The organism is Paraburkholderia sp. A1RI-2L (genome assembly GCF_048957375.1).
Taxonomy (GTDB): domain Bacteria; phylum Pseudomonadota; class Gammaproteobacteria; order Burkholderiales; family Burkholderiaceae; genus Paraburkholderia.
This window is the reverse complement of record NZ_JARBTA010000004.1, coordinates 172,210-229,292: the sequence shown is the minus strand read 5'-3', so window position 1 is coordinate 229,292 and position 57,083 is coordinate 172,210. Positions and strand designations below refer to the sequence as shown.

Annotated in this window: 50 protein-coding genes and 1 pseudogene (2 of these 51 only partly in view); 16 read left to right on the top strand and 35 right to left on the bottom strand. The window is 63.5% G+C overall.

Translation table 11 applies throughout. From position 1 onward, the window contains the following. Positions 1–889: the 5' portion of a methyltransferase gene (locus PWP93_RS29510; RefSeq protein ID WP_421047185.1), read on the bottom strand. 173 nt of this gene lie to the left of the window's left edge; the window shows 889 of its 1,062 coding nt (coding positions 1–889); it begins with the start codon at positions 887–889; the stop codon falls past the left edge of the window. Positions 890–1,095: 206 nt separating this feature from the next. Between PWP93_RS29510 and PWP93_RS29505 the strand changes: the two genes are divergently transcribed. Together PWP93_RS29505 and PWP93_RS29500 are read left to right on the top strand one after the other, a co-directional pair. Further along, positions 1,096–2,043, top strand: a complete 948-nt coding sequence (locus PWP93_RS29505) for a pseudouridine-5'-phosphate glycosidase (RefSeq protein ID WP_421047184.1) — start codon at positions 1,096–1,098, stop codon at positions 2,041–2,043. Positions 2,044–2,233: 190 nt separating this feature from the next. Continuing rightward, positions 2,234–2,962 carry an MBL fold metallo-hydrolase gene (locus tag PWP93_RS29500; RefSeq protein WP_421047703.1) on the top strand — a complete coding sequence of 243 codons (729 nt, stop codon included), beginning with the start codon at positions 2,234–2,236 and terminating at the stop codon, positions 2,960–2,962. A 40-nt stretch (positions 2,963–3,002) separates the two neighbouring features. Here the strand turns inward: PWP93_RS29500 and PWP93_RS29495 are convergent, their stop codons facing one another. The 9 genes from PWP93_RS29495 to PWP93_RS29455 all read right to left on the bottom strand — a co-directional run bounded on the left by PWP93_RS29495 (position 3,003) and on the right by PWP93_RS29455 (position 13,159). Then, positions 3,003–3,425, bottom strand: coding sequence for a hypothetical protein (locus PWP93_RS29495; protein WP_421047183.1), 423 nt, complete (start codon positions 3,423–3,425; stop codon positions 3,003–3,005). A gap of 221 nt (positions 3,426–3,646) precedes the next feature. Continuing rightward, a complete protein-coding gene (gene argG / locus PWP93_RS29490; protein WP_421028438.1) occupies positions 3,647–4,981 on the bottom strand; it encodes an argininosuccinate synthase in 1,335 nt (444 codons plus the stop codon). A gap of 326 nt (positions 4,982–5,307) precedes the next feature. Then, the gene (locus PWP93_RS29485) at positions 5,308–6,666 is read right to left on the bottom strand and encodes an MFS transporter (protein ID WP_421047182.1); all 1,359 of its coding nucleotides are present in this window, start codon (positions 6,664–6,666) and stop codon (positions 5,308–5,310) included. 101 nt (positions 6,667–6,767) lie between these two features. Then, the gene (locus PWP93_RS29480) at positions 6,768–7,748 is read right to left on the bottom strand and encodes a hydroxymethylglutaryl-CoA lyase (protein WP_421047181.1); all 981 of its coding nucleotides are present in this window, start codon (positions 7,746–7,748) and stop codon (positions 6,768–6,770) included. Continuing rightward, a complete protein-coding gene (locus tag PWP93_RS29475) occupies positions 7,745–8,962 on the bottom strand; it encodes a CaiB/BaiF CoA transferase family protein (RefSeq protein ID WP_421047180.1) in 1,218 nt (405 codons plus the stop codon). The genes PWP93_RS29480 and PWP93_RS29475 overlap by 4 nt, the downstream gene beginning before the upstream one ends. A 39-nt stretch (positions 8,963–9,001) precedes the next feature. Beyond that, entirely contained in the window at positions 9,002–9,640 is a 639-nt protein-coding gene (gene leuD / locus PWP93_RS29470; RefSeq protein WP_421047179.1) for a 3-isopropylmalate dehydratase small subunit, read from the bottom strand. Beyond that, positions 9,640–11,073: a 3-isopropylmalate dehydratase large subunit gene (leuC, locus tag PWP93_RS29465; protein WP_421047178.1), complete on the bottom strand. Its 1,434-nt coding sequence runs from the start codon at positions 11,071–11,073 to the stop codon at positions 9,640–9,642. The genes leuD and leuC overlap by 1 nt, the downstream gene beginning before the upstream one ends. A gap of 175 nt (positions 11,074–11,248) precedes the next feature. Beyond that, positions 11,249–12,169 (bottom strand): LysR substrate-binding domain-containing protein, encoded by a 921-nt coding sequence (locus PWP93_RS29460; RefSeq protein ID WP_421047177.1) that lies wholly within the window; start codon positions 12,167–12,169, stop codon positions 11,249–11,251. 225 nt (positions 12,170–12,394) lie between these two features. Continuing rightward, complete coding sequence (locus PWP93_RS29455; RefSeq protein WP_421047176.1) at positions 12,395–13,159, bottom strand: SDR family NAD(P)-dependent oxidoreductase; 765 nt, start codon at positions 13,157–13,159, stop codon at positions 12,395–12,397. A 141-nt stretch (positions 13,160–13,300) separates the two neighbouring features. Here PWP93_RS29455 and PWP93_RS29450 point away from each other — a divergent pair, with 141 nt between their 5' ends. Together PWP93_RS29450 and PWP93_RS29445 are read left to right on the top strand one after the other, a co-directional pair. Beyond that, the gene (locus PWP93_RS29450; protein WP_421047175.1) at positions 13,301–14,218 is read left to right on the top strand and encodes a LysR family transcriptional regulator; all 918 of its coding nucleotides are present in this window, start codon (positions 13,301–13,303) and stop codon (positions 14,216–14,218) included. Between the two features lie 166 nt (positions 14,219–14,384). Next, positions 14,385–15,356, top strand: a complete 972-nt coding sequence (locus PWP93_RS29445; protein WP_421047174.1) for an alpha/beta hydrolase — start codon at positions 14,385–14,387, stop codon at positions 15,354–15,356. 175 nt (positions 15,357–15,531) lie between these two features. Here PWP93_RS29445 and PWP93_RS29440 read toward each other — a convergent pair whose 3' ends face one another. Next, positions 15,532–16,926: an MFS transporter gene (locus PWP93_RS29440; protein ID WP_421028428.1), complete on the bottom strand. Its 1,395-nt coding sequence runs from the start codon at positions 16,924–16,926 to the stop codon at positions 15,532–15,534. A 490-nt stretch (positions 16,927–17,416) separates the two neighbouring features. On the opposite strand from PWP93_RS29440, the gene PWP93_RS29435 reads away from it, so the two are divergent. Next, complete coding sequence (locus tag PWP93_RS29435) at positions 17,417–17,848, top strand: hypothetical protein (protein ID WP_421047173.1); 432 nt, start codon at positions 17,417–17,419, stop codon at positions 17,846–17,848. Between the two features lie 95 nt (positions 17,849–17,943). Here the strand turns inward: PWP93_RS29435 and PWP93_RS29430 are convergent. Next, positions 17,944–18,129 (bottom strand): annotated as a pseudogene (locus tag PWP93_RS29430) (acyl-CoA dehydrogenase family protein); the annotation flags it as partial. A gap of 200 nt (positions 18,130–18,329) precedes the next feature. Between PWP93_RS29430 and PWP93_RS29425 the strand changes: the two are divergent. Together PWP93_RS29425 and PWP93_RS29420 are read left to right on the top strand one after the other, a co-directional pair. Beyond that, positions 18,330–18,845: a glycoside hydrolase family 108 protein gene (locus tag PWP93_RS29425; protein ID WP_421047172.1), complete on the top strand. Its 516-nt coding sequence runs from the start codon at positions 18,330–18,332 to the stop codon at positions 18,843–18,845. 8 nt (positions 18,846–18,853) lie between these two features. Beyond that, entirely contained in the window at positions 18,854–19,519 is a 666-nt protein-coding gene (locus PWP93_RS29420; protein WP_421047171.1) for a hypothetical protein, read from the top strand. On the opposite strand, the gene PWP93_RS29415 is transcribed toward PWP93_RS29420, so the two are convergent. From PWP93_RS29415 to PWP93_RS29395, 5 genes are all read right to left on the bottom strand, one after another. Then, positions 19,516–20,856, bottom strand: a complete 1,341-nt coding sequence (locus PWP93_RS29415) for an alkaline phosphatase family protein (protein WP_421047170.1) — start codon at positions 20,854–20,856, stop codon at positions 19,516–19,518. The genes PWP93_RS29420 and PWP93_RS29415 overlap by 4 nt on opposite strands. Positions 20,857–21,157: 301 nt before the next feature. Further along, the gene (locus PWP93_RS29410) at positions 21,158–21,634 is read right to left on the bottom strand and encodes a hypothetical protein (protein ID WP_421047169.1); all 477 of its coding nucleotides are present in this window, start codon (positions 21,632–21,634) and stop codon (positions 21,158–21,160) included. 173 nt (positions 21,635–21,807) lie between these two features. Beyond that, positions 21,808–22,974: an efflux RND transporter periplasmic adaptor subunit gene (locus tag PWP93_RS29405; protein ID WP_421047168.1), complete on the bottom strand. Its 1,167-nt coding sequence runs from the start codon at positions 22,972–22,974 to the stop codon at positions 21,808–21,810. Then, positions 22,971–25,340, bottom strand: a complete 2,370-nt coding sequence (locus PWP93_RS29400; protein WP_421047167.1) for an ABC transporter permease — start codon at positions 25,338–25,340, stop codon at positions 22,971–22,973. Before PWP93_RS29400 ends, PWP93_RS29405 begins: the two co-directional genes overlap by 4 nt. Next, on the bottom strand, positions 25,334–26,038 hold the full coding sequence (locus PWP93_RS29395; RefSeq protein ID WP_421047166.1) for an ABC transporter ATP-binding protein: 705 nt from the start codon (positions 26,036–26,038) through the stop codon (positions 25,334–25,336). The genes PWP93_RS29400 and PWP93_RS29395 overlap by 7 nt, the downstream gene beginning before the upstream one ends. 431 nt (positions 26,039–26,469) lie before the next feature. On the opposite strand from PWP93_RS29395, the gene PWP93_RS29390 reads away from it, so the two are divergent. Together PWP93_RS29390 and ald are read left to right on the top strand one after the other, a co-directional pair. Next, entirely contained in the window at positions 26,470–26,949 is a 480-nt protein-coding gene (locus PWP93_RS29390) for a CreA family protein (RefSeq protein ID WP_421047165.1), read from the top strand. A gap of 92 nt (positions 26,950–27,041) precedes the next feature. Continuing rightward, complete coding sequence (ald, locus tag PWP93_RS29385; RefSeq protein ID WP_421047164.1) at positions 27,042–28,157, top strand: alanine dehydrogenase; 1,116 nt, start codon at positions 27,042–27,044, stop codon at positions 28,155–28,157. 75 nt (positions 28,158–28,232) lie between these two features. Here the strand turns inward: ald and PWP93_RS29380 are convergent, their stop codons facing one another. Beyond that, complete coding sequence (locus PWP93_RS29380) at positions 28,233–29,345, bottom strand: Glu/Leu/Phe/Val family dehydrogenase (RefSeq protein WP_421047163.1); 1,113 nt, start codon at positions 29,343–29,345, stop codon at positions 28,233–28,235. 912 nt (positions 29,346–30,257) lie between these two features. On the opposite strand from PWP93_RS29380, the gene PWP93_RS29375 reads away from it, so the two are divergent. Continuing rightward, positions 30,258–30,635, top strand: coding sequence for a helix-turn-helix domain-containing protein (locus PWP93_RS29375; RefSeq protein WP_421028414.1), 378 nt, complete (start codon positions 30,258–30,260; stop codon positions 30,633–30,635). A 125-nt stretch (positions 30,636–30,760) separates the two neighbouring features. Here PWP93_RS29375 and PWP93_RS29370 read toward each other — a convergent pair whose 3' ends face one another. Further along, positions 30,761–31,477 (bottom strand): SDR family NAD(P)-dependent oxidoreductase, encoded by a 717-nt coding sequence (locus PWP93_RS29370; RefSeq protein WP_421047162.1) that lies wholly within the window; start codon positions 31,475–31,477, stop codon positions 30,761–30,763. Between the two features lie 134 nt (positions 31,478–31,611). Between PWP93_RS29370 and PWP93_RS29365 the strand changes: the two genes are divergently transcribed. Further along, positions 31,612–32,559: a LysR family transcriptional regulator gene (locus PWP93_RS29365; protein ID WP_421047702.1), complete on the top strand. Its 948-nt coding sequence runs from the start codon at positions 31,612–31,614 to the stop codon at positions 32,557–32,559. A gap of 73 nt (positions 32,560–32,632) precedes the next feature. Further along, positions 32,633–32,830: a CsbD family protein gene (locus PWP93_RS29360; RefSeq protein WP_421028412.1), complete on the top strand. Its 198-nt coding sequence runs from the start codon at positions 32,633–32,635 to the stop codon at positions 32,828–32,830. A gap of 273 nt (positions 32,831–33,103) precedes the next feature. Here the strand turns inward: PWP93_RS29360 and PWP93_RS29355 are convergent, their stop codons facing one another. The 5 genes from PWP93_RS29355 to PWP93_RS29335 all read right to left on the bottom strand — a co-directional run bounded on the left by PWP93_RS29355 (position 33,104) and on the right by PWP93_RS29335 (position 40,116). Next, positions 33,104–33,421: a chaperone modulator CbpM gene (locus tag PWP93_RS29355; RefSeq protein ID WP_421047161.1), complete on the bottom strand. Its 318-nt coding sequence runs from the start codon at positions 33,419–33,421 to the stop codon at positions 33,104–33,106. 6 nt (positions 33,422–33,427) lie between these two features. Next, the gene (locus PWP93_RS29350; protein ID WP_421047701.1) at positions 33,428–34,363 is read right to left on the bottom strand and encodes a DnaJ C-terminal domain-containing protein; all 936 of its coding nucleotides are present in this window, start codon (positions 34,361–34,363) and stop codon (positions 33,428–33,430) included. Positions 34,364–34,619: 256 nt separating this feature from the next. Beyond that, positions 34,620–37,280: a formate dehydrogenase subunit alpha gene (gene fdhF / locus PWP93_RS29345; RefSeq protein ID WP_421047160.1), complete on the bottom strand. Its 2,661-nt coding sequence runs from the start codon at positions 37,278–37,280 to the stop codon at positions 34,620–34,622. Further along, on the bottom strand, positions 37,268–38,707 hold the full coding sequence (locus PWP93_RS29340) for an NADH-ubiquinone oxidoreductase-F iron-sulfur binding region domain-containing protein (protein WP_421047159.1): 1,440 nt from the start codon (positions 38,705–38,707) through the stop codon (positions 37,268–37,270). Before PWP93_RS29340 ends, fdhF begins: the two co-directional genes overlap by 13 nt. Before the next feature lie 224 nt (positions 38,708–38,931). After that, positions 38,932–40,116: a thiolase family protein gene (locus PWP93_RS29335; RefSeq protein ID WP_421028408.1), complete on the bottom strand. Its 1,185-nt coding sequence runs from the start codon at positions 40,114–40,116 to the stop codon at positions 38,932–38,934. A 276-nt stretch (positions 40,117–40,392) separates the two neighbouring features. Between PWP93_RS29335 and PWP93_RS29330 the strand changes: the two genes are divergently transcribed. Beyond that, positions 40,393–41,475, top strand: coding sequence for an ArsO family NAD(P)H-dependent flavin-containing monooxygenase (locus PWP93_RS29330; protein ID WP_421047158.1), 1,083 nt, complete (start codon positions 40,393–40,395; stop codon positions 41,473–41,475). Positions 41,476–41,934: 459 nt separating this feature from the next. Here PWP93_RS29330 and PWP93_RS29325 read toward each other — a convergent pair whose 3' ends face one another. From PWP93_RS29325 to PWP93_RS29310, 4 genes are all read right to left on the bottom strand, one after another. After that, positions 41,935–42,543, bottom strand: a complete 609-nt coding sequence (locus tag PWP93_RS29325) for a hypothetical protein (RefSeq protein ID WP_421047157.1) — start codon at positions 42,541–42,543, stop codon at positions 41,935–41,937. A gap of 457 nt (positions 42,544–43,000) precedes the next feature. Next, entirely contained in the window at positions 43,001–43,627 is a 627-nt protein-coding gene (locus tag PWP93_RS29320) for a histidine phosphatase family protein (RefSeq protein ID WP_421047156.1), read from the bottom strand. A gap of 165 nt (positions 43,628–43,792) precedes the next feature. Next, the gene (locus PWP93_RS29315; RefSeq protein WP_421028401.1) at positions 43,793–44,209 is read right to left on the bottom strand and encodes a VOC family protein; all 417 of its coding nucleotides are present in this window, start codon (positions 44,207–44,209) and stop codon (positions 43,793–43,795) included. Next, entirely contained in the window at positions 44,206–44,748 is a 543-nt protein-coding gene (locus tag PWP93_RS29310) for a helix-turn-helix domain-containing protein (RefSeq protein ID WP_421047155.1), read from the bottom strand. The genes PWP93_RS29315 and PWP93_RS29310 overlap by 4 nt, the downstream gene beginning before the upstream one ends. A 161-nt stretch (positions 44,749–44,909) precedes the next feature. Between PWP93_RS29310 and chrA the strand changes: the two genes are divergently transcribed. Continuing rightward, positions 44,910–46,139 carry a chromate efflux transporter gene (gene chrA, locus PWP93_RS29305; protein ID WP_421047154.1) on the top strand — a complete coding sequence of 410 codons (1,230 nt, stop codon included), beginning with the start codon at positions 44,910–44,912 and terminating at the stop codon, positions 46,137–46,139. 145 nt (positions 46,140–46,284) lie between these two features. Here chrA and PWP93_RS29300 read toward each other — a convergent pair whose 3' ends face one another. From PWP93_RS29300 to PWP93_RS29270, 7 genes are all read right to left on the bottom strand, one after another. Further along, entirely contained in the window at positions 46,285–47,259 is a 975-nt protein-coding gene (locus tag PWP93_RS29300; protein WP_421047700.1) for a hypothetical protein, read from the bottom strand. 65 nt (positions 47,260–47,324) lie between these two features. Then, positions 47,325–48,566, bottom strand: a complete 1,242-nt coding sequence (locus PWP93_RS29295; protein WP_421047153.1) for an MFS transporter — start codon at positions 48,564–48,566, stop codon at positions 47,325–47,327. 27 nt (positions 48,567–48,593) lie between these two features. Next, positions 48,594–48,785 (bottom strand): hypothetical protein, encoded by a 192-nt coding sequence (locus tag PWP93_RS29290; protein WP_421047152.1) that lies wholly within the window; start codon positions 48,783–48,785, stop codon positions 48,594–48,596. A 34-nt stretch (positions 48,786–48,819) separates the two neighbouring features. Beyond that, the gene (locus PWP93_RS29285; protein WP_421047151.1) at positions 48,820–50,001 is read right to left on the bottom strand and encodes a chromate transporter; all 1,182 of its coding nucleotides are present in this window, start codon (positions 49,999–50,001) and stop codon (positions 48,820–48,822) included. After that, the gene (locus PWP93_RS29280) at positions 49,998–50,978 is read right to left on the bottom strand and encodes a chromate resistance protein ChrB domain-containing protein (RefSeq protein WP_421047699.1); all 981 of its coding nucleotides are present in this window, start codon (positions 50,976–50,978) and stop codon (positions 49,998–50,000) included. Before PWP93_RS29280 ends, PWP93_RS29285 begins: the two co-directional genes overlap by 4 nt. 173 nt (positions 50,979–51,151) lie before the next feature. Next, positions 51,152–53,737 (bottom strand): bifunctional aconitate hydratase 2/2-methylisocitrate dehydratase, encoded by a 2,586-nt coding sequence (gene acnB, locus PWP93_RS29275; RefSeq protein WP_421047150.1) that lies wholly within the window; start codon positions 53,735–53,737, stop codon positions 51,152–51,154. 240 nt (positions 53,738–53,977) lie between these two features. Then, positions 53,978–54,889 carry a LysR substrate-binding domain-containing protein gene (locus tag PWP93_RS29270; protein WP_421047149.1) on the bottom strand — a complete coding sequence of 304 codons (912 nt, stop codon included), beginning with the start codon at positions 54,887–54,889 and terminating at the stop codon, positions 53,978–53,980. Positions 54,890–54,989: 100 nt separating this feature from the next. On the opposite strand from PWP93_RS29270, the gene psrA reads away from it, so the two are divergent. Both psrA and PWP93_RS29260 read left to right on the top strand, forming a co-directional pair. After that, entirely contained in the window at positions 54,990–56,081 is a 1,092-nt protein-coding gene (psrA, locus tag PWP93_RS29265) for an iron-containing alcohol dehydrogenase PsrA (RefSeq protein ID WP_421047148.1), read from the top strand. A gap of 176 nt (positions 56,082–56,257) precedes the next feature. Beyond that, positions 56,258–57,083, top strand: partial view of an MFS transporter gene (locus tag PWP93_RS29260; RefSeq protein WP_421047147.1) — the 5' portion only. Its footprint extends 479 nt past the window's final position; the window shows 826 of its 1,305 coding nt (coding positions 1–826); it begins with the start codon at positions 56,258–56,260; the stop codon falls past the right edge of the window.

Below are 57,083 nucleotides of genomic sequence, written 5' to 3'. Positions count from 1 at the left end.
GCTCATCGTCGATCAACGCGTCGTAGACGATCAGGCAACCTCCGGGAGGCAGCGCCGCACGGCACTTCGCGAGGAGCGCCATCTTCTGCTCGAGGTCCCAGTCGTGAAGGATGTGCCCCATCACCAGCACATCTGCCGAGGGGCACGGATCTTTGAAGAAGTCGCCCGAATGAAAGTGCAGCCGCTCCTGCAGGCCGTGCGAGGCCACGTAGTCCTCAAACACCGGGCCCACCACCGGCAGGTCGAAACCGCCGCCGTGCAAGTGCGGATGCGCAAGTGCGATCTCCACGGGCAAGGCGCCTTGCGCCGCGCCAATGTCGATGAATGTGCCGTAGTTTTGCCACGGGAATTTCTGCGCCATCGCCCTGGCTGCACCCAGACTGATCCCTGTCATCGCCTGAAGGAAGCCTCGTAGCGACGACTCGTCTCGATAGATCGCATCGAAAGGGTTGCCGCCGCGTTTGGCCTCGTTCTGCGGCTTTCCGGTGCGAAGCGCTTCCGTCAGCAGGCCCCAGAACGGATACAGCCGGGCGTTGGCCATTTCCAGCAATCCGCCCACGTAGCTGGGCTTCGCCTTGTCCAGAAACAACGCGGTGTCTGGTGTATTGCGATATTTCCCGTCCTCGCGCTCCAGAAAATTCAACGCGACCAGCGCATCGAAAAAATCGAGGGCCGAGCGCGGATGCAGTCCGACTACGTCACGAAGTTCCGCAGCGTCGCGAGGAGCGAGCGCAAGGTGCGTGAACACACCCAGTTCGACCGCTGACAGCAGCGTCTTGGCCGCCCAGAATCCCATGCCCACCTGGAGCAGCCGTTCAGGCGAGGGCTCGCGCTGATTCGCGGCGTCAGCCCCGGACGCCTGTGGAACCTGGTGTGGTGTGTTGGCCATGGTTGCTCCCGGCGCCGATGTGCGGGGTGAAGTGCCTGCCGCCATCGTAGGCTGACCAAATTTGCTCGATGTGCGCTACCGTACAAAGCGAAGCCAAAGACCTGGCATGTCGGCCACGATGAAACTGTCCTTGTGCGGGTTCAACGGACTTATGAAGCGGTCCTATACTGCATACTCAAGTTCAAACTCCTCGAAGACCCAATGACATGACCGCAGACCGCGCACACGCCTGGTTGACGTTCAACCCCACCGTAGCCGCTGCAAAGGCCGCCGGCCGCCCGCTGGTCGCGCTGGAGTCGACCATCATCGCGCACGGCATGCCCTATCCGGAGAACGTGCGCACCGCGCGCGAAGTCGAAGCGTTGGTCCGTGATCTGGGCGCCGAGCCCGCGACGATCGCGCTGATCGGCGGACGAATCCGCATCGGTCTTTGCGAAGACGAACTGGAACTGCTCGGCAGCTCGGATCAGGTGCATAAGGTCAGCCGCCGCGACCTGCCGGCCGTGCTGGCCAGCGGCGGTCTCGGCGCCACGACGGTGGCGGGCACGATGATATGCGCCGCCCTGGCCGGCATCGAGGTTTTCGTCACCGGAGGCATAGGAGGCGTGCATCGCGGTGCGCAGGAAACCTTTGACATCTCCGCGGATCTTCAGGAGTTGGCAAAGACCTCGGTGGCGGTGGTGTGTGCCGGTGCGAAGTCCATCCTCGATATCGGGCTCACACTGGAATATCTGGAAACGCACGGCGTACCCGTGCTCAGTTGCGAGCAGGACAATTTCGCAGCGTTTTATACGCGGGACAGCGGCTATCGCGCGGATTTCAGGCTGGACGACGCCGCGGACCAGGCGCGCTTCATCCGCACCAAGTGGGACCTGGGCCTTGTGGGCGGCGTGGTGTTGAGCACACCGGTCCCGGAAGCAGCGGCGATGCCGTCCGAAGAAGTCGATGCCCTGACCCGGCAGGCGCTTGCTGAGGCTGCGGCGCAAGGCATCACCGGCAAGGCCGTCACCCCTTTCGTACTGGCCCGCATCAAGGCGCTGACGGGCGGGCGCAGTCTGGCGACAAACATCGCACTCGTCAAACACAACGCAGAGGTCGGCACACGGCTCGCGCTCGCGTTGGCAAACTCGCGGCGTGGAGCCGGTGAGGCGTAGCAAGGCGAGAGGCCCATACGCATGCTTGCCCAAACCCCAGCAGGCAACCGGCGGCCGCCACGGTGGCAGATGGCCGTGATGCGCGCGGTTGTGGCACGGCCGGGCGGCTCGCAATGAAAACCTGTCTGGCGACGAATCAACGCCGGCAGATTCCTCAGTAGTCCGCGCACATCGATTGAAGGAGCGCACCATGGCGACCCTATCCCTTTTTAGCGGTACGACCATCGATGAGATTGCGAATCGCATCTATCGCATCTCCACGCCGGCCGAGATCCCCGGCGGCGGATTCTCCTTCAACCAGTACCTGATCGACGACGACGAGCCGCTGCTATTTCATACTGGTCTGCGCAAACTGTTTCCGGCCGTGAGAGAAGCGGTCGAGCGGATCATGCCAATAGACCGTTTGCGCCATATCGGCTTCTCGCATTTCGAATCCGACGAATGCGGCGCACTCAATGAATTTCTCGCCGTCGCGCCGCGTGCGGAGCCTCTATGCGGTCAAATCGCGGCCATGGTCTCGGTTGGCGATTTTGCCGACCGGCCGCCACGCGCACTCGATGATGACGAGACGATCTCGCTGGGGCAGCACAGCGTGCGCTGGCTTTACACGCCGCATCTACCTCACTCGTGGGAATGCGGGTTTCTCATGGAAACCACATCGTCAACGCTGCTCTGCGGCGACTTGTTTACTCAAGGCGGCTCGCATCCCCCGCCGCTTGTCGAGAGTGACATCTTCGAGCCGAGCGAGGCCTTCCGTCATCAGATGGATTACTTCTCGCACACCACCAACGCCCGCTCAATGCTGGAACGCCTCGCGGCATTGCAGCCGACCACGCTCGCCTGCATGCACGGCAGCGCCTGGCGCGGCGATGGCGCAGCCTTGCTGCGCGCGCTCGCCGATAGCGTGGAGCGCGGCTAGCCTCGATGTGAAAGGATTGCTTCGGTGCGACGGGCCTGCCTCACTTTCGCGCGGGCGGCTGCGGGTTATTTGCCGGATTCGTATCAAACCGGCTAACTGCTTCGATGCCTACCTTGCCAGCGAGAGCAGATAGCCGTTCGTATAGCCAGGCGGCTGTTTCCCTGTCGTAGACCTCGTCGCCTCGGACGTACACCGTGAACGACCTCAGATACTTCGCCTTTTTCTCGGGGTTATCGATCGTATCCTTCGTCCACTGGTACAGAGGGTAACGGTCCCGCCCCGCCTTCTCCGCTTCCTCGACATACTCGGCGAATGCATCGTACTGGCACTTCAACGAGGCGTTGCGCTCATGCAAGACCGCTTCAAGCAAATCGCGCTCTTGATGCTGGGTGCGCGTGCGCAACGCCTCGGCCAGTTCGGGCGCGACGGTAATGCGGATCTGGAACTGCCATGTTTCAGTCATGCAAGCCTCCTGCCGTACCTCGGCGACGCAAGAAAAACCATGCCGTAGTTAAAGGAAAACCGCTGTTGCGGGATCATCCTCCAAAAATCTGGTGCATCAAGTGCCTGGCTGCGAAGCGCCAAAAAAAACCCCGCGTCCCAAGCCGTCCATATCGACCGACCGGTAACGCGGGGATTCACAGCATAGGGACGCAGCGGCCTGAAACCACCCGGCCGCCCCCCTTACTTCTTCTCGTCCTTGATCTGCGGCAGCGCCGAAGCCTCGCCCGGCGTCAGCAGGCCGACTTGCGCATAAACACGCAGCTTGTCGCGCGTATCGGTAATGTCGAGATTACGCATCGTCAGCTGACCGATACGATCGCGCGGCGAGAACGTCGAAGCCACCTTCTCCATCGACAGACGTTCGGGCTGATACGTGAGATTCGGCGACTTCGTGCTCAGGATCGAGTAGTCGTTGCCACGGCGCAGCTCGAGCGTCACTTCACCCGTGATCGCGCGCGCGACCCAGCGCTGTGCCGTCTCGCGCAGCATGATCGCCTGCGGATCGAACCAGCGGCCCTGGTACAGCAGGCGGCCCAGACGGCGGCCATTCTCGCGATACTGCTCGATGGTGTCTTCGTTATGAATGCCGGTGACGAGGCGCTCATAAGCGATATACAGCAGCGCCATACCCGGGGCTTCGTAGATGCCGCGGCTCTTCGCCTCGATGATGCGGTTCTCGATCTGGTCGCTCATGCCCAGACCATGACGGCCGCCGATGCGGTTCGCTTCGAGCAGCAGCTCGACCGCATTCGGGAAGGTCTTGCCGTTCAGCGCAACCGGCTGGCCTTCCTCGAAGCGGATCGTGACTTCCTCGCGGTCGACCTTGACGTCGTCGCGCCAGAACGCCACGCCCATGATCGGGTTCACGATCTTGATGCCCGACTCGAGGCTCTCCAGATCCTTGGCTTCGTGCGTCGCGCCGAGCAGGTTCGAGTCCGTCGAGTAAGCCTTCTCCGCCGACATCTTGTACGCGAAGCCCGACTGCTGCATGAATTCCGACATTTCCGCGCGGCCGCCGAGCTCGTCGATGAACAGCTGGTCGAGCCACGGCTTGTAGATCTTCAGATCCGGGTTGACGAGCAGGCCGTAGCGGTAGAAACGCTCGATGTCGTTGCCCTTGTAGGTCGAGCCGTCGCCCCAGATGTTGACGCCGTCTTCCTTCATCGCGGCGACGAGCATCGTGCCCGTCACGGCGCGCCCGAGCGGCGTGGTGTTGAAGTAGGTGACGCCGCCCGTCGAGACGTGGAACGCGCTGCTTTGCAGCGCCGCGATGCCTTCGGCCACGAGCTGCGCGCGGCAGTCGATCAGGCGGGCGCCCTCGGCGCCGTACTCCGTTGCGCGGCGCGGGATCGAATCGTAGTCGTCCTCGTCGGGCTGGCCAAGGTTGGCGGTATAGGCGTACGGCACGGCGCCCTTCTTGCGCATCCAGTGCAGCGCGGCGCTCGTGTCGAGGCCGCCCGAGAACGCAATACCTACTTTTTGACCAACCGGAACACTTTCAAGAATCGTACTCATCGACAAAACCCGTTAATGGAGGACATTGACCAGGCGCATAGTTTACCCGATGCGCGAGGGCTGAACCCCTGCTCCGGTAGAAATCGTGCCCGGCAGCGGCTTTTGAAGCGCATTTTTAGGGCCAACTTTGGCGGGTTTGGCGAGAGGTGGTGAGGAGTGGCCGTTCTTGCAGGGTCGCTCCCCACAAACGCACCCGCTACTGATCGCGTCTTGCAAGCCTGTCGCGCAATACGACAGGCATATAGCCTTGAAAACCTTCGCCGGCTCGGCAACAGCCGAGCCGGCGTCCGTGTGAATGGCCGTGCGCATACCGCAGCCTCACCGGTTCACTCCGGCATGCCTTTGCCGCGTGTTTCCGGCAGGAACCAGGGAATGACAATGCCCAGCAGGTAGCACGAACTCATAATGAGCGCGGCCTGCGAGACGCCGCCGAATGCCTTGATCATCGAGCCCGAGAGGATCGGGAAGACCCACGCGATCAACCGCGCGGCGTTGAACACGAAGCTGATCGCCGTCGAGCGCACGGTCGAGGTGAACAGTTCGCAGGGGTAAATCGCCATCCATGCATACGCACAGCCGAGCGTGAAGAAGCCGTTGATCGGCGCGATGATCAGCATGCCACCGAGCGTCGCCGTGAAGTGGTACGTGATGATCGTGGTGATCAGCGAGCCCACGAAGGTCATGCTCAGGAACGCGCGCCGGCCCATCGCATCGACCATGAAGCCCGACGCGAGATACGCAACGATAGCGCCTGCCGTGTAGATGATCGAGATGCGCGAGCCCCAGGCGAGCGCATCGGCGGCGCCCGTCGCCTTGGCGAGGCCGACGGTGAAGGTCGGCAGCCAGCTCGAGATGGCCCACCAGCCCGTGGTCGCGACGATCGAGAGCACCATGGTCAGCAGCGTGCGGCGCAGCGCTTCGCGCTCCGTGAACAGTTGCTTGAGCGTGAACGGACGCTTGTCCGCTTTGCCGGCGCGCGCCGCCGAGCTCGCGCTCGCGTCCGAGGTGGCGTTCCAGCGCTTTTCCTTGACGGCCTGCTGCCACTTCTCCGATTCGTTCATGCCGCGGCGCAGATAGAGCACGAAGAACGCGGGCAGCGCACCGACGATGAACATCAGGCGCCAGGTTTCAGCCCCCAGCGGATGAGTCGAAGACAGCGCATACCAGATCACGGCGGCGAGCAGCGTGCCCCAGCCAAAACCGGATTGCAGGAAGCCGGCGCCCTTCGCACGCGCATGCTCGGGCCAGGTTTCGGAGACCAGCGCCACGCCGGTGCTCCATTCACTGCCCATCGCGAGCCCGGTGAGAAAGCGCAAGGCGCACAGCACGACGAAGGTATTCGAAAACGCGGTGAGGCCGGAGAACAGCGCATAGAGAAACACCGACCACAGCATCATGCGCTTGCGCCCGACGTAATCGGCGAGAATGCCGCCGACGAGGCCCCCCACGCCCCAGCCGAGCAAGGTGATGCCGATCACGGTGCCCGCGAAGACCGGCAGCGAATGCGCCTGCTGCGCCGTCAGGACCGACTTGAGCATGGGCGCGAGCACGACCACGAGTGCGAGCGCTTCGAAGCCGTCGAAGATCCAGCCGAGGAAGCCGCCTCGCAGCACGCGCCAGTGCGTTGCGCTCAGGCCGTCATACCAGTGTGTTTTGGGCGGCTGGGCGATATGGGTGTCTTGCATGATGCTGTCTCCTGAGGAACGTGGTTTCGACGCTTTCTGTGTTCGTCTTCGGGTAAAACCGCGATCTTTCTGTCAATGCTATTTGATTGGCGATGCTAAATTTAAATACTGCCGCGCTGCGCGGCCCGCTCGCGGATAGCCGCAAAATCGGCGGGCAGCGGATGCAGATCCAGCCGCTGCCCTGCTTTCACGATCTGGCTTGGCGTGTCGTGGCCGATCAGTGCGGGCAGTCGCTTCGACGCCGCGATGAGCGCCGCCAGGTCGACGCCTGTGTCGTAGCCCATCAGCTCGAGCGCATGCACGATTTCCTCGCTGCAGACGTTGCCGCTCGCGCCCGGCGCGTAGGGACAGCCGCCGATGCCGCCGAGCGACGCGTCAAAGCGATCCGCGCCGGCATCGATCGCGGCGAGCACATTGGCGAGCCCCATGCCGCGCGTATTGTGAAAATGCAGCGTGATTTCGCTTTGCGGCCAGCGTGCGAGGCATTGCGCCGTGAGCGCCGCGACCTGGCGCGGATACGCCATGCCGGTCGTGTCGCACAGCGTCACACCGCGCGCGCCCGCCTCTTCGATGAAACGCTGCGTCCATTCGAGCACGGTCGCGTCCGGTACGTCGCCTTCCATCGGGCAGCCGAATGCGCAGGACAGCGAGATATTGACGGCGAGGCCCGCCTCGCCGGCGAGCGCGGCCACCTGCTTCAGCCCGTCGAAAGACTGCTCGCGGGTCATGCGCAGATTCGAGAGATTGTGGCTCTCGGTAGCGGACATCACGAGATTGAGCTCGTCGGCGCGCGCCTCGATCGCGCGTTCGGCGCCGCGCACGTTGGGCACGAGCGCCGTGTAGACCACCCCGGGCCGGCGCTCGATTGCGCGCAGCACCGCTTCGGCATCGCTCAGTGCGGGAATCGCCTTGGGCGACACGAACGCCGTCACTTCGATCTTGGCAACGCCGGTGCGCGAAAGCGCATCGATGAGCACGATCTTCTCGTTCGTCTCGACGAAGGTTCCTTCGGACTGGAAACCATCTCGTGTGCCGACTTCCTGCATGTAAATGCGCCGGCGCTCTCCACTCCAGACGTTCATGCAATCACTCCTTTTTCGCGCAGCGCGGCGATCTGGCTTTCGGCAAGACCGATCTCGCGCAGGATGCTTTCGGTGTCGTCGCCGAGCCTGGGCGCCGACGAGCGCACGCTACCAGGCGTGCCCATGAGCTTGGGCACGATGCCCGGTACGTCCACTTCGTAGCCGTCGCGCGTAGGCTGCCGCAGGATCATGTCGCGCGCGCGGTAGTGCGGATCTTCCGCGATATCGCGGGCCGTGTAGATCTTGCCTGCTGGTACGCGCGACCCGGTCAGCGTGGCCAGCACCGCTTCGCTGGAACGCCCGACGGTCCATGCCTCGATGGCGCGGTCGAGCTCGTCCACGCGCGCGACGCGGCCTGCGTTGTTCGCGAGCGCGGGATCGTCGGCGAGATCGCCACGGCCGATCGCCATCATCAGTCGGCGGAAGATGCTGTCGCCGTTGCCTGCGATAAGCACGTAGCCATCGGCGCAGCGGTACGCGTTGGACGGCGCGATGCCCGGCAGCGCGCTGCCGGCGGCTTCGCGCACGGCGCCGAACGCGCTGTACTCGGGAATGAGGCTTTCCATCACGTTGAAAACGGCTTCGTGCAGCGCCACGTCGATCACCTGCCCCTTGCCGCCGTTTGCGTCGCGGTGATAGAGCGCCGTGAGCACGCCGATCACGCCATGCAGCGCGGCGAGCGTGTCGCCGATCGAGATGCCGCAGCGCACCGGCACACGCCCGGGCTCGCCGGTCAAATGGCGCAGCCCGCCCATCGCTTCCCCGATCGAGCCGAAGCCCGGCAGATCGCGGTACGGGCCGGTCTGGCCGTAACCCGAAATGCGCAGCATGATGAGGCGCGGATTGACTTCCGCGAGCGCCTCGTAACTCATGCCCCAGCCTTCGAGCGTGCCCGGACGGAAGTTCTCGATGAGCACGTCGGCCTCGGCGATCAGCGTGCGCGCGATCTCCTGGCCTTCGGCGCTGCGCAGATCGAGCGCAAGCGAGCGCTTGTTGCGCGACTGCACCTGCCACCAGACGGAGGTGCCGTCTTTCATCAGGCGCCAGTTGCGCAGCGGATCGCCGGCGCCGGGCGGCTCGATCTTGACGACCTCGGCGCCGAATTCGCCGAGCGTCTTGCCCGCGAACGGCCCGGCGATCAGTTGTCCCATCTCGATCACGCGCACGCCTTTGAGCGCGGCGGGCGAAAGCGGCAGGGAAGATTGGGCACTCATCACACTCACTCCTGAAATACGGTGGGCACGTGAAACCGCTTAGCCAAAGAGCCAGGGTTCGCGCGCGCTGCGCTCGCGCTCGTAGGCGCGGATCGTGTCGGCCTGCTCGAGCGTGAGCGAGACATCGTCGAGACCATTGAACAGCCGGCGCTTGCGCTCGGCCTCGATCTCGAACGAGATGGCGTCGCCGACGGCGGGCCGCACGATCTGCGCCTGTAAATCGATCTCGATGCGCAGGCCCGGCGTGCGTGCGGTGAGATCGAACAGCGCCGCTACGGCACGCTCGGGCAGGCGCACGGGCAACATGCCGTTCTTGAAGCAGTTGCCGTAGAAGATGTCCGCGAAGCTCGGCGCGATCAGCGCGCGGATGCCGAAATCCGCCAGCGCCCAGGCTGCGTGCTCGCGGCTCGATCCGCAGCCGAAGTTCTCGCGCGTGAGCAGGATCTGCGCGCCCGCGTAGCGCGGCTGGTTGAGCGGAAAATCCGGATGCGGCCGGCGCGTCGCCAGGTCCTGGCCCGGCTCGCCGTGGTCCAGATAACGCCACTCGTCGAAGAGATTGGCGCCGAAGCCGGTGCGCTTCACCGACTTCATGAACTGCTTGGGAATGATCGCGTCGGTGTCGACGTTCGCGCGGTCAAGCGGCACGACGAGCGCATCGAGTCGGGTAAAGGCTTGCATCAGATCACTCCACGGGAAACGTCGACAAAGCGGCCGGCGACAGCCGCCGCCGCGGCCATGGCGGGGCTCACGAGGTGGCTGCGGCCGCCGGGGCCCTGGCGGCCCTCGAAATTGCGGTTGGACGTGGAGGCGCAGCGCTCGCCCGGGCGCAGGCGGTCGTCGTTCATGCCCAGGCACATCGAGCAGCCGGGCTCGCGCCATTCGAAGCCCGCTGCCCTGAACACGGCGTCGAGCCCTTCGGCTTCCGCCTGTGCCTTGACGAGCCCGGAGCCCGGCACCACCAGCGCCAGCTGGATGGTGGGCGCGACGCGGCGGCCCTTCACGACCGCCGCGGCGGCGCGCAGGTCTTCGATGCGTGCGTTCGTGCACGAGCCGATAAATACCTTGTCGAGCCCGATGCGCCCGATCGGCGTGCCAGGCTCGAGGCCCATGTAGTCGAGCGCGCGCGTCATGCCGGCGCGGCGCACCGGGTCGGCCTCGGCGGCGGGGTCGGGCACCATGCCGTCGACCGGCACCACCATCTCGGGCGAAGTGCCCCAGGTCACCATCGGCTTGAGCTGCGTTGCGTCAATGCGCACGGTCTTGTCGAACTGCGCGCCCTCGTCGCTCACGAGCGTGCGCCAGTACTTCACCGCGGCGTCCCAGTGCGCTTCGCCCGGCGCGAACGGGCGACCCTTCACGTAGTCGAGCGTCACGTCGTCCACACCGATGAGCCCCACGCGCGCGCCGGCTTCGATCGCCATGTTGCACAGCGTCATGCGCCCTTCCATCGAGAGCGCGCGGATCGTGCCGCCCGCGAACTCCATCGCGTAGCCCGTGCCTCCCGCCGTGCCGAGCTTGCCGATGATGGCAAGCACGAGGTCCTTGGCGCTCACGCCAGCCGGTAGCGCGCCTTCGACTTCGACGCGCATCGACTTCATTTTTTCGACCGAGAGGCACTGCGTCGCCAGCACGTGCTCCACTTCCGAGGTACCCACGCCGAACGCGAGCGCCGCGAAGGCGCCGTGCGTGCTCGTATGCGAGTCGCCGGCCACGACCGTCATGCCGGGCAGCGTCGCGCCCTGCTCCGGACCGACCACGTGGATGATGCCCTGCCGCGCGTCGCGAAGGCCGTAGGTTCGGATGCCGAATTCGTTGCAGTTGGTGTCGAGCTGGGCGACCTGCATGCGCGAGAGCGGGTCCGCGATGGCGTCGATGCTGGTGCGCTCGGCGGCGAGCGTCGGCACGTTGTGATCGGCGACGGCAAGCACCGTGCCGGCGCGCCAGGGCTTACGGCCCGCCATGCGCAGTGCTTCGAACGCCTGCGGACTCGTCACCTCGTAGACGAGGTGGCGGTCGACATAGAGCAGCGTCGGGCCATCGGGCGTCTGGGCGACGACGTGGCTTTGCCACAGCTTGTCGAAGAGCGTGCGGGGCGTGCTCGCGGACTCCATCAATGTGTCTCCTGGATTCGGCTAATGATTGCCTCGCAGTCCGTCGCCCTGGCGGGCGAGGCCGCGGCCTATGGAGAGGCATTCTGCGCACGCATGGCCATGGGCGGAATGACACGATGTGGAAGCGAGCTTTCGCGAAACGCTAAAGCTCGCCGCGCGCCCGTGGGCGCAGACATCACTTCGGCCCGGCTGGCGGCTGCGAAGCCGAGCCCACCAGATGATTGATGAGCAGCCGCGCCGGCTTCGGCAACGCACTCAGGTCGCGCGCGCAGATCAGCAGGTCGCGCACGGCCCAGTCTTCGGCAAGACCGATCCTGTGCAGGTCCATCGAGCGAAGATGCGGGCGCACGGCCGCGTCGGGCAGCACGGCGATGCCCAGTCCGGCGGCGACCATCAGGCACATCGCGTCGAAGCTGCGGACCTGGATGCGCAGCTTCAGCTGAGCGCCGGTGAAGGCCGTGGCGGCCTTCAGGCGCCTTGCGAGCGAGGTGCCGCGCGAGAGACTCACAAAATCGAATGCCAGCGCATCGGCGAAAGACACCGTTTCGCGCTGCGTCAGCGGATGGCCGCCCGGCGCCACCACCACGAGCCGGTCGCTGCGGTACGGCATGGTCTGCAGGCCGAACGTCGGCATCTGGTCGGCCATGATGCCGAAGTCGGCCGCCCCGTCCACGACGGCGAGCGCCACCTGTTCGCTGTCCTGCTCCTCGAGCTCGATGCGGATTTCCGGATTGACCGCATTGAACGCCGCGATGTCCGAGGGCAGAAACTGCGTGACCGCCGACGTGTTGGCCCAGAGCCGCACGACGCCCGCCACCCCGGCCGCATAGTCCGACATGTCGGCCGTCATCAGATCGACGTCGCTGAGGATGCGCTGCGCATGCTGTTTGAGCGCCTCACCCGCAGCGGTTAGCGTGATGCCGCGCGAATGACGCTCGAGGAGCGGCGTGCCGACCGCCGCTTCGAGGTCCGCGATGCGCTTGCTGGCTGCCCCCACGGCAAGATGGGCGAGCTCGGCGCCCTTGCTGATGCTGCCGCTGCGGACGACCAGCGCGAACAACGAGAGCGAGACGAGATCGAGACGATGGAGATTCATTTGCGGACATTCCAACGACGGCAAAGACTCCATTATGAGGAACGAGCCGGGCATTCGCTCTGGGCACAGTCCAGCCGACGGACGCAGTGGCCCGATCGTAAAGGCTCGACTAGCACGACATCCGTGTCGTCTCGCGCAACCATCGTAAGCTGCGCTTCATCGATCACGACGACGCCATCATCGGCGCCCCGCCGCGCGCGATTGCCCGCGTCATCCGATCTGCGCTCAGACCTGCTGCTGGCCGCCATCGACGAACAGCTCGATGCCGTTCACGAAGCTCGCGTCGTCGGAGGCCAGGAATAGCGCCGCGCTTGCAATCTCGCCAGGTTCGCCAAGACGCCCCATCGGGATCTGCGCAGCCAGGTAATCGGCGAGACCCTGGCGCTGGGCGGCATCGTCACCAGCCAGGTCGAGCAGGCCGGGTGTGCGGGTCGCACCCGGGCTCACCGTGTTCACGCGGATGCGGCGGTCCTTCAAATCGAGAATCCAGCTGCGTGCGAAGGCGCGCACTGCGGCCTTCGAAGCCGAATACACGCTGAATGCAGCCGTGCCCGCGCTGCCCGCCGTCGAGCCGGCTAGAATCACCGATGCGCCCTCGGCGAGCAGCGGCAGCGCCTTTTGCACGGTGAACAGCACGCCCTTCACGTTGCGATCGAAGGTGTCGTCGTAGTGCTCTTCGGTGACATCGCCCAGCGGCAGCATCGAACCGCCGCCGGCGTTAGCGAACAGCACGTCGAGGCGTCCGTGCTCTTCCTTGATCTGCGCATACAGCGCGTCGAGTTCACCAAGCTTCGTCGAGTCGACGCGCACGCCGGTCGCGTTGCCGCCGGCTTCGCGGATGCGCTTCACCGCGGCATCGAGTTCGGCCTGACGGCGGCCGGTGAGGTAGACGTGCGCGCCTTCTGCGGCAAAGCGCTGTGCCGTGGCGAGGCCGATGCCGCTGGTTGCGCCGGTAACGAGTGCGATCTTGTTGTCGAGTTTGCGTGCCATGGTGTTTCTCCTTTCGTTCGCCAGGTGAATGACTGCGTTCGGTGTTGCGTGCTGCGATGTGAGGAGAATATCGACGGCCGCTTCTTTTCGAAATAGAATTGATTGCAATCAAACGTTGCAAAAATGAAAAGATGAGGGGAAATGGCGAAGCTGCCTGATTTCGAAGGACTCGCGATGTTCGCGAAGGTCGCCGAGGAAGGATCGTTCGCGGCCGCGGCGCGCGCGATGGGGGTGTCGGTGGCAACGGTCTCGCGCGGCGTCGCCCGTCTGGAAGACCGGCTGGGCGCGCGGCTCTTCAACCGCACGTCGCGCCAGCTCTCGCTCACCGAGTTCGGCCGGACGATCTGCGAGAAGGCCGGCGAGATCTACCGTCAGGCTGAAGAAGCGGAGAGCGCCGCGCGCGAGATGTCGGTGCAGCCACGCGGACTGGTGCGTCTGGCCGTGCCGATGTCGTTCGGGCTGCGCTGGGTCGCGCCGCTGCTGCCCGCGTTCTTTCGCGCGTATCCGGAGGTGTCGATCGACCTGCATCTATCGGATGCGTCGGTCGATCTGGTCGCCGACGGGTTCGACGCCGCGCTGCGCATTGCCGCGTTGCCGGATTCGTCGCTGGTCGCGCGGCGGCTATGCGCGGTCACGCAATTCGTGGTGGCGTCGCCGGCGTATCTGGAGCGCGAAGGGCGGCCCGCCCATCCGCGTGAGCTGATCGACCGGCCATGCCTTTCATACGCGTACCGCGCGCGCAGCGACGTGTGGCGCTTTACGAACGCGGCGGGCGAGGAGGAGCCGGTCATGCCAACCGGCCCGCTGCGCGTGACGAACGCCGATGCGCTGCTGCCCACGCTGCTCGATGGCCTCGCGATCGCCGAGCTGCCCGAATTCATCGCCGGCGAATATCTGGCCGATGGCCGCCTCGAAGCGATCCTCACCGACTGGTCGCTCACGAAGGGCGGTCTTTACTTCGTCACGCCGTCGGCGCGCGCGCGTCCTGCGAAGGTGGCCGCGCTGTCCGACTTCTTTGCGGAACATCTCTGCGAGCCATCGTGGCGATGGCCGAAGTAGTGTGCTGGCCGATTCGGCGAGCCGGCCCGCATCATTGCATTTATGCAATAGTAAGTTTAGAAAACTTCCATTTCGCAAATATCGCGCAATCCGTATTCTCCTATCGACCGGCTGCACGACATCACGCGTCGAAAGCCACTCGACCACACGGAAAAGGAGAATCACGATGAACACGCAAACCACGCCGAATTCGCCCGATACCGCAACCGTCGCCTTCCTCGCTGCGCTCAACGGCGCAACCGGCCCGGCGATCGAAACGCTCGCCCCCGCCGAAGCGCGCGAAGTCCTGGCGGGCGCCCAGCGCAGCGTGCCGGTCGACGTTTCGGGCATCGACGTCACGCGACGTACGATCGAACAGGATGGCCTCGTCGTGCCGGTCGTGGTCGTCAAGCCGCAGAACGCGCGCGGCGTGCTGCCCGTGTTCATGTTCTTCCACGGTGGTGGCTGGATTCTCGGCGATTATCCGACGCATGAGCGTCTGGTGCGCGACCTCGTCGTCCAGTCGGGCGCAGCCGCAGTGTTCGTCGAATACACGCCTTCGCCCGAGGCCCGCTATCCGGCCGCGATCAACGAGGCTTATGCGGCGACGAAGTGGGTCGCCGCGCATGGCGAGGAAATCGGCGTCGATGGTGCGCGCCTGGCCGTCGTGGGCAACAGCGTGGGCGGCAACATGGCGGCGGTCGTCAGCCAGATGGCGAAGGACCGGCAGGGTCCTGCCATCCGCTTCCAGGGGCTCATGTGGCCGGTGACGGACCACGCGTTCGACAACGCCTCGTACGACGCTTTCGCGAACGGCTACTTCCTCAGCCGCGACATGATGAAGTGGTTCTGGGACGCGTACACGAGCAATGAACGCGAGCGCAACGGACGTTACGCATCGCCGCTGCGCGCCTCGATCGACGAACTGAAGGGTTTGCCGCCCGCACTCATTCAGACCGCGCAGTTCGACGTGCTGCGCGACGAAGGCGAGGCATACGGACATCGGCTCGACCAGGCGGGCAACGATGTGACGACGACCCAGTACAAAGGGACGATTCACGACTTCGGCCTGCTCAACGCGCTCGCCGCTGACGCCCCGACGCGCGCCGCCATGCAGCAGATGGCACACGCGTTGAAGACGCGTCTTCAAGCACCTTGAAAACCGCCCTGTCTGTCGCGTTGCGTCGACCGGCAGCAGTGGGTCGAATATGCCCATCGAACAACGCGCATTCGATACCACCACCTTCCTCGCTGCAACAAAACGTCTCGGCACCGCGCGCGAAGGGCGCTCCGATTAGTCCCGAAGCGCCCCAATCAAAGCGGCAATGCGCTGCTCAATTGCCGGCGCTTGCCTCCACGGCCTGCACGGCCGGCTGCCCTACAACACTCTCCTGCGGCAACGCCCATTCGAGCCAGCGCGCGCGGTGCGCGAGCACCAGCATGAACGCGAGCGCCGCGAGCACGCCGAAGGTCGCAAAGCCCATCTGGTAGCTGCCCGTGCTTTCCCGCGCGATGCCCATGATCACGGGCAGATAGAACCCGCCAATGCCGCCCGCCGCACCCACGATGCCTGACATCAGGCCCGTGCGGCCCTGCCAGCGGCGCGGCACGAGCTGGAACGTGGCGCCGTTGCCCAGGCCGAAGCACACATAAGTGAACGCAAGCAGCGCGATACCCGCACCAAACGGCGGCATCCACGCGGCGAACGCGAAGTCGCACAGCGAGATGGCCGCAAGCAGCAGCACCAGCGCGCGCACGCCCGAGATGCGGTCGGCGACTAGCCCGCCGATCGGGCGCACCATCGCGCCAGTCAGCGCAAGCAGCGACATGATCACGCCGGCTTCGAGTTTGGGCACCTGGTAGAGCGACACCAGCAGCGTCGTCACGTACGACGACATGCCCACGAAGCCGCCGAACGTGATGCTGTACACGAGCATGACGACCCAGGTGTCGCCCTCCGCGAGCACGCCGCGATAGTGGCGCGGCAGCACGGCGATCGCGAGCAGCGCGCCCATCACGGGCAGCAGCAGCACGCCGGTCTTGCCGGCGCCGAACACGCCTGCATGCACGGCGAGCACGAGCGCGATCAGGCCTGCCAGCGCGATGCAAAATGCGCGCAGCGCCTCGCGCGCGCTGCCCGACTTCTCGCCGAGATCGCGGGCCCAGAAGCACACTGCCATGGCGGCGAGGCCGAGCAGCGGCAGCGCCGCGCCCGTTGCGCGCATCCAGCCATGGCTGTTGGCGAGCCCCGGGAACAGGAAGCCGTCGAGCACCGCGCCGATGTTGCCTGCAGCGGCGAGGCCGAGCACGAGGCCTTGCACCTTCGGCGGATAGTTGCTGCCCGCCATCGGCAACGCCACCGCGAAGCTCGCGCCGCCCACGCCCAGCAACACGCCGAGCACGAGCAGCAGCGTATAGGACGGCGCGCCCGGCATCATCAGCAGCACGAGCGCGGGAATGGCCGAGAGCGCAATGCCCATCAGCGCGACCTTGCGGCCATCGCAGGCCTGGTAGAGGTTGCCCAACGTCACGCGCAATATGGCCGCGCCCAGCACCGGCACCGCGACGAGCAAGCCGAGTTCGGCCGGCGTCATCGCCACGTCCTTCTGAATAAACGGCGCAAGCGGGCCAAACATCACCCACACCGTAAATCCGGTGTCGAAGTATAGAAAACACGCCACCAGCGCGCGCCAGTTGCCACTCTTCAGCGAACTCAAAAGATCTTTCACGATGCTCTCTCCAGGTAATGCGTCTGTGCGCGCCAGCGGCGCCCGGTTCCATTTACTTCGCAATCCGATATTTCATTCGTCGGCGGCACAGGGCATAAAAAAAGCGTCCCGAGGCGCATCCGCATGAAACTGTTGTGCTTCATGGGATGCCGCCTCGGGACGCCTTTGCCCCGCCTTGCTCGTAGTCGCCGCCTGCAATCGTCCCGCGCGTGCGGGACGAACTGAAATCACCGAGGCCGTCGTTGGCCTCGCGGCGTATCAAGCAATCTGCATGCCAACGGCAAAACAGCCGCTAGATGCCCGCTTGGCGGCCGGCCCGGCGCTGTGCGCCCACCATCCCTGTGCGATCGATGAAAGCTATTGGTGCACCGCAGCGTACTCACGCACCAGAGGCGGGCGCGCGTCGTCAGGCGACCTATCATTGACTGGAGCGAAGTGCTCTATATGGGCCGGGAGCAGGCATTCATCCCGGCCAGGAAGGAGGCGCATCATGAGACCCGCCGGCTGGATCCTGCTGGGCACGCTGGCCTTCGCCACTTTCGCCGTATGGTCGGAAAGCGTCGCTGCGAACACGCTGAAACCCGCTGCTGCGCCGGCAATCGCCATCGTTTCCGGCACATGGGGCGCCAGTTGCGGCGCGCCGCACGGCAACGTCACGCGCGAACTCGCGCGGCGCTGTAACGGTCTGCGGACCTGCGGCTATGTACTCGACGCGCGGGCGATCCATTCGCTGCCGGCCCGCGTCGGCGAGTCACTGACTTCGACGCGAAACGCCACTGCCGCCCGAACCTGCCGCGTCGACTACCGCGCAAGATGGCGATGCGGCAGCCGCGAGGTGCATGACGCCGCGCTTGGCGCCGAAGCGTCGCCCGGCGATACGCTCGTGCTCAGTTGCGTACGCGAAGATGGCCCGGGGCACTGAGGCCCTGCGATCCACCACCCTCACGCGTCAGCCCGATAGCGCCTCAACCGTTGCTGCCTGCTCGATATGAGCCGCAAACCGCTGCTTCCCGGCGCGATCTCAGCATCCTTCAGCGGTGCGCCCCGCCACACCATCAATCGCGCAGCTTCAATCTGCGTTGCCATGTCAGCCAATCGGAACGTGACCGCCTGATGCTCAATCAACGATTTACTGAAGGATTCACGTTCTTTGGCGTATTTCACGGCCGCTTCGAATGCTGCTCGTGCCATACCTACCGCTTGCGTCTCGGCAATTAAACAAATTCAGTTCGCATAACACCGCTTCAACTTCAATCTCCTTCACATCCCTTCCGTACGTTAACGCACATTTTTTAAATTTCACGCCGTCCCTGGCATTTCTGCTTTCTAGAATTCATGGATATCAGCGTGATGCAATCCTAATGGATATGCGTTCCCGGAGTTCGAAAAAAGGAGACGTGGCGATGACTGACGACGACATTATCGACTACGTGCTGAGGTTCGAAGGCGGCTTCACCAACAACCCATCGGATCACGGCGGCCCGACCAACTTCGGCATTACCGCCGCCGACTATGGCCGCTTTCTCGGACTCCATGGACCCGCGAGCGCCGAGCAGATCAGCAATATGTCGCGCAACGATGCGATCGCCATTTACAAGCGCGACTACATCGCCCTACCCGGGTTCGGGCCCATCACGGACGGAACGATCAAGCTCACAGTGGTGGACGCCGGCGTGTTGTTCGGCACATCGCGTTCGACGCGCTGGCTTCAGCAAGCGCTGCAAATCAAGGCTGACGGGATAATGGGCACCGATACGCTGGGTGCGTTGTCCGCTTGCACCGATCCGCCGAAACTCGCGCGCGCTATGCTCGCACTGCGGTTCGGCGCCATTGCCGATATCGTTGCAAAAGACCAGTCGCAGATTATCTTTCTGCGCGGATGGGTCAGTCGCGCTACATCACTTCTCAACATGCTTTGAAACCGATCATGGCCGATACCTCCACCAACAACGAGCTGGCACAAATCGCTAACATCGTCCGCCCGGTTTCCCCGAGCCTTGCGCAAGCGCTCGGCGGCCCCTCCGCAGGCATTGTGGTCGCCGCGCTCGGGCGTTGCCTGCTGCAAGACGTCCAGGCAAACTCCGACGACCTACTCACGGTCTTGAAGAAAGGCGATCCTGCAATGCAAAACGCCATTCTGGCTGCGGAGGAATCTTGTCAGTTACGCTTGCGGGAAAGCGGCAGCGGACTCGCTCAACTTGCCCCAGAGGTCGCCTTGGCCGTCATCTCGGACGACGAGCAAACCCAGCGCCTGAAATATGGCGATATCGAAGGGGCGCGCGCACGCCAGATCGCCTCGCATGACTTCACCAATTCGATATTGGCCTATGGGGTTAGCATTGGCTTTTTCGCCATTCTGATCATCCTGATGTTCTTTAGCGACAAGGTGAATACACTCTATAAAGACCTGCTGTACACACTACTGGGCGTGGTTGGCACCGGCTGGGCCAATGTCATCGGTTTTTACTTTGGCTCCAGCGCAGGCTCCGCGCAAAAGACCCAGGCACTAACGGCAGTCCTTACTTCACGGCAGCAACAGCAGCAGTCAACTTCAGGACCGCCACGCTCCAGAATGACGACAAAGGGCTCCTAGTGATGGGCATACAGCGGCAGGAAAGGATCTTTTGCGCGCGGCGTGCCCTCGCTCGTTGGCCGCGATGAATCCGGCGCGTGCGGTTGCGGGCATTGTGGAATGCTCGTGCGAGGCGCGGCCAGACTCAGGACCTGGGTGAAATCATTGGCCGCCTTCACGCGCGCCGTGAAATTCAATGCGCCGTCAAGCCCAAGCAGGGCGTCCGTGGTCTTCAGGATCGACGTGTGGTCGTACAGCGTGTGGTCGATCGTGCCGGCTCGCACGAAAGGCGAGACAACGATCGCGGGCACCCGCACGCCAAGCTGGTTGAATGCAAACTTGTGCGTGTTCAGCGCGGGATTGTCGGTCGAACCCGGCGCCACCGCGGCGGGAGGCGTCACGTGATCGAAGAATCCGCCATGCTCGTCGAAGACGATCAGCAGCACGCTATTGGGCCACAGCGCTGAACCGCTAATCGCATCGTAGACCTGCTTGACCAGCGCTTCGCCTTTGCAAACATCGCAGGCCGGATGCATCGAGTTGCCGTTTCGGAAATCGTTCGTGGCATCGTAGGTAGGCTCGATAAAGACGAATTTCTCCGTCACCTGCCCTGCCGCGATTTGCGTCAGAAACGTGTTCATCGAAACAAATCGATTCAGCGAATTGTGTATGCCGGCAATGCCTCGGGTCTGCGCGACGTCGCCCTGCACGACGAGCCAGTCCGATGGCTGCAAGGCCGAAAATATCGTGCCTGCCGGAAAGTTGAAGATGGGCGCATTCGTGAATACCGCCTGAAAGACTTGTCCCGAGCTCGGCGAATGATCGAGTCCGGACGAAGTGCCCGCGATTGCAAAGAAGCGGTTGGGCCACGTGGGTCCGGGCATGGAAGAAAACCAGTTGTCGCACACGCTGAATTGACGCGCCAGGAAGTTCAGTACCGGCAGTTGATTGGGCGTGAACACGCTGAAGGCGTCGGCGACATTGTCGGAATGATCTTCGTAGGTTGCGGCAAAACCCGTGTTGGCAGGGGCCGCCGCCAACGGCGGATATTTGCCTGGCGGAAGAACGAGCGAGTCGTGGAGCACGGTGGCGCCGCTGGCAACCTGCAGCCCACATAACTGGACACACGCGTCGGTGAATTCATGGCCGGGATCGAAGCCCAGCGCATAGGGCGAGCCGTGCCCTAGCGTGTATGGGGTTCCGGTTCGTCCGTAATTGACAATGGGCTCCGCCGGCAATCCATTGGCCGTGGTGGCTCCACCGCCCGGCAGCGTGCCGGTGAAGTTGGACAGGCCAAAGATGCTGTCATACGAGCGGTTTTCCAGCATCAGGACGAATACGTGTTTGATCTCTGGCATAGGGCTACCTTCAGGCTCGGCATGGACACCCATCTCGCGTTGGGAATGGGACGATGAACAGCTCGCTTGCTACGTCACACGGCTTGCCCATTATGTGCGCTTTCGAACGGTTCGGTCAAAGCGTGAGCTTTCAGATAGAAACATCCTGGCAGGACGATTTGCACGGCAATTTCTGAAACAGGCCATTCATTTTGAATATCGAAACGATGGTTTTATACACCGCATGTTTCGGAACAAAGTGGCTTATCTATACGCCCCTGCCATGAATCACCCATGAATGACTGGCCAGCGCGGCACCTGCTCAGAAATGCTGGTCGTAGGCGAGCCGGATGTGAGTCGGTTCGGCGTTGCCTTTTCTCGTGACCGAAAGGTCGATGCGATAACGCCCTTGCCACGGCATCTCGAAGTAGTTGCCATAGGTCACCGTATCGTTGATTCGCAACGCCTGCAGAAGCTTGACCTGGGGTTGCGCCCGCGACTTGTGCGCCGGGCTGGTTACTTTCGCGGTCACGGTTGCATCGTCGATACGCGCACCGGTCGACTTGTCGAACAACGCGACAACCAGATGGTAGCTGGATCCCCCATGTGCCTGCGTATCCTCGGGTGCGCTCGCCCCTCGCTCGACCACCATCGCCTTGTCTGCAGGCACCACGCCGAAGTGCACCGTCAACCCGCTTTTTGTCGTACTTCGATTCAACGCGTCCGCATGAGCCGCGCCGGCCGTTGTACCCAAAAATATCACCAGTACAGCCAACAGGAGTTTCATGATCTTCTGCATGATCGCCTCGATTTCGTGAGCGGAGTGTTCGAAACCCGGAACGCGTGGTGTACGTGTCTGGACTTGATATTGAAATGCTGAGATCGGCAAGGCGAGGTCCGATTGATGCATATCAACTCTTGCATATTTCCCATGGATACCGAACTAAATCGCGTTGCCCACACCCTCTATCTCTATTGCGATCGCACCCGCGCATTTCCCGTCAACAGCGTCGGCGGATACACGACCACGGTGTCTTTGTCGCGCAGGCCATCCAGCACCTGGGCTGTTTCGGCATTTCGCTGCCCGATGCGAACCATGCGCTGTACCGCCCGGCCACGCTCGACGGCAAACACGCACCACTGCTCAGCGCATCTGAACAGCGCGCCGATCGGCACGCGCAGCACGTCGTCGCGCTCCCAGATGACAATCCGGCCGAGCACGCGATAGCCGTCGCTCAGGCGCCCCGGCGGTCCTTTGAGGTCGGCGATTACGTGGACCCGCTGCTCTTCCACGCCCAGCGCCGATATCTTCGTGTATGCCCCGGGTTCGACCATGCGCACTCTGGCGTCGAACGGCACGTCGCCGCCCCGGTCTTCCACCGAAACGCGCATACCAGGACTGATCTTGACCGCATCGGTCGACAGGACGTCGACGATTACCTCGTAGCGCGACGGATCTGCCATCAGCATCAGCGGCGTACCCGCCGGCACCACCCGCTCGCTCTTCTCGTCGACGCGCAGCAGTGCAGCATCGACGGGGGCGCGGACTTCGACGGGTTGCCCAGCTTCGAGCGCCTTGAGATTTGCCGTCGCGGCCCGGACTTCCGCGGCCGCCGACCGCTCGCGAGCGCGCGCCGCTTCCAGATCGCTCATGTCCAACGTTTCGATGGCACGCAACTGCTCCATACCCTGCCTCGAGATCGCGCCAAGATCGACCAGGCTCTGCCCTCTCTCACGCTCCCGACGCGCCTGGGCGAGATCGGCGCGCGCATGGTCCACGCGGGCCTGGGCCTCACGATACGACGCCTCGGCGGCTTCCACACGCGCATGCTGTCCGGCGGTTTCGCCGGGCGTCATCGGCACCGGCACCAGCACCGCGAGGATTTGCCTAGCGCGGACCCGGTCGCCTTCGCGCAACGCCACGCGCAGCAGGCGCCCGGTGACAGGTGCGGTGACCACGTAACGATCGTGCGCACGAACTTCGCCGTCCTCATCAATCGTGACGCGCATCTGACCGCGGCTTATCAATGCCGTCTCGGCGGACATCGGCGCCGGCCAGAACGCGTAGGCGAGCATCAACCCAAGCACGAGCGTGGCCACTGCCAGAACGCACAATGTGCGTTTGCTGCCGCGCTTCATGACTCCCTCGCCTTGAGCACAGCCACGATATCGAGACGTTTGATTTTCCACGCCACCACAAGGCCGGAGCTGGCGACCGCACCCGCTGTCACGATGAACGCATAGGCGAATGTGGAGGGCTCGATCACGAGGGGCAGCCGGTAAGGATCCGTTGCGAGCCGTTTGGCCAGCAGCGCGCACACGCCATAGCCGAGTACCAGCCCGGCAGGTGTGGCCAACGCGGTAAGGACACACTGCTCCCCAAGCAGAATCCACGCGACTTCCGTCCGCGTAAAGCCAAGCACGCGCAGCGACGCCAGTTGCTGGACACGCTCGGAGTAAGCGAGACGCATGCCGTTGAATGCGACACCAAACGCGATAATGCAGGCAAACACAAAATTGATCGATGTGGAAACGCGCATGCTTTCATTCATGATCTTGCGAAAGCTGTCGATCACCGACTGGCGCACGGCGACCGCATTGACCGACGGCATACGTTTGAGATCCGCGTACAAATGGTCGAGCGCGCGCGCGTCTACCTGCAGCCACGCGCCGCTCCAGTTCCCGCTTTCGCCAAGCAGACGCGCGAGCGCCTGCTCATCCATGTACGCACGAACGCCCACCAGTTCGCCGACACGACCCGCCACGACGACCCTTTGTGTTCGTCGCTTGCCTTCCAGCACGTCGACCGTGACCGGATCACCGGCGCGCACTCCGAGCGAGTCTGCTAGCTGCGACGAGATCATCAATCCGTCTGGCGCGACACGCAGCGGCACGCTCCGGTCATTGACCAGCCGATGCATTTGCGCTTCAGGCGCAACGCCGCTCAGGACGACACGGCGCGACCGATACCCGGCGGTAAGCTTGACGGACACGTCGCGAAAGGGCTCGACTCGCAACACGCCGGGCAGCCGTTGCAGCGCATGAATCGCGCGGTGTGACAACGGCTGGGCGAAGGCGATGGTCACGTCCTGCCTCTCGACGCGCTGAAACTGCACGTCGAACAGATAATCGATCGCGTCGAAGAAGAACCCGCCCGTCACGAGGATCGCGCTCGCACAGGCCATTGCAAGGCACGAGAGCAAGGACTTGAGTGGCTGCCGCGTGATACTGCGCGCGATCATCCGCCAGGTCACGCCCAGATGCCGGAAGATCCCGAGCCGCTCGGCCCATCCCGCCGCGAAATCGGGCGGCAACGGCGGGCGTAGCGCGTCGACGGGCATCAGCCTGGCAGCCTTGACGACACTGACCGCCGCACCGGCCATGGCGGCCGCGAGGCTCACGCCGAACGCCCCGATCAACGCCGTCAAGTCGGCGCGAAATTCAAGGTGTGCGAAGTGATAATAGCGAGCGTACAGACCGGTCAGCGAAGAGCCCAGCGCGAGACCGCCGGCCACGCCGGCGAGCGCCCCCGCCGCGCCTATCAGACAGGCAAACTGCAGGTAATGCCATGCGATGCGTGCGTTGCCATATCCGAACGCTTTCATGAGGCCGATCTGGGCGCGCTGCGTGTCGATCAGCCGGCTCATGACGTTCTGCAGCAGGAACATGGCCACACACAGAAAAATGGCGGGAACATAAGTGGCCGTGATGCGGTTTTGCGCGATTTCGTCCGATATGAAGCGGTTCGATATCTGGTCTTCCCGCGTGAGTGTACCTAGCCCGCCATAGGCGGCCAGTTCCCGGTCGATACGCGCGATGATTGCGGGCACCACGGCGCGGCCATCGAGCGCGAGGACGAGGTCGTTGAACGCACCGTCCATGCGAAAGGCGGCAGAGACGGCGTCGTTGCCCATCCACAGCACGCCGTAGTGACGATTGTCAGGAAAAATCGACCCCGCACCTGCTTCATAGATGTATTCGGGCGACAGCGCGATGCCGACGATACGAAGCAATCTCCAGCGCCCGCTCAGCACCGCACCGATGCGCTCGCCCTCGTGCAGGCCATTTGCCTCGGCGAAGGCCGCACTCACCATGGCTTCATCGTCGCGGCCCGGCGCGACATAACGGCCGCTTTTCAGATGCAGCAGGTTCAGCGTCGGCCAGCCATTCTCGGGAACCGAAACGATATGACCGGTGGCTGGCTCGTCCAGCCCGGGAACGTCCAGCGTCACATCCGACACCACGCGCATCTGTACCCTCGCTACCCCAGGGATCGCCGCGATGCGCGCCGCGACCGCGAGCGGCGCCCGCTTCAAATGCACGAACAGATCCGCGAAGCGGTACGACGCGTAGTAGTCCTGTTGCGCGTCCTGCAAGGCCAGATACGTGCTGCGCATGGCCACGAATGTCGCGACGCCGCACGCGACAACCAGCGCCGCGGCCATCGCCTGAGCGCGCATATGCCAAAGGTCTCGCCACGAAAGGCGCGTCAGGGCGTTCACCATGACAGATCCTGGGCGCTGCAGCGCCGCGCGTTGCGGCGCTCCTCCACGATTGCGCCGCTACTCATGCGCACGACGCGGCTCGCCATGTCGGCGATCACAGCGTTATGCGTAACGATAACGGTAAGCGCGCCGAATTCGCGGTTGACCTGTTCGAGCACTTCGAGCACGCGTCGTCCGGTGCGAAAATCGAGTGCGCCAGTGGGTTCGTCGCAAAGCAGAACATCCGGGCGCTTGGCAACGGCCCGCGCAATGGCCACACGCTGCTGCTCGCCACCCGACATCTGCGAAGGAAAGTGGTCCGCGAGCGCTTCGATGCCGACCATGCGCAATGCGTCTTCGGGGTCGAGCGGCTGCTCGGCGATATCGGTCACGAGCGCGATGTTCTCGCGTGCCGTGAGCCCCGGTATCAGGTTATAGAACTGAAACACGAACCCCACATGCTCACGCCGGAACCGCGTGAGTTCGCGCTCCGTGGCACGCGCGAGACTGTGGTCGCGGTAGACGATGGAACCGCTCGTGGGCGTGTCGAGCCCACCCATGAGGTTCAGCAATGTCGATTTGCCGCTGCCCGATGCGCCCAGCAGCACCACGAACTCCCCGGCTCCGAGCGCGAGGCTCGCATCGTTCAGCGCGCGAACGCTGACGCTTCCCATCGGGTAGACCTTGCTGACTGCCTGAATGGAAAAGACGGTCTTCATCACGTCTCCGATGTGCCGCGTGCAATTCACATTAACGACGCACCGCTTCAGGCCGTTGATCTGCATCAACGTGCAACTCGGCAAAGTACACCTCGACCCTTAATCCACCGAACGCCGGAAAGCGCGCGCGCAACTGCCGTTGCGCGGCTTCGCCGTCGCGGACCCAGTCGACCTGGAAGCCTTGCTGCCGAAGCCCGGGTGATGAGCAGCATTGCCAGGATTGCGACTGCGCCGACGGGATTGTGGCCGACATACAAGCCCCAAATCCCGCCCGACGGCATGGATCCTCAATGTCAAATGTCGCGCCGGCCCGATGGCAGGTTGACGTGCATCAAGCGCCGGAGGTAGCGACGAAATACGCTTGGCAGGCAAGCGGGAGGAGCTTGCGGAAAACATCATTGGATTGTCGCCCGTCATGGGGGAGAACTGACATGGCACGCTCTGTTGTGCGGGGCCTGACGGCTGGCGCCGTGTTGGCCACGGCCTTCACCGCCCTCGCCGCTCACGGCGAGGAACTCGCAAGCATCGGTACCCATTCGCAGCGCTACGGCACGCACATCGGAATCTCGGCCTATGAAGATCCGCTTCTGAAAGGAGTCGCTTGCTACCTGTCCGGTTCGCACGACGACGGCAATCTCGGCGGGTCAGCCAAACGGCGCATGTCTGACGTCGTCGTTTCGTGCCACCAGGTCGCCACCTTGAGTGTGCCAGTCCATGTTCCCCGCCAGGCGCAGGTATTCGACGAATCGGTGGATCCGGTATTCAAGACCGTTCACGTAGTCCGAATCCTGGACCCAAAGCGGCACGCCGTACTGTACTTCGCATATACGGAAGCAGAACTCGCAGGCAACCTGCCTGGTCACGTAGACGTGATTCGATTGCCACCGCCAAACCGACTGGAAACGCGATAGTTCACCGACCGCGCGGATGTTTGATCCAGATCATCTTCAGCGCTGACGCAAATTCGAGAATTCGATCAAACGCTTTTCCGCGAGGTGGCGACATGCAGATCGGCGTGCCTAAGGAAATCAAGAGTCAGGAATATCGTGTCGGCCTCACGCCCGCGAGCGTCCACGAACTCGTGCGTCGCGGACACACGGTGCTGATCGAGACGCAGGCCGGCGCAGCGGTGGGCCTGCCGGACGCGGCGTACTCTGCCGCAGGCGCCATGATCTGCGGCGACGCACGCGAAGTCTGGTCGCGCGCCGACATGATCATCAAGGTCAAGGAGCCCCAGGCGACAGAGCGCAGCATGTTGCGGCCGGGCCAGATCCTGTACGCCTACCTGCATCTCGCGCCCGATCGTGAGCAAGCCACGGCACTGATCGCTTCCGGTGCGGTCTGCATCGCGTACGAAACCATCACCGCTGCGGGCGGCGGACTGCCGCTCCTCGCGCCAATGAGCGAAGTGGCCGGCCGCATGTCAATTCAGGTCGCCGCCGCCAGTCTGGAGAAGCCGCATGGGGGCATGGGGTTGCTGCTCGCCGGCGTGCCCGGCGTCGCACCCGGTCATGTCGCGATCCTCGGCGCGGGTGTGGTCGGGACCAATGCGTTGCAGATGGCAGTGGGCATGGGCGCACGTGTGACCATTCTCGATACCAACGTGGAACGGCTGCGCCAGCTCGATCTGATCTTCGGAAACCGTATCACCACGCTTAGTTCGAGCGCTCACGCCGTCGAGAAGACCGTGCTGAGCGCAGACGCCGTCATCGGCGCGGTTCTGATACCCGGTGCTGCCGCGCCCAGGCTCGTTACACGCGACATGATCGCCCGAATGAAAAAGGGCGCCGTTGTCGTGGATGTCGCCATTGACCAGGGCGGATGCTTCGAAACCTCGCATCCCACAACGCACGCGCAACCCACCTACGTTATCGATGGCGTCGTCCATTACTGCGTGGCGAACATGCCTGGCGCGGTTGCGCGAACCTCGACGTTCGGGTTGACCAATGCCACCCTTGGCCATGCGATCACGATTGCAGACAAGGGCTGGAAGCGCGCCATGGCCGACGACGCTCACCTGCGCGCCGGCCTGAACATTTGCGAAGGCCGTGTCACTCACGAGGCAGTGGCGTGTGCGCTCGGCGAGCCTTACGTGCCTGCGCGCGATCTGTCTGGTTAGGAGCGAGGCCGCAAAAGCATTGTCGGGCAAACGCGGCCCGGCGACGTCCCGAGCGACGCCGCCAGAAGCGACAGGTCAGAAGGCGCCCCAGCGCCGCAACGACATGGCCTTCTTGACCCGCGCAGTCGCCAGTTCAATCGCTGCCTCGCGCGGCAACCGGCCATGCTCCGCCGCGGCCTCAAGCACTGCGCGCGTGTTCTCGCGCACCTTCGTGGCAATCGCGTCGAGCGCCATCGCCTGGTTACCGCCAGCGTACTCGACGGCCGCGCAGATCACTCCGCCAGCATTGGCGATGAAATCGGGTACGCACAACACGCCCTTCTGATGGAGATATCCCTCGGCTCCACGCGTAAAGGGAATGTTTGCGCCCTGGATCACGAGGTGCGTCTTCAGACGAGCCACGTTGTCCTCGCGCACGACGTCAGGCCGCGCGGCAGGAATCCAGATCTCGCAGTCGACGTCGACGACCGCGTCGCGCCCGGCCTTCTCGCCGCGCGGGTAATCGACCACCGATTTGCCTTGGGTCTTGAGGTCGTCGAGTAACGCGAGATCGATGCCGGCCGCGTCCACCAGCGTGCCGCCAGAATCGGCAACGCCGACGACGATCGCCCCCTTCTGTGCGAGAAAATGCGCGGCATGGCGGCCCACTGCACCGTAGCCCTGGATCACCATGCGCGCACCTGCGAGCTCGAAGTTGCAGTACGGCACGGCGACTTCCGCTGCATGTGCGATGCCCCAGCCCGTAGCGCCAATCTGGTCCAGCGGGATGCCGCCGAGCTCGCGTGGCAGCCCTACCGAGCGGCCGATTTCGTCCTTGACCCACGCCATGCACGTTTCATCAGTGCCCATGTCGGGTCCGAAAATGTAGTCGCGGACGTCACCAAGTGCGCACGCAAGGCCCCGAATCAGACGCTCCTTGCCCTCACGCGGCATTCCGGGATCGCCATATAGCACGACCTTCCCGCCGCCGTGCGCGAGTCCCGCAGCAGCGTTCTTGAACGTCATCGCGCGTGCGAGGCGGACGCACTCCTCGGTACTGACATCGGGCGCCATCCGCAGGCCGCCGATTGCCGGACCCGCGGCGACGTTGTCCACAACCAGTACAGCGCGAAGACCGATCGACGCGTCGTGGACATGGATGATTCTGGTGGGCCCCAATTCGTCTGCGAAACTGAATATGTCGTTCATCGTTCATCTCCCACGCCATGGCGACGAATCGCTGCACGTACCGTCGTCTAATCGCGCGAATTGCCACGACGCTGTCTGTCGGCGCGCACCGCTTCGCCTGCGTCGTTACTCTTGATGAACATAGGACGTGTAAAACCCGTGCGCTTGATCCGAGTCAACCTGGTGGCCCGGAGCAACTCGCTGGTTAGCCGGATCGCGAGGCGGCATCCGGATCGCTGGGTAAGCCCGTGCTTGAAGCATGGCTTGATTGCGTTGAATTACGTCGAACCGCCCACCAGCACCGCGACAAGCAGCAGGATCAGGGATAACGAAAACATAAGCAGACCGAAAACAATAAGTAAATAATTGATGCCATCCGTCCCAGTCTTTTGATGTCTTGGTTCCATCAACCGCCATCCGTGGAATCGCGTCTGCGCAGCACCGGCCACTGAGACTCTCTCTGCGCGCTTCTCGCCTGAAGGACGCTCTGCGCCTCTAATGCGGGCGCGTGATCTCGGCCATGCATGCGCCACACCCCCCCTGGCGGGGGATAATATAGACAACCCTGGTTTGATTTTTTCTCTCAGGTTCCGTCTGATGCACGGATCGAATATCCGCTTCCTGCACTTGCAGCAAGTCCGCTTGCCGAAAGCAAATCGACAGGTTTATCCAGCATTCAGAGAGCCGGACTCGCGTAGTCGTCGGGCCGCTCGCATGGGATACCGACGCCGACGAAGAAGCACCCTCCCCGCTGACGCCTTTTATATCCACTCGCAAGGAATGGGAGGTACTGCGCATCTCGATCCATGGCGGTAAGTATTGCCGCGAACTCATTACCACCTGAAACGATGACCGATTACAACCGGATAAGTCCTTCATGTCAAGCGGTTGTATTGCCACCATTCGGGTGGTGTTTTGCGGAAGGAGGTCAATATGAACAACAGCAACAAAGCTGCGGCTCGCACCATAGGAACGGCTATTGCGCGCCGACGCTTGATAGCGGGACTGACTCAGGAACAGGTAGCCGAACGTCTCGGCATCGGACAAGAAGCCGTTTCGCGGATGGAGCGAGGCGTCGCGAACCTGACTGTCGCCCGACTTGCAACGCTCGCAGAGATATACCAGTGCAACATCGCACAGCTTGTCACGGAAACCTCGGACAGGGAGGACGACCAGGCGTTGGCGGTATCTGCCGTGTTAGGCCGACTGCACCAGTCAGACCGCACGCTTCTAATCGAATGGCTGAACGTATTCGCGACCCGGATACTGCAACGGCCGCGGCCAACTGCTGAAAAAGCCAGAAGTCTTTGATTGACAGGATAAAAATCGGCCCCTTTAAGGAACGGCTCGCTGCTCAGCAAAGCCGGGGGGCGAAAGTGGCACTCTGCGCTGCGGCGCACGGACCTCTGACACTCCGGTCGTCGCGCCGGGAGTTGTCACCACCGAACGGTACGACCACGGTAGTCGAGGTACTCCAACCCAGAACGCCCCCGCTTGGCCAGTAGTACGTCAACGATCCCGGGTACGCTCTCGTCAATCGATAACCGCCCCTCAGGGCCGCCCAGGTCTGTGCGTACCCAGCCCGGCGCCATCAGCAGCATGGCGCGTGGCGTGTTGACCTGCCGTGCCGCGAAGCAGCGCATGAACTGGTTCAGTGCTGTCTTGCTGCCCCGATAGACTTCACGCTGCCCCGACTCATTGTCGGCGACGCTGCCCTGCCCGGACGACATGACGCCAATCAGCCCTGCCGCGGGCACCAGATCGGATAGCCGCTCGACAACGCGCATCGGACTCAGCGCGTTCGTAATCATGAGGTTGACAAAATCTACAGTGGAGACCTCGCCTATAGTCTGCGTCGGATCAGGATTAGTTGTGCCAGCGTTGACGAACAGAATCTCGAACATACGGTTAGACAGGTGTGTGTGCAGCGAATCGATTTCGTCGGGCCGAGTGATATCGACCGTTGCGACCTCAACTCTCTGTGGATATTGATCCGCCAAGGCGTGCAGCAATGTGGGGCTTCGGCCGGCGCGCACGGTACCGACCACATTCCAGCCTTTGGTCACGAATTCGGCGGCCATGGCGTACCCGAGGCCGCGCGAAGCACCGACGATCAGAATCGTTGGCGTGCAGGAACATTGAGCGTGGGTCATGAGATTTGTCGTCCTTGAGCGTTGCGATGGCTTCAATTCTGGCTACCGCAATCGATTTGAACCAGACGCCTGAACTGCAAACCAAGGTTGCACAGAACGCCATGGCTATCTGGCGATCCGATATGCTGTGGGCCATGTCTCGCGTCGATCTCAATCTCCTTACCGCTCTGGAAGCGCTGTTGACCGAACGTAGCGTTACGGCAGCGGCGCGGCGCCTGGACCTCAGCGTATCCGCCATGAGCCGCACACTCACACGTCTGCGCGCGGCGACCGGCGATCGGCTACTGCTACAGGCCGGCCGTTCGCTGGTCCTCACACCCTATGCCGAGCAATTGAGCCAGCGCCTCCCCGCCTTAGCGAGGGAAGCCCAGGCTGTACTCAGTCCCCCGGAGTACCAATTCGATATTGCGACTTTGGAACGCAGCTTCGCTGTACGAGCGGGCGAAGGATTCATCGATCTTCTCGGCGCCGCGCTAATGGAGCGGCTCAGCCGTATCGCGCCTCGCGTTCAACTGTGTTTCGCGCCGAAGCCAGATTGGGATGCGCAGCCGCTGCGTGACGGAACAATCGACCTCGAGATTGGCACCGTGAGGACTTCCGCACCCGAGATCATGACGCGCCTGCTTTTTCGCGATCGGTATGTCGGCGTGTGCCGCCTCGGCCATCCAATTCTGCGCGATTCCGGGGTGTCCGTTGAGCGCTGGGTCGAGTTCGGCCACGTGCTGACTGCGCGATCCGGTGAGGCATCGAATCCTGTCGATGTGGCGTTGGCAGATCGCGGTATGCAACGAAAGGTAGCAATGGTAGTGCCGTCGTTCACCAGCGCCATGCAGGTGGCCCGTCGCGGCGACTTGCTCGCCGTCATCCCGCGTTCCTGCGTGGGGAATGCCTTCGCGCCTGAACATGCGGCTGCGAATGGACTGCAGTGGTTCGAACTGCCTGTCTCGACATCTGCGTTCAATGTCTCGTCAATCTGGCATCCGCGCCTTGACCATGATCCCGCCCATCGCTGGCTTCGCGCCGAAATTCTGGCGGTGTGCCTGGCCGCTTATCCACCCGGCGGCGGTGATGGATGCGGCTGAGGCTCGATGCAGGCCATCGGGCGGCACGCGGCTTGCGAATACGCAGGCTCTCAACCCGACGATGAGGCTAACGATGAACGAAGACAGAATTAAGGGCCAGTGGAAGCAGCTGTCCGGCAAGTTGAAGGCAAAGTGGGGCAAGCTGACCGATGACGACCTTCAGGTGGCCAGCGGCAACAGCGAGTATCTCGTGGGGCGGATCCAGGAGCGCTACGGGATCGCGCGCGACGAGGCCGAGCGGCAATTGAAGGACTTCAACAGCACACTGTGACGGAGAAGGGACGCGCCGCCAGCGGCGCGTCTGCCGATCCGACGCCCAGGCGGTTTGACGGCTCGACTCGCGAAGGCCAATACGACGGGTTCGACACATCACCGTCGACGTGCACGCGCTCGCCGACGCCCCGTTGCGGCTGCGTCCAGCAGTTGAAGCTTCGGTGGCTGCCGTCGGCCATTCCCCGTTGTCGCCGTCCTAACCGTGGTTATCGCCGTTACTCAGCCTTTGCTCCTGCTGCCTGGGAAACGCCCGCGACAAGCCCGCGACAAATCAGTCGCCCGACGCGCATCCAGAGCCCGTTTTCAACGTCTCGATCTCCTCCAGCAGATCGAGCGCGAGCGCAATGCCCGGCGCGTTGATCTGAAGGTCTCGAGCCAGCCTGAAAGCGGTGCGTACGCGGCCCAGCGAAGCGCCGCTGAACCGCCATTCCTGCGGCCCGGCGCCTTTCGGCTCGAAGGCGCCTTCAGCAACCCAAAGGGTTATTTCTTCTTCCGATGCGCCGCTTATCCGACTCATGTCGACAAGCGTGAACTCGACGTCTTCATCGACAATCTGGCCCACCAGACACGTTCTCTCAGCGCTCTTCATAATGAGCTATCCATAAAGCCGCGCACGCGGGTCAAAGTTGAACGCTTGCCGCATCGTGTTGTACGCCGCTTTGGCTGGCTCGCTGTCGGCCGGCGGCAATACGATGTTCAAGATCACGTACAGGTCCCCCGGTGGGTTCCCAGGAATCCCCTTGCCCTTGAGCCGCAAGCGCCTGCCGCTAGCCGAGCCCATTGGCACCCTCATTTCCACCCTTCCGTCTGGCGTCGGCACGGTGACGGGCCCGCCAAGCGCCGCTTCCCAGGGCGCCACCGGCAAGTCGAGCAAGACGTCGGGGCCATCGACGCGAAAGTGCGGATGCTCACGAAACGCAACTTCCAGATAGAGATCGCCGGCCGGCCCTCCACCTGCTCCGGCCCCACCCTGGCCTGCGAGCCGCAAGTGCTGCCCCGCCCGCACACCCTTGGGAATCGCAACGCTTAACGTACGGGATTGCAGCGATACATGACCCTGTGCATCGACGACAGGCAATTGCAGCAAAATCGAGCGCTGCGCTCCTCGATAAGCATCTTCGATATCGATGACCACCTTGGCATGGTGATCCTGTCCCGTGGCATGCGAGGGCCGCGCATGCGCTGCTCGTGCACGGCCAAACATTGCTTCGAAAAAATCATTCAGATCGGCATGCGTGCCGGCATTCTCGCTCGCTCCGCTGAATTCGAATCCTTCGTCCCAGTTCGGCGGCGGCTGGAATTCCTCTCCGGCGCGCCATTGAGTACCCATGCGATCATAGGCTGCACGCTTTTCCGGATCCTTGAGCACCTCGTAGGCCTCGCCCAATTCCTTGAAGCGATCCTCCGCGTCACTGTGCTTGCTGACGTCCGGATGGTATTTGCGTGCGAGCTTGCGGTAGGCGCGCTTGATGTCGTCCTGAGCCGCCGTACGCTCCACGCCCAGGATCGCGTAATAGTCTTTGTATTTCATTTGAAAAATACGCCGATAGCATTCGCAACCAGAAAGGCGCGTGTCGTCCCCGATCGAGAATAGAAGACGACGAGACATTTGCTCCGCGTCACTGCAATTCTCCTTGAGGTGCCTGCTGCTCTGCAAAATTCCCGTCTTCATCTCACCAAACCCTGCGCGAGACGTTGACGGACGAATCCAGTATCAAGTCCAGGCGGACTTCTGGCTTGATGTGCATCAAGTGGTAGTGCGCCATTGAGATACCTGTGAACCCGAGCTAGTCGCCGAGCTTTTCTACACGCACCGCAACCACCTTGTATTCCGGAGTACGAACCAGGCGGTCGCGAACCGGAGAAGTCAATCGGTTAATGAACAGGTCGGGACAATGAAAAGCGCTGAATAGCTGCCCTGCCCGCATTGCCCCGCTGATATGGACCGTCAGATCCGCCGCCCCGTAGCGGCTCGATATATGCACGGTTTCTCCTTCGACGAAGCCGTAGCGCGCAGCGTCGTCGGGCGCCATGTCGAGCGTTTCCGACGCGCGCAGCAACAGGTTGGCGGTGCGTTGAGTCATCGTGCCTGCGTTGAACTGGTAGAGCGTGCGCCCGGTGGTGAGCAGCAGTGGATAGGATTCGTCGGGTTGCTCGACCGTCGGGACATATTCGACCACGGCCAGTTTCGCAGTCTTCGCACCCGCGAAGCGCTCCCGATGCAGCACGGGGGTCCCCGGATGGCTTTCGTCCGGGCACGGCCACTGAAGGTCTTCGTGCTCCAGTCGCGCATAGGTGAGCCCCGCGCCATCGGGCCATAGCGAACGGACTTCGTCCCAGACCGCTTCGGGGCCGGTGAACTCGAAGCCGCGCGGCTTGCCCAGGCGCGCAGCGAGCGCCTGGATGACCCACCAGTCCGGCCGTGCCTCCCCCGGGGCTGGCAGCGCCGTGCGAATGCGCTGCACACGCCGGTCGGAGTTCATGAACGTGCCGTCCTTTTCGAACGACGAGGCAACCGGGAAGAAGACCGTACCGAAGGACCGCGCCGTCTCGTTCATGAACAGATCCTGCACGATCACCAGTTCAAGTCGTGCCAGCGCCGCGGCCGTGTCGTTTGCATTGGCGAAAGAAAGATAGACGTCGTAACCCATTGCCCAAAGCGCCTTGAGCCGGCCTGCGCGAGCCGCGTCGATCATTTTGGGCAAATCAAGGCCACGGCTGACCGGCAGTCTGGCGCCCCACACCTGTTCGAAGCACGCACCCGCGACATCGATTGCCTGCGCGCCTGTCAACGACGCCGGATCGCAACCCATATGCGCCGCACCTTGCACATTGTTTTGACCACGCAGAGGATTGACGCCGGAGCCATGCTTGCCGAGGTTGCCGGTCAGCAGCGCCAGATTGACGAGCGCCATCACGCCTTCGCTGCCCTGAAGGTGCTCCGTCACGCCAAGGCCATGAAAGCACATGGACGGTCGGCCGCCCGCATACAGCCGCGCGGCAGCCCGAATCGCCTCTGCCGGCACGCCGCACGCGCCGGCCACGCTCTCGGGCAAGAAGTCGGCCACGTGAGCGGCGAAGGCGTCGAAGCCCTCCACGCGCTCGGCGAGGAAGTGCCGGTCGACAAGATCTTCCTCGATCAGGGTGGCAGCCAGCGCATTGAAAAGCGGCACATTGCGCCCGGGCTGCACTGCCAGGTGCACGTCCGCCAGTTCCGCGAGCTCGGTGCGGCGCGGATCGATGACCACCAGGCCCGCCCCCTTGAGCACGGCCTGCTTGATGCGCGCGCCCACGACAGGGTGACCCTCCGTCGGGTTCGCCCCGCAAATCAGAAAGGCATTCGCCTCGTCGATGTCGTCAAAGCTGTTCGTGGCGGCGCCGACGCCCAGCATGGTCTTGAGCGCTTTGGCGCTGGGCGTGTGACACACGCGGGCACAACAGTCGACATTGTGCGTGCCGAGCACCACGCGGGCGAACTTCTGCACGAGGTAGTTTTCCTCGTTGGTCGCGCGTGCCGAACCCAGCACGCCGACCGCATCGGGCCCGTCACGCGCAACGATTGCTTCGAGCTTCGAAGCGGCAAAGTCGAGCGCTGCGTCCCAGCTCACTGCCTGCCAGTTGCCGTCGCGGCGAATCATCGGCTGCATGATGCGATCAGGAGCATGGTTGTACTCGAAGGCGTATCTCCCTTTTACACACGCGTGCCCCCGGTTGACGGGGCTGTCGGCCGGTCGCATCGCCACCACGCGGCCATGCGCCGTACCCACGTCCAGTTGACAGCCCACTCCGCAATACACACAGGTTGTACGTGTCCAGACAGCCGGCTCGACGCCGACCCGTTTGTCGAACAGCGCCCCGCTGGGGCAACTGTCCACACAGGCACCGCAACCCACGCACCCTCCGGCGAGCAGCGTCGAGCCTTTGCCGGGCGAGATGCGCGTGCCGTCGCCACGCCCCCATGCCTCCCAGACGAATTGGCCTTGCACCTGCTCGCAAATGCGGATGCAGCGCTCGCAGTAAATGCAGCGCTCCATCGCCACGCCGATATAGGGGTGCGTCTCGTCCTGAAACAGCCCCTCCTGTCGCACGTCTCCAGGCTCCACGCCGTGCGCGGCAAGCAGGCGATGGAATGGATGGTCTGGCTCGGCGGCGCATGCCGCTGCAGGATAGTGCGCGGCGATCAGCTCGAGGTTAGTGCGGCGCAGGGCGTCGAGTGCTTCGCCACGAGTGCGCACGACCATCCCCGCACTCACTTCCAACGCGCAGCTTGGAACGGGCCGCGCCTGACCGGACACGTCAACCACGCACAGTCGGCACGCCCCGGACGGCTTCACGCGACTGTCGTGACAGAGATGGGGAACGGCGGCGCCGGCTGCCGTCAATGCATCGATCAGCAGCGTGCCGTCCGCGACTTCGTGAGAGATACCATCGATCGTCAGCTGAACCATCTGCGCAACTCCTCGCGATAGTGCCGCTGCACCGAGAGGACGAACTCGGCCAGCCCACGCCCGTGGCCGCACAGGCTCGTCTGCGCGAGCGCGTCAATCAGGCGCTGATAGCGCGAGGCATCGATCGGAGCGCCTGCCGCTGCAGCATCGCTCATTGCCGCCAGCAGCGGTGTGCCGAAGTGGCAGGGCGTGCATTCGCCACAGGACTCGCGGGCGCCGAACCGGAGCACCTCGGCGATGATCTCGATGATGGGCGTGTCGTCGGCAAACGCGATGACTCCACCGTGCCCGACCGCGCAGTCGATGGCCTGCATTTCCTCGTAGCCGAGCCGCGTGGTCATGCACTCTGGCGGCACGATGCCGGCGAGCGGCCCGCCCACCATCAAGCCTTTGAGCGTGCCACGGCGCAATCCCTGCCCCAGTTGCCCGACAACGTCCGCCAGCGAGATGCCGAACTCCACCTCGTACAGCCCGGGGCGCCGGAACAGCGAATTGAGCGAGAGCAGCTTGGTACCACGGCTGCGCGAGAATCCGAGGTCGGCATAGGCGGCCGCGCCGTGTATGACGATCCATGGCACGGCGCACAGCGTCTCCACGTTGTGGACCAGCGTGGGAGCACCTTGGAGGCCATGCTCGGTAATCTGGGGCGGCCGTAGCCGCACTTCGGGACGGCGCCCCTCCAGCGCATTGAGCAGCGAAGTTTCTTCGCCGCAAATGTAGCCCCCCTGGCCAACGACCAACTCGAGCTCGAATGACGGGTGGGGCCACCCTGCTGCGCGCGCCTGCAGTAACGCAGCCGAAAGCACCCGCGCGGCCCGGGGATATTCTTTGCGTAGATAGAGGTAGCTGCGAGATGCGCCCACGGCGTAGGCAGCGATCGCGGCCGCTTCAATCAGCCTGAATGGATCGTCTTCGAGCAGAAACCGGTCGGAAAACGCGCCGGGGTCGCCCTCGTCGGCGTTGACGATCAGGTACCTGGTACGCCCGGGCGCGTTCGCGAGCGCCTGCCACTTGATGCCTGCCGCAAAGCCCGCACCGCCGCGTCCACGCAATCTGGATTCCTGCACCATCGACACCAGTTGGTTCGGCGTCATGGCACGCGCTTTGGCGAACGCCGCACCACCTCCACGTTCGAGATAGCTCGCCAGATCGCGCACCCCGCCCGCCAGCACGTTGCTCAACAGCACGGTATGACGCGCGCAGGCGCCTATATACGGGCGGATGTCGTGCTCGCTATCGCTGGGGCTCTCGTAGCATTTGCCCAGACAGTACACGGCAGGACGTTGGCCGATCGCGGCCTGCCAGCGCTGCGGCTGATCGGCTCGCGCGGCAAAGCAGGCCAGGCCCGCACACGCGCAACCCGTCATCTCGCACTGACCAAGGTGATAGAACGAGTGCGCCGCTGCGTGGCGCTGGAGCGGTTTCACCGGTTTCCTCACTCAAAAGACCAGTCCTGTTTCGGCCCGGTAATCAGCACTGCATTGCGCCACTCGCGCAAGAAGACTCGACCGATCTGCTTCGCGCTGACTCGCCCGCACCCTTGTCCTCCCAGGCGATCCAGCCCAGGTCAAGCGCCGTGGTGCTCGCAAGCCGATGGCAGGTTCACCTCTTCAACGGCTCATGGCTTTCGGGCGCAACCACTACCGGGCTTTCACAGAAGCTCGAGCGCCAGCGCGATGCCCTGTCCTCCGCCAATGCACAGCGTCACGATCCCGCGCCGCCCGCCGCCACGCTGCATCTGGTGCAACAGCCGCGTGGTCAGCACCGCGCCGCTCGCACCGATCGGATGACCATGAGCAATCGCGCCACCCTCGGCATTGACAACGTCTTCCGCAAAGCCCAGCTCGCGCAGGCATGCCAGTGCGATCGCCGCGAACGCCTCGTTGATCTCCACGCGATCTACATCGGATACAGACCAGCGGGCGCGTGCAATAGCCTGTCGCACTGCAGGAATCGGGCCTAGGCCGAAGAAACCGGGGTCCACGGCTCCCACGCCATAACTGACCAGCCGGGCCATGGGTGTCAGGCCATTGCGTTCGGCCCAGCTTCGCCCGGCAACGATCAGCGCAGCTGCACCGCTGTTCAGGCCGGGCGCGTTGCCTGCGGTAATCGTCCCGTCCTTGCGAAAGGCCGGTTTGAGTCGGGCAAGCGATTCGGCGCTGGTGTCTGGCCGATTGTGCTCGTCGCGGACAAACACCGTGGGCCCTTTGCGACCCGGCACTTCCAGCGGCACGATTTCGGCATCGAAGAAGCCGGCGTCCTGAGCCTGTGCGAAGCGTTGCTGGGAGCGCAGCGCCCAACGATCCTGGTCCTCGCGAGAGATGCCGCACTTCGCCACCAGGTCTTCAGTGTGCCAGCCTGAATGCTGACCGCTGAAAGCATCATTGAGCCCATCGAGCAGCATACTGTCGAACAACGTCACGTCGCCCATCCGGGCACCCCAACGTCCTTGCGGCAGCAGATAGGGGCTGCGATCCATGTTTTCCATGCCACCTGCGATCGCGCATTCGATCATGCCTGCCCAGATTTCGGTGGCCGCACTGGCGATGGCTTGCGCGCCCGATCCACACACGCGGTTGACCGTTAGCGCCGGAACGTCGACCGGCAATCCCGCGGCGATGCCGGCCTGCCGCCCCGGATTCATCTTCACGCCGGCCTGAATGACATTGCCCATGACGAGCGAATGGACCTTGTCGGCGGCCAATCCTGCGCGCTTGAGGCTTTCACGGATAACCGCAGCGCCAAGCGTCGGCGCTGGCAGGTCCCGGAGGGTCCCGCCGTAGGTACCAATTGCCGTACGTACCGGGCTGCACAGGACAACTTCAACGTTGCTCATGAGCTTGCTCCTCAAAGGAAGGACGCCCATGCGGTTCTGCTTCCGCATTGACGGCCTTTCATGATGGCAGTGGCAGTCGCGACCTTTTTGACGTAAATCAAGACAGGTACCGTGGCCGCTCTAAAGCTGAGACACAACGATGGTTGGACCATATGGTTTGTGACAGAGCGGAGAATCTGCCGTAAAAGACATCGAACGGGAGATCTTGCGAGGTGCCGTTCGTGCGCCGTGCCGCGTCACCGCCAGAATCCGAATCAGGAGATGGGACGAAAACTCATGCGTACAGACATCGATGTGGTAGTCATCGGAGGTGGCCAGGCCGGCCTTGCCACCGCCTACTTCCTGCGTCGTGCGGGACTCGACTATTTCGTGCTGGACGACCAGAGCGCCCCCGGAGGCGCCTGGCGACATACCTGGAACTCGCTCCACCTGTTTTCGCCTGCGCAATGGAGTTCGCTGCCAGGCTGGCAGATGCCCGTATCACACGACACATACCCGTCGCGCAACGAGGTCATCGACTATCTGGCGCGATATGAGGACCGTTATCACTTCCCTGTTCGGCGCCCCGTTCATGTCAAATCCGTTTCACGCGTTCAGGATGGCCTGCTGGTCACCGCCGCTCACGAAGAATGGCTGGCAAGGGCAGTCGTGAGCGCGACCGGCACCTGGAGCGCGCCCTATGTCCCGGACTACCCGGGACGCGAGAACTTTGGGGGTCGCCAGATGCATTCGGCGCAATACCGCAATCCTGACGATCTGCGCGGACAAAACGTGCTGGTGGTGGGCGGCGGCAACTCAGGCGCACAAATCCTGGCAGAGGTATCGACCGTCTGCAACGCTACGTGGGTGACATTGCAGGAACCCGTTTTTCTTCCAGACGACGTGGATGGCCGGGTCTTGTTCGAACGCGCGACAGCCAAATGGCAGGCTCTGCGCGACGGGCGCACGATAATGGCGCCGGTAGGAGGTTTGGGCGACATCGTCATGGTGGCCCCGGTACGGGAGGCGCGTGCGCGAGGCGTGCTGCACGCAATGCGTCCGTTCAGCCATTTCGATGCAGACGGCGTCGTCTGGAGCGACGGCACGCATTCCCGCGTCGATGTCGTGATCTGGTGCACCGGGTTCCGCCCCGCACTCAAACATCTTGACCCGCTACAAATCTGTGACGCCAACGGATTGCCGAGGACAGACGGGACGCGCGCCAGCGACGAGGAACGCTTGTGGTTTGTCGGTTACGGCGAGTGGTGCGGCGCCGCCTCTGCCACGCTCATCGGTGTAATGCGTAGTGCTCGCGACGCGGCGGGAGACATAGCCCAATATCTGCGCGCTATACAGCCGCGCAGCACGTCGGCACCGTAGCCGATGACACCGCTGCGATGATGCCACTGGCAAATGAGATCTAGCCCGCCCATTAAGGCAGCCCGGCGCGGCTCGCGCATCATCAAGGCCAAGCCCCCCACCAGCAACCCGGCTCCGGTCCAGGCTGTAACAATAGCGGTAGCACGCAAGAGCCGGACATTCGCTGGAAAGCCCCACCACACACCAGCCAGACTGAGCGTGACAAGGAAGGCGGATGCGACCGTGCTGCACGCTCCGATGCGTCCGAGGCCAGTGTTCATGGATGACCATCAATTTGCCTGCTGGCGAACGCTGGCGTTCGGCCGCCGTCGTTCCGCCGGCGAATGCACTGAACCGAGCCGTTGCGGACAGTTAGAGGTTGGCAGCAGACATTCGGAGGCAATGCCACGAGCCTATGCGAGCGGGCGTGGAGCGAAGTCCCTGGACAATTGGGGGAGGCTCCGCACCCCGAGGGATCGCTTAAGGCGACTCTGGATCGGGCGCCAACGTGAAGTCGACCTCCACCACGGCACCGTCAATCGATACCGTCGTGTCCTCGTCCGAATAACGTTCTCCCGCTATGCATTCAAGCCGCTTCGGCTCATCCTCAGAAAGGTACGAAGGTTTGCGGTGGCAGACCCACGTGACCTTAGTCTTGCGTTTTCCTTCGGACCGTATCGCGACAACTCCGCTCATCACGTATGGTCCAGGACCCACGCTTGGTTCGAACTCTGCGTGACTGACTGAAAACGGTTGCCAGTTGCAACGACCGGGCAGATATCGATCGAGAAAGAAGCTCGCAGAGAATGCTGTTTTCCCAGCGGGTATCCGGACAGAATCGGTTACCGTTTGAGGTACATCGGGCGCTCCCAAAATGCTAGCGAACAACGTCTGCGTGTTGCATTTTTCATTGTTCGTTCCATAGGACAAGTGTAGCCAGACTTCGATGTGCGCATCCTTGCTCCCCTGTAGCACTAAGGCTTTTCCGGGGGAAGGGTTAATTTGCGGCCTGTCGAAAAAGCGATTACGTTCCGCTTCAGAATGTTGGTGAAACTCCATCACGGCTGGCTGTTGTGATTGTGCCAGCATCGTATGTCCAGTCAGGCTTAAAAGAACACTCACCGTTGTTATTAGCTTTCGTCTCGGCATGGCTCAATTTGGGATAGGGTTATCGTCCATTCATACATCTATGAACAAAAAAAACTCTGTTCGCTTACGAACCGACTGCCGGCAGTCAGATCGTCCGGATCAAACTGCGTGTTGCCCCATCCGCCCAGCCAACGCAAAGATCGCCCAACGTCTTCCTGGGAGACGTGTCTTGCCATTTGGATGACCGATTTCGAGACGCATGACCGTTGTCCGGTCGTGGCCGACAACACCCTATCCGCAAACTATCTCCCCGGAAATGTGCGAAAACTTTTTTGCGCGCGCAGAAATCAACGGCCGCTTGTTCAATACGGCGACAACATGAGCTGTTCGATTTGGGACGGCATGCCCGCCTTCGAGGGGCAAGGGGCACGAAGAGAAAAAACGCTGCGGCGCGCCCTTACGCGCACCCTTCGGGCCGCGAATTCCAGCGCCGGATCGCGCGGTTCTCGCGGTCGAAGCCGAGCACGCTGAGCGTGGCCGTGTCCAGATAGAGATGCGCGCCCAGCGCCGCCGAATTGCTAACCCAGCATCCGGCGAGCACACGCAGGAAATGCGCGTGCGAGAAAACGGCAATGCGCCGCCCCGATCGGCCCTGAGCGAGCATCGTCAGCAAACTCCCTACCACGCCACGCGCGCGCGCCTCCACCTGCGTGAGGCTCTCGCCGTGCGGGATCAGCGAATTCCAGACATTCCAGTCCGGCTCCGTCTTGCGGATTTCGGCGGTCGTGCGGCCTTCGTAAATGCCGTAGTCCCATTCGTGCAGATCGGCCGACACCATCATCTCGTTGCTGAGGCCCGCCAGCTGGCAGGTCTCGATGGCGCGCGACATCGGGCTCGCGAGCACCGCGTCGAAGCGCTGCAAAGCGAGCGGCCTCGCGAGCGCGCGCGCCTGTTCACGGCCATGGTCGGTCAACGCGATGTCCGTGCGCCCCGTGTGCTGGCCGCTGCGGCTCCACTCGGTTTCGCCGTGGCGGATCAGCCAGACCTCGCCGGACGCGGCGCTTGCTTTCGTATCGACGGACATCGGGTCACTCCGGTAACGGGCTGCGGCCTCGCGGCACAAGCCGCAAGGCGCAGGAACGAGTTCACGGAGTCATTTTAAGGCAGCGCGCAGCGCGATCCTTGCGCGTGGACGGACCGCTCATCCGGGATTCGAAGCGAGGCGTCAGGGCGGGGCCTCACTGGCCGCTCAGTGCCCCTGGTCCGGCGCCTGGATCATTTTCCATCCATTGCCGGCCGGGTCGCGAAAGCCGGCATCCACGCTGCCGTAGCGATCCACCGGCTCCTGCGTGAACTCCACGCCTTTTTCCTTGAGCGCCGCGTAGCTCGCGCGGCAGTCGGCCACCGCCAGCACGAGGGGCGGCATGGCACCCTTGGCGACCATGGCCCGCAGAGTTTGCGCGGTGGCTTCGTCGTGCACGGGCGGGCCGGGTGCGAACAGGCCGAGCTGGAACGAAGGCTGATCCGGATGCTGGACCGTCAGCCAGCGGTACGTGCCGTTACGCACATCCGTATGAACGCGAAAGCCGAGTTTGCCGACGTAAAACTCGAGCGCTTCGTCTTGATCGTCGACGTACAAGCCCACTACATTGATGCCCTGGTTCATGTGACCTCCTTGGTAGATGGCCGCACTGTAGCTTGGGCAAGCCGGCGGCGCTTCTCCAAAACTGCCATGGTGAGATCGGGGCGCTGCGCGGCCTTCAGCACGCACGCGGGCACACGCCCCAACGCGGACCCGCTCGCGCGCGCCGCGCGGCGCATCGCGCTCGGGCTCATGCCGGTGATGTCGCGAAAAATGCGCCCGAACGTGCCGAGGCTCTCCCAGCCGGTGGCGAACGCGATATCCATAACGCCGAGCTCGGTGTCGCGCAGCAGGGTGGTGGCCTGCTCGATGCGCCGCGTCAGCAGGTAGCGGTGCGGCGGCACGCCGAAGGCCCGCTTGAACGAGCGCGCGAAATGCGCCTCGGACACGCCGCTGACTTCGGCAAGACGCTTGACGGGCCAGGCCTCGTGCGAGGCGGCGTCCATGCGGTCGCGTGCGCGCAGCAGGCGGCGCAACAGGGCCGGGTCTTCGAGTGCGTCGCTGCTGCGCGCCGCGGGAGAAACGGCGGGCGGCGGCGTGCCATGATTCTTGCGTGAGGGCATGAGTTTCGAGGGCTGGCGTGATGGCCGATGGTTCGTGCGCAACAAGCATACCGGCATCCCAGGAGAGCTGGCGCGTGATTCGCGCTGCCGGGATGCATTCGGTTTGGCTCCCGACATATTCGGACGATAAGATCGAGAGCGCCCAAACCCCGCACACCCTCATGCATACCGACATGTCTTCGCCTCGCATTTGCTCCGCCAGCCGCGCTCTTGAAGTGCTGCTGGTCTTTCTCAGGCTCGGCGTGACGAGCTTTGGCGGCCCGATTGCCCACCTCGGCTATTTCCGTCGCGAGTTCGTCGAGCGCCGCCGCTGGCTCGACGACGCGACCTTCACCGATCTGGTCGGGCTGTGCCAGTTCCTGCCCGGCCCCGCCAGCAGCCAGACCGGTTTTGCGATCGGCCTGCTGCGGGCGGGATGGGCCGGCGGGCTCGCGGCCTGGTGCGGCTTCACGCTGCCCTCGGTGTTCTTGATGCTGGTCTTCGCGGCCATCGCGCCGGACCTGGGCGGGCCGGTGGGTGCAGGCGTGGTGCATGGGCTGAAGCTGGTCGCGGTGGCCGTGGTGGCCCAGGCAGTCTGGGACATGGCGCGGCGCCTGTGCCCCGACCGCCGCCGCGCGGGCATTGCGCTCGCCGCTATCGCCATGCTGAGCGTGCTGACCGCGGCTTACGCACAACTGATCGCGATTGCCGCGGGCGCGCTGCTCGGTCTTGCGCTGTGCCGCTCGGCGAGCGCTGGAGATGCGCGCGCCATGCTTGCGCATTCCGGTGCATTTCCCGTTTCACGCAAGGTGGGCATCGCCGCGTTGATCGTTTTTTGCGTGCTGCTCTTCGGGCTTCCTCTGATTGGCGCAACCGCGCAAGGCACGCGAATGTTCGAAGCGTTCTATCGGTCGGGCGCGCTCGTGTTCGGCGGCGGACACGTGGTGCTGCCGCTGCTCCAGCACGCAACGGTCGCAACGGGCTGGGTCGCGCCGAATGACTTTCTCGCCGGCTACGGCGCGGCGCAGGCCGTGCCGGGTCCGCTCTTCACGTTTGCCGCTTTTCTCGGCTGGATGATGGCGAGCCCGCCCAACCACTGGAGCGGCGCGCTGCTGGCTACCGTGGGGATCTTTCTGCCGGGGCTGTTGCTGGTGCTGGCCGCGCTGCCGTGGTGGCACGCATTGCGCAGCCGGCCGGCGATGTCCGCGGCGCTGGCCGGGATCAATGCGGCGGTGGTCGGATTACTGGCTGCGGCGCTTTATTCGCCGGTATGGACCAGCGCGGTGCGCACGCAGATCGATTTCGCCATCGCTTGTGTTGGCTTTTTTCTGTTGACGCGGTGGAAGATGGCGCCGCTGGTGGTGGTGGGTTTTTGCATGGCAATGGGGATTGGGGAGAGTTTGCTCGGGTGAAAAAGTCCTTCGCGGATTTCTGGGGAAATTGATTGCACCATGAATCATTCGACTCTGGTCATCGGCTGCCTGTTGTGCGGCAGCGCAGCGCCCCTCGGCACAATATGGCCCCGAGGAAATATCTAGCCTGCCGGTAGCTCGGGGCTTATTGCGGCGCCATGATCCGCAGCACTGGATGTCCATCGACACTTTTCAGCGGAAACCAGGATCGATGCGTCGCCGCGTCTACATTGACGACATGTGCATTCGGGCCCACCCTGCCGTCGCCGATCTTCGTCACCCGGCTCCCCGCAACGCCGAACATCGACACGACGCCCGCCTCACCGGCCACGTATACCGTGCGTAACGCGGAATCGAACGAGAGCACATCCGGATCGCCGCCGACATCGAACGCCTCGATAATTTTCTCCGCCCTCATGTCGAGCACAAGCAGGCGATTGTTGCCCTCGCAGGCAATCAACGCGAGGCGAGATTCCGGAACCATCAACAGCCCGTGATTGCCTTTCGCGCCCGGCAGATCGATACGGGAAACGATCGTATTGGTGGCTGGGTCGATGTCCACCAGTTGGCTTCGCGTCTGCACATTGACAAAGATGTGTCGCGACACCGGATCAAACTGCGAATTGCCAACTTCCCCGTCGAGCGGAATCGTCGCTACACGACGATTACCCTGAACATCGATCACCGTCTCGGTTTCACCCGTTTCATCTGAAACGAAGAGTCGGTGCGCATCGGGCGCATAGGCCATACCGTCCGGATAGGTACCGCCAGGCACGCGAGCAGTGATCTTTAGCGTGCGCTCGTCGATTGCGACAATCTCGTTTGTACCGGTTGCCGATGCATACACGCGGGACAGTTCGGGCACTACCAGCACGCCATGCACGGACGAGATGCCGGGTACGCGCGCGACAACGCGAGACGCGCGCGTATCGAACACCACAACTTCACTGTCCCCGAGATGGGCAATGAACAGCAGATGCGTGCCGGGGTCATAGCTTTCGTAGTCGAATCGTGACGCTCGTCCGGGCAGAGGAACGTCCTCGACGTGCTTCAATGGCAGATTGCCGGTTACCGCGTCATCCGCGCCATGCGCAACACAACTGACAAGGCTGCCGGCCATGGCCACCATCGCGCAAAGCATGCAGACGCGCGGCGCAATGACGTCATGGCCTGCGCGAAAACATTTCACGATGCCCCTCCGTCCGGCCTGATATGACGGAAAGCGGCAAGCACCGCTAGATCGTAGGCGATCTTGAGCGTGCCGCACGCTATCAGCGGCGCACTGAGCCATCCTGCTCCAAGCAGCGCACCGGCGATCGTCGGCGCGACTGCCGCCGCGAGGCTGCGCGGCACCGCCGTAAAGCTCGCCGCAGCCGGTCGTTCGGGTGTCGTCACGACAGCCATCACGTAAGCGCTCCGGGTTGGCACGTCGAGTTGCGACAGCGCGCTGCGCGCGAGCAACAACATCAACGTCAACGGAAGCGTTGGCGTGAACGCGGCAGCGATCAGGCACATGCTCGATGGAATGTGGGTGAACACCATCGTGTTGAGCAGGCCGATCCTGCGGGCAATCGGTGCAGCGGCAAGTTGCGAGCCCCCGCTCAGCAGCCCTGACCAGAAGAAGAACTGCCCTGCGGCGACAAGCGAAAAGCCAAATCGCTGAATCAGCCACAGCGTCAGCAGCGAGTTCACGAGCAACCCTCCTGCAAACGCGTCAACGCTGAACAGCAGCGCGAGACGTGTAACGATCCCGCGCGAGGGACCAAGCGATGCCCGGACTGCCGCCGTGTGCGCCTCGCGTTTTGGCAGCCGCAGATACAGCAGGAAGATAACGAAGCCCGTTATCGCATAGACGATGAACATCGCACGCATCGGGAGAAGCGCGGGCACATTGGCATGCACAGCAATCCAATCCGGAAGTCCGGCGAGCAGTGCGCCCAACGCAGCCGAGAGCCCGCCCAGGAGGCTGTATCGCGCGAAGAGCGCTGTTCGGGCATCACCTTTCGCGGATGCGGCAAGGCGTGCGTGCTCAAGCGGCAAAAACAGGCTGACGTCACCCGAGCCTGGATTGAGCGTACCGACAAACGCCACCATGAGCAGCGGCCAGAGTGACGACAGGAATCCGAACGCCAGGCCGGTCGCCGCCATCAGGGCGGCAGCGAAAACCAGCAGCGCACGCTGGGGGTAACGGCTGCCCATCAAGCCGACCGCGATCGTCGCAACGGCAGAGCCCAGCAGCGTGGCGGTGCCGATCAGTCCAACCGTGAGCTTCCCGAATCCGAGCGCCAGCAGATAGGCTGGCAGCAGCACAGCAACGAACCCATCGCAGATCCCGCGCAGGCTTCGTGCGACGAGCAGCAGCCACGCACTGCGGTCCACGCCAGCAGGCGGGAGCAGAACGGAAAGCGGCGCCTTGGCGGGAGTCATCGCAGTCCCCGAGTTTTCGCGTCGACGTTACGCGGCCGGCAGGTATCCAACGACACCCCGGCCTGACGCTTCGGTGGCGACGGTCGCTGCCACGAACTGCGCAACGAGTCTGGCAACGTAGCCGGGCACGCTGGCCGCATGGACCATCCGTGCCTGGGACAGCATCATTTCTGCGCCAACTTCGGCGGCATCTTGCAGAAAGATACGTCGCGATTTCATTTTCACTCCTCACATTCTTCCCGCGCGCGGGCTATCAGGTGTGCAGGTGAAGAAGCGGATAGAAGCCAAAGCCGATCAGGGCGGCGGCGACAACGATCACGGGCTCCGGAAGTTTCCTGAAGCGCCACAGCAGCAGTACGGTTGCGAGCGCGATCAGCGCGGTTGGCCAGTCGACGACCGAACGCCTCGCAATGACAACGACCGACCCGGTAATCGCGCCTACGGCCGCAGCGGTGATACCGTCGACAAACGCCTTCACGGCAGGAAGCCGCCCGTATTTCTTGAAGTACGGCGCGGGCAGGACCGTAAACAGGTAGCATGGCAGAAACGTGCCGATCGCGGCGACACAGGCACCGGCCAGCCCTGCAACGAGATAGCCGATGAAACCTACGGTGATGACAACCGGCCCCGGTGTAATCATCGCGACGGCCACTGCGTCGACGAACTGTTTGTCGTTGAGCCAGTGGTGTTCGGTCACGACGCCGCCGTAGAGAAATGGCACGATCGCGAGACCCGAACCGAACACGAACGCACCCGCCTTCGTGAAGAAAAAACCAATCTGGCCAAGCAGCGAGAGATCCAGCCCGCTGGCCACGCCAGCAAATGCTGGCGCCTGTGTCGCCGCGAGTGCATTGAGACCGCCTTTATTGAGCCATCCGGGCGGCGACCGGCGCAGCCAATTGACGACACCACCCGCGATAAAGAGCCAGGCAATTTCGGATTCCGTGTAGACCGTTACAACCGCGAGGATCACGAAGATGATCCAGAGCAACCGGTCTGTGCCAAGCGTCTTTGTCGTCAGCCTGTATGCGCTCATCGCAATGATGCCGACCACGGCCGCACCAACGCCATAGAAGACCGCCTGCATCCACGACAGTCCACCGAAATGCGCGTAAGCCCAGCCCAGCGCGACGACCATCAGGAACGACGGCAGCACGAAGGCGAGGCCTGCGAGCGTTGCGCCCAGTAGACGGTAGTGCACGAAGCCGAGATAAATGCCAAGCTGCGCGGCAAGCGGACCGGGCATCATCTGCGCCAGTGCCAGCCCTTCGCGGTAATCCGCTTCGGTGATCCAGCCGCGCCGCTCGACCAGATCACGACGCATATAGCCGACGAGCGCGACCGGCCCGCCAAAGCCGACCGTGCCGAGCTTGAGCATATAGAGCACCATCTGCCCAAGCGTGTAGCCGGGAACCTGCGCGGTGGTCGTGCTCATGGGCGCCGTCCTGAATCGCTGCCTTTTTCACGAGCCGCGAAATGCGTGTACATCGACTCGAGCACTGGACTCATGGCAGCGAGTAGTTGATCGTCGTCGGCCGCGCGCTCTCGGGTTCCGGCCATGACCGCTTCGAACCCGATGCCTTCCGGCACGCTCGCACCACCCACATCGAGCGTGTGAACCATCGCGCCGAGCCGCACAAGCGCCGGGTCACTGTCCAGGCCAAAGCTCGCCAGCAGCACTTCGAACGTGACGCGTTCTCCAACATGGGTAAAGGCTGCACCATCGAAATCGAAGCCGAGCGCATCGGCCGGACACGCGTCCGGCGACGGCAACCAGATAAAGCGCGCGTCACGATCGATAAAACGGCGGATCAGCCAGGCGCTGGCCACTCGGTCGACCCACATGCGCCTGCGAGTCGCCCAGGTTCGCCCCTGATAGTCGCTAGCGGATAGCGAGCGGATTGCGCGGTCTGTCGCGTGCGGCTCGCCCGGTGAAAGCACCGTATCGACGTGCGCCAGAAAATCCTGCCAGGCGGCTTCAGCGCGCGTCGCTGCCTCAGCCGGAAAGAAGTCGATCGCAACGAGGCTCTCGTAGTCCTTGCGCAGTCGCCGCAAGACCTTCGTTAGTTCAGCGGCGGATTGGCCCGAAACCGTCTTCCGGGCATCGGCGAGTGTGCGGGTGAAGCCGTCGTACTCATCGGTACGATCGAACAGCGCGCGAAATTCTGCCTCCTGCGAAGCATCGAGGCTCGGCGCACGCAGAAGATGGGCGGTGCCGCCACTCTCGCCAATGGCGACTGCGAGTTCGCGCAGCATCGCCTCACGTTCGGCCGTGTACGGCAGCAGATATATGCCGTCGCGCAGAACGGCGCAGCCGCGCGCCTTGAGAGCGCGCCAGAAGCGCATGCGCGCCGTCGCATTCTCAGTCGGAAGCGTCAGCACAAGGAGTGACCACGTCGAACAAGCATTCATGTAGATCATGCTACTCGTGCGTAACATAATCTACAAGATTACTTCTTGGGCAAGAAACCTCCAAAGCCCACAAAAAAATGGCCCCGCAGGCTGAATGCCTGCGGGGCCATTGTGCGAAGTACGAGGACGCCAGCCTGGCGCGAAAACTCCCGCGCCTCAGGCCATCGTCACATTTACATCGCCACGGTGTCGGCCACGTCCTTGAAGTCCGCGATCTGGTCGAAGTTCATGTACTGATAGATCTTGTCGCCGTTGGCGTTGATCACGCCGATATCGGCCATGTACTCGTCCTTGGTCGGGATCTTGCCCAGACGCGAGCAGATCGCTGCCAGTTCCGCCGAGCCGAGGTACACATTCGTGTTCTTGCCCAGACGGTTCGGGAAATTACGCGTCGAGGTCGACATCACCGTCGCGCCTTCGCGCACCTGTGCCTGGTTGCCCATGCACAGCGAGCAGCCCGGCATTTCGGTACGTGCGCCAGCGGTGCCGAACACGCCATAGTGGCCTTCCTCGGTCAGCTGCTTCTGGTCCATCTTGGTCGGCGGCGCAACCCACAGCTTGACCGGAATATCGCGCTTGCCTTCGAGCAGCTTCGAAGCCGCACGGAAGTGACCAATGTTGGTCATGCACGAGCCGATGAACACTTCGTCGATCTTCGCGCCGGCGACATCGGAGAGCGTCTTCACGTCGTCCGGATCGTTCGGGCAGGCCACGATCGGCTCGTGCACGTCAGCCAGATCGATCTCGATGACGGCGGCGTACTCAGCGTCCGCATCCGGTTGCAGCAATTGCGGATCGGCCAGCCATGCCTCCATCGCCTTGATACGGCGCTCGAGGCTGCGCGGGTCCTGGTAGCCCTGGGCGATCATCCACTTCAGCAGCGTGATGTTGCTGTTGAGGTACTCGATGATCGGTTCCTTGTTCAGGTGCACCGTGCAACCGGCCGCCGAACGCTCGGCCGACGCATCCGAGAGTTCGAACGCTTGCTCGACCTTCAGATCGGGCAGGCCTTCGATTTCGAGGATGCGGCCCGAGAAGATGTTCTTCTTGCCCTGCTTGGCGACCGTCAGCATGCCTTGCTTGATGGCGTACAGCGGGATCGCGTTGACGAGGTCACGCAGCGTGACGCCCGGCTGCATCTTGCCCTTGAAGCGCACGAGCACCGATTCCGGCATGTCGAGCGGCATCGTGCCGGTAGCGGCCGCGAACGCCACCAGACCCGAACCCGCCGGGAAGCTGATGCCGATCGGGAAGCGCGTGTGCGAGTCGCCGCCGGTGCCGACGGTGTCGGGCAGCAGCATGCGGTTCAGCCACGAGTGGATCACGCCGTCGCCCGGGCGCAGCGCAATGCCGCCACGCGTGCTGATGAAGTTCGGCAGGGTCTGGTGCGTCTTCACGTCCACCGGCTTCGGATAAGCGGCGGTGTGGCAGAACGACTGCATGACGAGGTCGGCCGAGAAGCCGAGGCATGCGAGGTCCTTCAGTTCGTCGCGGGTCATCGGGCCTGTGGTGTCCTGCGAGCCAACCGAAGTCATCTTCGGTTCGCAGTACGTGCCCGGGCGCACGCCCTGGCCTTCCGGCAGGCCGCAGGCGCGGCCAACCATCTTCTGCGCGAGCGAGAAGCCCTTGCCGCTGTCGGCCGGCTGCTGCGGCAGGCGGAACAGCGTCGAAGGCGCGAGGCCCAGCGCTTCACGCGCCTTCGCGGTCAGCCCACGGCCCACGATCAGCGGAATGCGGCCGCCGGCGCGCACTTCGTCGAACAGCACATCGGACTTGACCTGGAACTCGGCGATCACTTCGCCGTTCTTGAGCGCCTTGCCTTCGTACGGGCGCAGTTCGACCACGTCGCCCATTTCCATCTGCGACACGTCGAGCTCGATCGGCAGCGCGCCGGCATCTTCCATCGTGTTGTAGAAGATCGGGGCGATCTTGCCGCCGAGGCACACGCCGCCAAAGCGCTTGTTCGGGATGAAGGGGATGTCTTCGCCCGTGAACCACAGCACCGAGTTGGTGGCCGACTTGCGCGACGAACCCGTGCCGACCACGTCGCCCACGTAGGCGACCAGGTGGCCCTTTTCCTTGAGCGATTCGATGAACTTGACCGGGCCGCGCTTGCCGTCTTCTTCCGGCGTGATGCCGGGGCGCGCGTTCTTCAGCATCGCCAGCGCGTGCAGCGGGATGTCGGGGCGGGTGGTGGCGTCCGGGGCCGGCGAGAGGTCGTCGGTGTTGGTTTCGCCGGTCACCTTGAACACGGTGATGGTCAGGCTTTGCGGCACTTCCGGACGGCTCGTGAACCATTCGGCGTCGGCCCAGCTTTGCAGCACGGCACGGGCATTCGCGTTGCCCTTGTCGGCCAGTTCCTTGACGTCGTGGAACTGATCGAACATCAGCAAGGTTTTCTTCAGCGCGTCGGCAGCGACCGTGCCGACTTCGGCGTCGGACAGCAACTCGATCAGCGGGGCGATGTTGTAGCCGCCCAGCATCGTGCCGAGCAGCTCGGTGGCGCGGGCGCGCGAGATCAGCGCGCAGGCGGTTTCGCCCTTGGCGACGGCGGCCAGGAAGCCGGCCTTCACGCGGGCAGCTTCGTCCACGCCGGCCGGCACGCGGTTGGTGATCAGGTCGAGCAGGGTCTGCTCTTCGCCTGCGGGCGGATTCGCCAGCAATTCGACCAGCTCGGCGGTCTGCTGGGCCGTCAGCGGCAGGGGGGGAATGCCGAGCGCGGCGCGCGCGGCTACGTGTGCACGAAAGTTTTCAAGCATGTGGGGCCTACTGGTGTTGCGTTTCAGGGGAAGGCTTGTCAAGCACGCCAAGGCTGCTCCGGGTACCGCTTTGAGGGGGATTTTAATGGCAAATGGGCTCTAGCGTCAAATGTCTTATGTCTTATATAAGAGTTAGAGGGCGCATAGAAACCCATGGCGGCAAGCGTTCAGTCTGTTCTCGGGAGCAACGGGGCGGTTTATCCGCGCGGCACGCGGGGATGAACGGCAGGCGCAGCGCCGTCACCCGCGTCGTTCGTGGCGAGGCGACGGGGGTCCGGCCTGCTCGCTGGCGAGCAATTGCCGGACGACATCGAAGAAGGCCGCGACGAGTCGCGCGCCGCGCCGCTCTTCGAGGCACACGACGTGCGCGTGCGTATAAACGTCGTCGCCCTGAATCGCCAGCTTGCGCAAGCGCGGATCGTCGATGTGCTCGCGCTCCGACACGGCGGCGATGCCCAGTCCCAGGATCACCGCCTCCCGGATGGCCTCGCGGCTTCCGATCTCGAGCGAGTAACGCGCCACGACGCCGTGCGCGCGCATGGCCGCCTCCAGCGCCTTGCGCGTGGTCGAACCCGGTTCGCGCATGATGACCGGCTCGTCGCGCAGGTCCTCGATGCGGATGCTGCGGCGGCGCGCCAGCCGATGCGAGGCCGGCACGATGATGACGAGTGGATGGCGCCGGTAAGGTACGTAGCAGAGCTTAGGATCGTCTTCGTACTGTGCGAGCACCGCGACATCGGTCTGATACGCCAGCAGATCGCGCACGGTGTCTTCCGAGTTGCCCAGCCGCACCGACACATTCAAGCCCGGATACCGCTGATGAAACGCGGCCACGATTTCGATCGCGTGCAGCGGACCCACTGCGCCTACGCGGATCAACCCAGTCGTGAGGCCTGCGGACTCCTTCAAATAATCGATCGCTTCCTGCTCGCTGCTGAACATGCGCTGCGCCATCGCGTAGAGGGTTTCGCCCGCGGGCGTCAACGCGACGCGCCGCCCGCTGCGATGCAGCAGCTCCACGCCATAGCCTTCCTCGAGCGCGCGCACTTGCGTCGTCACCGTCGGCTGGCTGACGTGCAGCGCCTTCGCGGCGGCCGTCACGCTGCCATAACGGCCCACGGCATAGAACGACCGGAGGTGTGTCAGACGCATAGATCCGTTGAATGATCATGTGAAAATTTTTGTATTTTTACTATAAGCCGCGCTTTCCCATAATCCGTTCATACCCGCGACCACTCATTGAGGGAAAACGATGAACGGCGTGTTTTGGAATCCTGTTGAGGTGAACTTCGGCCGAGCCAGTCTCGAACGGCTGGCATCGATCCTCGGCGAGCGCAATGCGGTGGTGGTGACGTTTCCAGAAGCCGCCGAGCTCGGTCTGATTCAGCGATTGCGCGACATCGCCGGCGCACGCATCGTCGAAATCATCAGTGACGTGCAGCCCAATCCCGACGTCGTGCATCTCGCGAACATGTACGGCGAGTACTGGCGCGCGCATCGCGCGACCCCGGCAATCGTCGCGGTGGGCGGCGGCAGCGTGCTCGATACGGCCAAGGCGTTGATGGTCGGCACGCACAGCGGCGAGTTCGGCGAACTGCTTGACTGTCTGGACAATGGCGCACCCTTCACGCCGCCGCACGCGAAGCAACTGATCACGGTGCCCACCACGGCCGGCACGGGCAGTGAAGTCACGCCGTGGGCCACGATCTGGGACCGCACGGTGAAGCAGCGCAAATACTCGCTGCATCTGCAGCAGACATGGCCCGAGGCGGCGATTGTCGATCCGGACCTGACGCTGTCACTGCCGCTCGCGGTGACGGTGCAAAGCGGGCTCGATGCGCTGTCGCACGCGCTGGAGGCGATCTGGAACGTGAACGCGAACCCTATCTCGGACGAGTTCGCGGTATCGGCGGCACGCGACATGCTCGAGACGCTGCCCGTGCTCGCAAGCGACCCCGGCAATCCGCTCCTGCGCGAGCGCGCCTCGTTCGCCGCGCTCAAAGCGGGCCTGGCGTTCTCCAACACGAAGACCGCCCTCGCCCACTCGATTTCCTACGAAATGACGATCCATCACGGCATCCCGCACGGCATCGCGTGCTCTTTCACGCTGCCGATGGTGTTGGGTCTCGCACGCGGACGCGACGCGGACCGCGACGCGGTGCTAGCTCGCGTGTTTCCCTGCGCGCTTCGCGATGCCGATCATTTTCTTGCGCGCTTTCTCGAAGGACTTGGCGTGCGTACCGAATTCGCGAGCTATGGCGTTGGCGACGACGAATCGCGCCGCATGATCGCGCACGCGCTGAGCGGGCCGCGCGGGCGCAACTTCCTCGCGGCGCACGCCTGAGCCGGCCCGCGCACGGAACACAACGGAACTCAATAGAAGCGGGCGCCCAAGCCCGCCGAGCGTACATTGGCGCGAGCAAGCCGCGCGCCGCTGCAAACGAGAACGGCGCCCGAAGCAGCGACCGATCGACCCCGTCGCGCTACCGGCCGCCTCCCGGAGACACAAGGAGACATGTCATGGAAGCAGTGGAAATCGCTGGAAGCCTGCCGACGGACACGAACGCGCGCACCGCCAGGTCGGTTGCGCTCGCGAGCCTGATCGGCACGACAGTCGAGTGGTACGACTTCTTTCTGTACGGCACGATCACCGGACTCGTGTTCGACAAGCTGTTCTTTCCAACCGGCAACGCCTTCGTCTCAACCATGCTCGCGTACACGGTGTACGCCGTCGGCTTCGCCACACGCCCGCTCGGCGGCGTGATCTTCGGTCATTTCGGCGACCGCCACGGACGCAAGCCGCTCCTCGTGCTGACGCTCTCGATCATGGGCGTCTCGACCTTCCTCATCGGCCTGCTGCCCACCTACGCAACGATCGGCGTCTGGGCGCCGGTGTGTCTACTGCTCCTGCGCCTGCTGCAAGGCATCGGCCTTGGCGGCGAATGGGGCGGCGCGGTGCTGATGGCGTTCGAGTACGCACCCCGCAGGCGGCGCGGGCTCTACGCGTCCTATCCGCAGATCGGCCTTGCGGTGGGACTGTGCCTGAGCAGCGGCGTGGTCGCGCTGCTGACTTCATCGATGAGCGCCGAAGCGTTCATGCAGTGGGGCTGGCGCGCCGCTTTCATGGCGAGCATCGTGCTGGTGGGCGTAGGCATGTTCATCCGGCTGCGCGTCGTCGAAACGCCGGCCTTCACGAAAGTGCGCGATTCCCATACGGTTGCGAGAGTGCCGGTGAAGGAAGTGTTCGGCGACTATCGCAAGAACGTGCTGCTCGGCTGGGGCGCACGCTATATCGACGGCGTCATCTTCAACACCTATGCGGTGTTTGCGCTCACTTATCTGATCG

Coding starts and splice junctions, on each gene's coding strand:
- PWP93_RS29505 (WP_421047184.1), top strand. CDS start 1,096: ATGACCGCAGACCGCGCACACGCCTGGTTGACGTTCAACCCCACCGTA.
- PWP93_RS29500 (WP_421047703.1), top strand. CDS start 2,234: ATGGCGACCCTATCCCTTTTTAGCGGTACGACCATCGATGAGATTGCG.
- PWP93_RS29495 (WP_421047183.1), bottom strand. CDS start 3,425: ATGACTGAAACATGGCAGTTCCAGATCCGCATTACCGTCGCGCCCGAA.
- argG (WP_421028438.1), bottom strand. CDS start 4,981: ATGAGTACGATTCTTGAAAGTGTTCCGGTTGGTCAAAAAGTAGGTATT.
- PWP93_RS29485 (WP_421047182.1), bottom strand. CDS start 6,666: ATGCAAGACACCCATATCGCCCAGCCGCCCAAAACACACTGGTATGAC.
- PWP93_RS29480 (WP_421047181.1), bottom strand. CDS start 7,748: ATGAACGTCTGGAGTGGAGAGCGCCGGCGCATTTACATGCAGGAAGTC.
- PWP93_RS29475 (WP_421047180.1), bottom strand. CDS start 8,962: ATGAGTGCCCAATCTTCCCTGCCGCTTTCGCCCGCCGCGCTCAAAGGC.
- leuD (WP_421047179.1), bottom strand. CDS start 9,640: ATGCAAGCCTTTACCCGACTCGATGCGCTCGTCGTGCCGCTTGACCGC.
- leuC (WP_421047178.1), bottom strand. CDS start 11,073: ATGGAGTCCGCGAGCACGCCCCGCACGCTCTTCGACAAGCTGTGGCAA.
- PWP93_RS29460 (WP_421047177.1), bottom strand. CDS start 12,169: ATGAATCTCCATCGTCTCGATCTCGTCTCGCTCTCGTTGTTCGCGCTG.
- PWP93_RS29455 (WP_421047176.1), bottom strand. CDS start 13,159: ATGGCACGCAAACTCGACAACAAGATCGCACTCGTTACCGGCGCAACC.
- PWP93_RS29450 (WP_421047175.1), top strand. CDS start 13,301: ATGGCGAAGCTGCCTGATTTCGAAGGACTCGCGATGTTCGCGAAGGTC.
- PWP93_RS29445 (WP_421047174.1), top strand. CDS start 14,385: ATGAACACGCAAACCACGCCGAATTCGCCCGATACCGCAACCGTCGCC.
- PWP93_RS29435 (WP_421047173.1), top strand. CDS start 17,417: ATGAGACCCGCCGGCTGGATCCTGCTGGGCACGCTGGCCTTCGCCACT.
- PWP93_RS29425 (WP_421047172.1), top strand. CDS start 18,330: ATGACTGACGACGACATTATCGACTACGTGCTGAGGTTCGAAGGCGGC.
- PWP93_RS29420 (WP_421047171.1), top strand. CDS start 18,854: ATGGCCGATACCTCCACCAACAACGAGCTGGCACAAATCGCTAACATC.
- PWP93_RS29415 (WP_421047170.1), bottom strand. CDS start 20,856: ATGCCAGAGATCAAACACGTATTCGTCCTGATGCTGGAAAACCGCTCG.
- PWP93_RS29410 (WP_421047169.1), bottom strand. CDS start 21,634: ATGCAGAAGATCATGAAACTCCTGTTGGCTGTACTGGTGATATTTTTG.
- PWP93_RS29405 (WP_421047168.1), bottom strand. CDS start 22,974: ATGAAGCGCGGCAGCAAACGCACATTGTGCGTTCTGGCAGTGGCCACG.
- PWP93_RS29400 (WP_421047167.1), bottom strand. CDS start 25,340: ATGGTGAACGCCCTGACGCGCCTTTCGTGGCGAGACCTTTGGCATATG.
- PWP93_RS29395 (WP_421047166.1), bottom strand. CDS start 26,038: ATGAAGACCGTCTTTTCCATTCAGGCAGTCAGCAAGGTCTACCCGATG.
- PWP93_RS29390 (WP_421047165.1), top strand. CDS start 26,470: ATGGCACGCTCTGTTGTGCGGGGCCTGACGGCTGGCGCCGTGTTGGCC.
- ald (WP_421047164.1), top strand. CDS start 27,042: ATGCAGATCGGCGTGCCTAAGGAAATCAAGAGTCAGGAATATCGTGTC.
- PWP93_RS29380 (WP_421047163.1), bottom strand. CDS start 29,345: ATGAACGACATATTCAGTTTCGCAGACGAATTGGGGCCCACCAGAATC.
- PWP93_RS29375 (WP_421028414.1), top strand. CDS start 30,258: ATGAACAACAGCAACAAAGCTGCGGCTCGCACCATAGGAACGGCTATT.
- PWP93_RS29370 (WP_421047162.1), bottom strand. CDS start 31,477: ATGACCCACGCTCAATGTTCCTGCACGCCAACGATTCTGATCGTCGGT.
- PWP93_RS29365 (WP_421047702.1), top strand. CDS start 31,612: ATGTCTCGCGTCGATCTCAATCTCCTTACCGCTCTGGAAGCGCTGTTG.
- PWP93_RS29360 (WP_421028412.1), top strand. CDS start 32,633: ATGAACGAAGACAGAATTAAGGGCCAGTGGAAGCAGCTGTCCGGCAAG.
- PWP93_RS29355 (WP_421047161.1), bottom strand. CDS start 33,421: ATGAAGAGCGCTGAGAGAACGTGTCTGGTGGGCCAGATTGTCGATGAA.
- PWP93_RS29350 (WP_421047701.1), bottom strand. CDS start 34,363: ATGAAATACAAAGACTATTACGCGATCCTGGGCGTGGAGCGTACGGCG.
- fdhF (WP_421047160.1), bottom strand. CDS start 37,280: ATGGTTCAGCTGACGATCGATGGTATCTCTCACGAAGTCGCGGACGGC.
- PWP93_RS29335 (WP_421028408.1), bottom strand. CDS start 40,116: ATGAGCAACGTTGAAGTTGTCCTGTGCAGCCCGGTACGTACGGCAATT.
- PWP93_RS29330 (WP_421047158.1), top strand. CDS start 40,393: ATGCGTACAGACATCGATGTGGTAGTCATCGGAGGTGGCCAGGCCGGC.
- PWP93_RS29325 (WP_421047157.1), bottom strand. CDS start 42,543: ATGCTGGCACAATCACAACAGCCAGCCGTGATGGAGTTTCACCAACAT.
- PWP93_RS29320 (WP_421047156.1), bottom strand. CDS start 43,627: ATGTCCGTCGATACGAAAGCAAGCGCCGCGTCCGGCGAGGTCTGGCTG.
- PWP93_RS29315 (WP_421028401.1), bottom strand. CDS start 44,209: ATGAACCAGGGCATCAATGTAGTGGGCTTGTACGTCGACGATCAAGAC.
- PWP93_RS29310 (WP_421047155.1), bottom strand. CDS start 44,748: ATGCCCTCACGCAAGAATCATGGCACGCCGCCGCCCGCCGTTTCTCCC.
- chrA (WP_421047154.1), top strand. CDS start 44,910: ATGCATACCGACATGTCTTCGCCTCGCATTTGCTCCGCCAGCCGCGCT.
- PWP93_RS29300 (WP_421047700.1), bottom strand. CDS start 47,259: ATGGCCGGCAGCCTTGTCAGTTGTGTTGCGCATGGCGCGGATGACGCG.
- PWP93_RS29295 (WP_421047153.1), bottom strand. CDS start 48,566: ATGACTCCCGCCAAGGCGCCGCTTTCCGTTCTGCTCCCGCCTGCTGGC.
- PWP93_RS29290 (WP_421047152.1), bottom strand. CDS start 48,785: ATGAAATCGCGACGTATCTTTCTGCAAGATGCCGCCGAAGTTGGCGCA.
- PWP93_RS29285 (WP_421047151.1), bottom strand. CDS start 50,001: ATGAGCACGACCACCGCGCAGGTTCCCGGCTACACGCTTGGGCAGATG.
- PWP93_RS29280 (WP_421047699.1), bottom strand. CDS start 50,978: ATGAATGCTTGTTCGACGTGGTCACTCCTTGTGCTGACGCTTCCGACT.
- acnB (WP_421047150.1), bottom strand. CDS start 53,737: ATGCTTGAAAACTTTCGTGCACACGTAGCCGCGCGCGCCGCGCTCGGC.
- PWP93_RS29270 (WP_421047149.1), bottom strand. CDS start 54,889: ATGCGTCTGACACACCTCCGGTCGTTCTATGCCGTGGGCCGTTATGGC.
- psrA (WP_421047148.1), top strand. CDS start 54,990: ATGAACGGCGTGTTTTGGAATCCTGTTGAGGTGAACTTCGGCCGAGCC.